Origin of the sequence: Neobacillus driksii (assembly GCF_013409995.1) — a bacterium.
Taxonomy (GTDB): Bacteria; Bacillota; Bacilli; order Bacillales; family Cytobacillaceae; genus Neobacillus; species Neobacillus driksii.
The window spans coordinates 145,648-203,318 of sequence record NZ_JACCBX010000012.1; the positions used below are offsets into that span (position 1 = coordinate 145,648).

60 protein-coding genes (1 of these 60 running past the window's edge) are annotated in these 57,671 nt (G+C 38.0%); 49 read left to right on the top strand and 11 right to left on the bottom strand.

Annotation, left to right across the window (positions count from 1 at the left end; translation table 11 throughout):
- Nucleotides 1–34: 34 nt before the first annotated feature.
- Together F4694_RS24200 and recQ are read left to right on the top strand one after the other, a co-directional pair.
- A complete protein-coding gene (locus F4694_RS24200) occupies nucleotides 35–178 on the top strand; it encodes a hypothetical protein (protein ID WP_218895816.1) in 144 nt (47 codons plus the stop codon).
- A gap of 133 nt (nucleotides 179–311) precedes the next feature.
- Complete coding sequence (gene recQ, locus F4694_RS24205; protein ID WP_179602470.1) at nucleotides 312–2,441, top strand: DNA helicase RecQ; 2,130 nt, start codon at nucleotides 312–314, stop codon at nucleotides 2,439–2,441.
- Nucleotides 2,442–2,589: 148 nt separating this feature from the next.
- Here recQ and F4694_RS24210 read toward each other — a convergent pair whose 3' ends face one another.
- On the bottom strand, nucleotides 2,590–3,378 hold the full coding sequence (locus F4694_RS24210) for a formate/nitrite transporter family protein (protein ID WP_179602471.1): 789 nt from the start codon (nucleotides 3,376–3,378) through the stop codon (nucleotides 2,590–2,592).
- Between the two features lie 191 nt (nucleotides 3,379–3,569).
- Here F4694_RS24210 and yfkAB point away from each other — a divergent pair, with 191 nt between their 5' ends.
- The 7 genes from yfkAB to F4694_RS24245 all read left to right on the top strand — a co-directional run bounded on the left by yfkAB (nucleotide 3,570) and on the right by F4694_RS24245 (nucleotide 11,412).
- Entirely contained in the window at nucleotides 3,570–4,688 is a 1,119-nt protein-coding gene (gene yfkAB / locus F4694_RS24215; protein WP_179602472.1) for a radical SAM/CxCxxxxC motif protein YfkAB, read from the top strand.
- A gap of 113 nt (nucleotides 4,689–4,801) precedes the next feature.
- Nucleotides 4,802–5,563, top strand: coding sequence for a threonine/serine exporter family protein (locus F4694_RS24220; RefSeq protein ID WP_179602473.1), 762 nt, complete (start codon nucleotides 4,802–4,804; stop codon nucleotides 5,561–5,563).
- Between the two features lie 13 nt (nucleotides 5,564–5,576).
- Complete coding sequence (locus F4694_RS24225) at nucleotides 5,577–6,017, top strand: threonine/serine exporter family protein (protein WP_179602474.1); 441 nt, start codon at nucleotides 5,577–5,579, stop codon at nucleotides 6,015–6,017.
- Nucleotides 6,018–6,137: 120 nt separating this feature from the next.
- The gene (locus F4694_RS24230; protein WP_179602475.1) at nucleotides 6,138–7,682 is read left to right on the top strand and encodes a spore germination protein; all 1,545 of its coding nucleotides are present in this window, start codon (nucleotides 6,138–6,140) and stop codon (nucleotides 7,680–7,682) included.
- Nucleotides 7,679–8,779 carry a GerAB/ArcD/ProY family transporter gene (locus tag F4694_RS24235; RefSeq protein WP_179602476.1) on the top strand — a complete coding sequence of 367 codons (1,101 nt, stop codon included), beginning with the start codon at nucleotides 7,679–7,681 and terminating at the stop codon, nucleotides 8,777–8,779. Before F4694_RS24230 ends, F4694_RS24235 begins: the two co-directional genes overlap by 4 nt.
- Nucleotides 8,776–9,894: a Ger(x)C family spore germination protein gene (locus F4694_RS24240; protein ID WP_179602477.1), complete on the top strand. Its 1,119-nt coding sequence runs from the start codon at nucleotides 8,776–8,778 to the stop codon at nucleotides 9,892–9,894. The genes F4694_RS24235 and F4694_RS24240 overlap by 4 nt, the downstream gene beginning before the upstream one ends.
- A gap of 489 nt (nucleotides 9,895–10,383) precedes the next feature.
- Nucleotides 10,384–11,412, top strand: coding sequence for an ion channel (locus tag F4694_RS24245; protein ID WP_179602478.1), 1,029 nt, complete (start codon nucleotides 10,384–10,386; stop codon nucleotides 11,410–11,412).
- A gap of 27 nt (nucleotides 11,413–11,439) precedes the next feature.
- On the opposite strand, the gene F4694_RS24250 is transcribed toward F4694_RS24245, so the two are convergent.
- The 3 genes from F4694_RS24250 to F4694_RS24260 are packed head-to-tail and all read right to left on the bottom strand — an operon-like array spanning nucleotide 11,440 to nucleotide 13,340.
- Nucleotides 11,440–11,829 (bottom strand): DUF350 domain-containing protein, encoded by a 390-nt coding sequence (locus F4694_RS24250; protein ID WP_179602479.1) that lies wholly within the window; start codon nucleotides 11,827–11,829, stop codon nucleotides 11,440–11,442.
- On the bottom strand, nucleotides 11,823–13,058 hold the full coding sequence (locus F4694_RS24255; protein ID WP_179602480.1) for a glutathionylspermidine synthase family protein: 1,236 nt from the start codon (nucleotides 13,056–13,058) through the stop codon (nucleotides 11,823–11,825). Before F4694_RS24255 ends, F4694_RS24250 begins: the two co-directional genes overlap by 7 nt.
- Nucleotides 13,059–13,064: 6 nt before the next feature.
- Nucleotides 13,065–13,340 (bottom strand): hypothetical protein, encoded by a 276-nt coding sequence (locus F4694_RS24260; RefSeq protein WP_218895825.1) that lies wholly within the window; start codon nucleotides 13,338–13,340, stop codon nucleotides 13,065–13,067.
- 140 nt (nucleotides 13,341–13,480) lie between these two features.
- Between F4694_RS24260 and F4694_RS24265 the strand changes: the two genes are divergently transcribed.
- From F4694_RS24265 to F4694_RS24345, 17 genes are all read left to right on the top strand, one after another.
- The gene (locus F4694_RS24265) at nucleotides 13,481–13,930 is read left to right on the top strand and encodes a hypothetical protein (protein WP_179602482.1); all 450 of its coding nucleotides are present in this window, start codon (nucleotides 13,481–13,483) and stop codon (nucleotides 13,928–13,930) included.
- Between the two features lie 90 nt (nucleotides 13,931–14,020).
- Nucleotides 14,021–15,289, top strand: coding sequence for an ATP-binding protein (locus tag F4694_RS24270; protein ID WP_179602483.1), 1,269 nt, complete (start codon nucleotides 14,021–14,023; stop codon nucleotides 15,287–15,289).
- Nucleotides 15,290–15,550: 261 nt separating this feature from the next.
- A complete protein-coding gene (locus F4694_RS24275; RefSeq protein ID WP_179602484.1) occupies nucleotides 15,551–16,966 on the top strand; it encodes an amino acid permease in 1,416 nt (471 codons plus the stop codon).
- A 181-nt stretch (nucleotides 16,967–17,147) separates the two neighbouring features.
- Nucleotides 17,148–18,389, top strand: a complete 1,242-nt coding sequence (locus F4694_RS24280) for an ATP-binding protein (RefSeq protein WP_179602485.1) — start codon at nucleotides 17,148–17,150, stop codon at nucleotides 18,387–18,389.
- Between the two features lie 203 nt (nucleotides 18,390–18,592).
- Complete coding sequence (locus tag F4694_RS24285) at nucleotides 18,593–19,762, top strand: HD-GYP domain-containing protein (RefSeq protein WP_179602486.1); 1,170 nt, start codon at nucleotides 18,593–18,595, stop codon at nucleotides 19,760–19,762.
- A gap of 134 nt (nucleotides 19,763–19,896) precedes the next feature.
- The gene (locus F4694_RS24290; RefSeq protein WP_179602487.1) at nucleotides 19,897–21,084 is read left to right on the top strand and encodes a hypothetical protein; all 1,188 of its coding nucleotides are present in this window, start codon (nucleotides 19,897–19,899) and stop codon (nucleotides 21,082–21,084) included.
- A 139-nt stretch (nucleotides 21,085–21,223) separates the two neighbouring features.
- Nucleotides 21,224–22,306, top strand: a complete 1,083-nt coding sequence (locus F4694_RS24295; RefSeq protein ID WP_218895818.1) for a hypothetical protein — start codon at nucleotides 21,224–21,226, stop codon at nucleotides 22,304–22,306.
- Nucleotides 22,293–24,461, top strand: coding sequence for a molybdopterin oxidoreductase family protein (locus tag F4694_RS24300; RefSeq protein ID WP_179602488.1), 2,169 nt, complete (start codon nucleotides 22,293–22,295; stop codon nucleotides 24,459–24,461). The genes F4694_RS24295 and F4694_RS24300 overlap by 14 nt, the downstream gene beginning before the upstream one ends.
- Complete coding sequence (locus F4694_RS24305; RefSeq protein WP_063253156.1) at nucleotides 24,462–25,022, top strand: 4Fe-4S dicluster domain-containing protein; 561 nt, start codon at nucleotides 24,462–24,464, stop codon at nucleotides 25,020–25,022.
- A gap of 13 nt (nucleotides 25,023–25,035) precedes the next feature.
- Nucleotides 25,036–25,560, top strand: a complete 525-nt coding sequence (locus F4694_RS24310) for a QcrA and Rieske domain-containing protein (RefSeq protein ID WP_179602489.1) — start codon at nucleotides 25,036–25,038, stop codon at nucleotides 25,558–25,560.
- Nucleotides 25,550–25,741, top strand: a complete 192-nt coding sequence (locus F4694_RS24315) for a hypothetical protein (RefSeq protein WP_179602490.1) — start codon at nucleotides 25,550–25,552, stop codon at nucleotides 25,739–25,741. The genes F4694_RS24310 and F4694_RS24315 overlap by 11 nt, the downstream gene beginning before the upstream one ends.
- The gene (locus F4694_RS24320; protein ID WP_179602491.1) at nucleotides 25,734–26,045 is read left to right on the top strand and encodes a hypothetical protein; all 312 of its coding nucleotides are present in this window, start codon (nucleotides 25,734–25,736) and stop codon (nucleotides 26,043–26,045) included. The genes F4694_RS24315 and F4694_RS24320 overlap by 8 nt, the downstream gene beginning before the upstream one ends.
- Nucleotides 26,032–26,304, top strand: a complete 273-nt coding sequence (locus F4694_RS24325; protein WP_179602492.1) for a hypothetical protein — start codon at nucleotides 26,032–26,034, stop codon at nucleotides 26,302–26,304. The genes F4694_RS24320 and F4694_RS24325 overlap by 14 nt, the downstream gene beginning before the upstream one ends.
- A gap of 39 nt (nucleotides 26,305–26,343) precedes the next feature.
- The gene (locus F4694_RS24330; protein WP_179602493.1) at nucleotides 26,344–26,997 is read left to right on the top strand and encodes a sensor histidine kinase; all 654 of its coding nucleotides are present in this window, start codon (nucleotides 26,344–26,346) and stop codon (nucleotides 26,995–26,997) included.
- 21 nt (nucleotides 26,998–27,018) lie between these two features.
- Nucleotides 27,019–27,672: a response regulator gene (locus F4694_RS24335; protein WP_179602494.1), complete on the top strand. Its 654-nt coding sequence runs from the start codon at nucleotides 27,019–27,021 to the stop codon at nucleotides 27,670–27,672.
- A gap of 15 nt (nucleotides 27,673–27,687) precedes the next feature.
- Nucleotides 27,688–28,140 carry a GAF domain-containing protein gene (locus F4694_RS24340; protein ID WP_179602495.1) on the top strand — a complete coding sequence of 151 codons (453 nt, stop codon included), beginning with the start codon at nucleotides 27,688–27,690 and terminating at the stop codon, nucleotides 28,138–28,140.
- A gap of 13 nt (nucleotides 28,141–28,153) precedes the next feature.
- Complete coding sequence (locus tag F4694_RS24345) at nucleotides 28,154–29,215, top strand: PAS domain-containing sensor histidine kinase (protein ID WP_179602496.1); 1,062 nt, start codon at nucleotides 28,154–28,156, stop codon at nucleotides 29,213–29,215.
- A 70-nt stretch (nucleotides 29,216–29,285) separates the two neighbouring features.
- On the opposite strand, the gene F4694_RS24350 is transcribed toward F4694_RS24345, so the two are convergent.
- Nucleotides 29,286–30,944 carry a glutamine--tRNA ligase/YqeY domain fusion protein gene (locus F4694_RS24350; protein WP_179602497.1) on the bottom strand — a complete coding sequence of 553 codons (1,659 nt, stop codon included), beginning with the start codon at nucleotides 30,942–30,944 and terminating at the stop codon, nucleotides 29,286–29,288.
- A gap of 165 nt (nucleotides 30,945–31,109) precedes the next feature.
- On the opposite strand from F4694_RS24350, the gene F4694_RS24355 reads away from it, so the two are divergent.
- The 7 genes from F4694_RS24355 (at nucleotide 31,110) to kynB (ending at nucleotide 38,767) form a co-directional block, all read left to right on the top strand.
- Nucleotides 31,110–32,093, top strand: a complete 984-nt coding sequence (locus tag F4694_RS24355; RefSeq protein ID WP_179602544.1) for a Gfo/Idh/MocA family protein — start codon at nucleotides 31,110–31,112, stop codon at nucleotides 32,091–32,093.
- Between the two features lie 286 nt (nucleotides 32,094–32,379).
- Nucleotides 32,380–33,393 (top strand): 4Fe-4S binding protein, encoded by a 1,014-nt coding sequence (locus F4694_RS24360; protein ID WP_179602498.1) that lies wholly within the window; start codon nucleotides 32,380–32,382, stop codon nucleotides 33,391–33,393.
- Between the two features lie 313 nt (nucleotides 33,394–33,706).
- Complete coding sequence (gene kduI / locus F4694_RS24365; RefSeq protein WP_179602499.1) at nucleotides 33,707–34,537, top strand: 5-dehydro-4-deoxy-D-glucuronate isomerase; 831 nt, start codon at nucleotides 33,707–33,709, stop codon at nucleotides 34,535–34,537.
- A gap of 51 nt (nucleotides 34,538–34,588) precedes the next feature.
- Nucleotides 34,589–35,371 (top strand): 2-dehydro-3-deoxy-D-gluconate 5-dehydrogenase KduD, encoded by a 783-nt coding sequence (kduD, locus tag F4694_RS24370; RefSeq protein ID WP_179602500.1) that lies wholly within the window; start codon nucleotides 34,589–34,591, stop codon nucleotides 35,369–35,371.
- Nucleotides 35,372–35,416: 45 nt separating this feature from the next.
- On the top strand, nucleotides 35,417–36,199 hold the full coding sequence (locus F4694_RS24375; protein ID WP_179602501.1) for an IclR family transcriptional regulator: 783 nt from the start codon (nucleotides 35,417–35,419) through the stop codon (nucleotides 36,197–36,199).
- 129 nt (nucleotides 36,200–36,328) lie between these two features.
- Nucleotides 36,329–38,077 carry a WG repeat-containing protein gene (locus F4694_RS24380; RefSeq protein WP_179602502.1) on the top strand — a complete coding sequence of 583 codons (1,749 nt, stop codon included), beginning with the start codon at nucleotides 36,329–36,331 and terminating at the stop codon, nucleotides 38,075–38,077.
- A gap of 69 nt (nucleotides 38,078–38,146) precedes the next feature.
- Nucleotides 38,147–38,767 (top strand): arylformamidase, encoded by a 621-nt coding sequence (kynB, locus tag F4694_RS24385; protein ID WP_179602503.1) that lies wholly within the window; start codon nucleotides 38,147–38,149, stop codon nucleotides 38,765–38,767.
- 33 nt (nucleotides 38,768–38,800) lie between these two features.
- Here kynB and F4694_RS24390 read toward each other — a convergent pair whose 3' ends face one another.
- Together F4694_RS24390 and F4694_RS24395 are read right to left on the bottom strand one after the other, a co-directional pair.
- On the bottom strand, nucleotides 38,801–39,892 hold the full coding sequence (locus F4694_RS24390) for a copper resistance D family protein (protein WP_179602504.1): 1,092 nt from the start codon (nucleotides 39,890–39,892) through the stop codon (nucleotides 38,801–38,803).
- Nucleotides 39,893–40,489, bottom strand: a complete 597-nt coding sequence (locus F4694_RS24395) for a copper resistance CopC family protein (RefSeq protein WP_179602505.1) — start codon at nucleotides 40,487–40,489, stop codon at nucleotides 39,893–39,895.
- Between the two features lie 235 nt (nucleotides 40,490–40,724).
- On the opposite strand from F4694_RS24395, the gene F4694_RS24400 reads away from it, so the two are divergent.
- The 5 genes from F4694_RS24400 (at nucleotide 40,725) to F4694_RS32440 (ending at nucleotide 44,249) form a co-directional block, all read left to right on the top strand.
- Nucleotides 40,725–40,979: an amino acid decarboxylase gene (locus F4694_RS24400; protein ID WP_179602506.1), complete on the top strand. Its 255-nt coding sequence runs from the start codon at nucleotides 40,725–40,727 to the stop codon at nucleotides 40,977–40,979.
- Between the two features lie 52 nt (nucleotides 40,980–41,031).
- Nucleotides 41,032–41,235, top strand: coding sequence for a heavy-metal-associated domain-containing protein (locus F4694_RS24405; protein ID WP_257029377.1), 204 nt, complete (start codon nucleotides 41,032–41,034; stop codon nucleotides 41,233–41,235).
- Between the two features lie 133 nt (nucleotides 41,236–41,368).
- Entirely contained in the window at nucleotides 41,369–42,505 is a 1,137-nt protein-coding gene (locus F4694_RS24410; protein ID WP_179602508.1) for a DEAD/DEAH box helicase, read from the top strand.
- 86 nt (nucleotides 42,506–42,591) lie between these two features.
- Complete coding sequence (locus F4694_RS24415) at nucleotides 42,592–44,061, top strand: amidase family protein (RefSeq protein ID WP_179602509.1); 1,470 nt, start codon at nucleotides 42,592–42,594, stop codon at nucleotides 44,059–44,061.
- A 53-nt stretch (nucleotides 44,062–44,114) separates the two neighbouring features.
- Nucleotides 44,115–44,249 carry a hypothetical protein gene (locus F4694_RS32440; protein ID WP_257029373.1) on the top strand — a complete coding sequence of 45 codons (135 nt, stop codon included), beginning with the start codon at nucleotides 44,115–44,117 and terminating at the stop codon, nucleotides 44,247–44,249.
- A 164-nt stretch (nucleotides 44,250–44,413) separates the two neighbouring features.
- On the opposite strand, the gene F4694_RS24420 is transcribed toward F4694_RS32440, so the two are convergent.
- The 3 genes from F4694_RS24420 to F4694_RS24430 all read right to left on the bottom strand — a co-directional run bounded on the left by F4694_RS24420 (nucleotide 44,414) and on the right by F4694_RS24430 (nucleotide 46,652).
- Nucleotides 44,414–45,949, bottom strand: coding sequence for an FAD-dependent oxidoreductase (locus F4694_RS24420; protein ID WP_179602510.1), 1,536 nt, complete (start codon nucleotides 45,947–45,949; stop codon nucleotides 44,414–44,416).
- A gap of 134 nt (nucleotides 45,950–46,083) precedes the next feature.
- Nucleotides 46,084–46,224, bottom strand: coding sequence for a hypothetical protein (locus F4694_RS24425; RefSeq protein WP_179602511.1), 141 nt, complete (start codon nucleotides 46,222–46,224; stop codon nucleotides 46,084–46,086).
- 53 nt (nucleotides 46,225–46,277) lie between these two features.
- Nucleotides 46,278–46,652 (bottom strand): DUF1360 domain-containing protein, encoded by a 375-nt coding sequence (locus F4694_RS24430; RefSeq protein ID WP_179602512.1) that lies wholly within the window; start codon nucleotides 46,650–46,652, stop codon nucleotides 46,278–46,280.
- Nucleotides 46,653–46,747: 95 nt separating this feature from the next.
- Here F4694_RS24430 and safA point away from each other — a divergent pair, with 95 nt between their 5' ends.
- The 11 genes from safA (at nucleotide 46,748) to F4694_RS24485 (ending at nucleotide 57,294) form a co-directional block, all read left to right on the top strand.
- On the top strand, nucleotides 46,748–47,362 hold the full coding sequence (gene safA / locus F4694_RS24435; RefSeq protein WP_179602513.1) for a SafA/ExsA family spore coat assembly protein: 615 nt from the start codon (nucleotides 46,748–46,750) through the stop codon (nucleotides 47,360–47,362).
- Nucleotides 47,363–47,502: 140 nt separating this feature from the next.
- Complete coding sequence (locus F4694_RS24440; protein ID WP_179602514.1) at nucleotides 47,503–47,850, top strand: lmo0954 family membrane protein; 348 nt, start codon at nucleotides 47,503–47,505, stop codon at nucleotides 47,848–47,850.
- A 19-nt stretch (nucleotides 47,851–47,869) separates the two neighbouring features.
- On the top strand, nucleotides 47,870–48,514 hold the full coding sequence (locus tag F4694_RS24445) for a PspA/IM30 family protein (RefSeq protein ID WP_179602515.1): 645 nt from the start codon (nucleotides 47,870–47,872) through the stop codon (nucleotides 48,512–48,514).
- A gap of 281 nt (nucleotides 48,515–48,795) precedes the next feature.
- The gene (gene liaF / locus F4694_RS24450) at nucleotides 48,796–49,530 is read left to right on the top strand and encodes a cell wall-active antibiotics response protein LiaF (protein WP_179602516.1); all 735 of its coding nucleotides are present in this window, start codon (nucleotides 48,796–48,798) and stop codon (nucleotides 49,528–49,530) included.
- Nucleotides 49,527–50,579 (top strand): sensor histidine kinase, encoded by a 1,053-nt coding sequence (locus F4694_RS24455; protein ID WP_179602517.1) that lies wholly within the window; start codon nucleotides 49,527–49,529, stop codon nucleotides 50,577–50,579. The genes liaF and F4694_RS24455 overlap by 4 nt, the downstream gene beginning before the upstream one ends.
- The gene (locus tag F4694_RS24460; protein ID WP_179602518.1) at nucleotides 50,572–51,204 is read left to right on the top strand and encodes a response regulator; all 633 of its coding nucleotides are present in this window, start codon (nucleotides 50,572–50,574) and stop codon (nucleotides 51,202–51,204) included. The genes F4694_RS24455 and F4694_RS24460 overlap by 8 nt, the downstream gene beginning before the upstream one ends.
- 129 nt (nucleotides 51,205–51,333) lie before the next feature.
- Nucleotides 51,334–52,182 carry an iron uptake system protein EfeO gene (gene efeO / locus F4694_RS24465; RefSeq protein ID WP_179602519.1) on the top strand — a complete coding sequence of 283 codons (849 nt, stop codon included), beginning with the start codon at nucleotides 51,334–51,336 and terminating at the stop codon, nucleotides 52,180–52,182.
- Nucleotides 52,183–53,469 (top strand): iron uptake transporter deferrochelatase/peroxidase subunit, encoded by a 1,287-nt coding sequence (efeB, locus tag F4694_RS24470; RefSeq protein ID WP_179602520.1) that lies wholly within the window; start codon nucleotides 52,183–52,185, stop codon nucleotides 53,467–53,469.
- 30 nt (nucleotides 53,470–53,499) lie between these two features.
- Nucleotides 53,500–55,245: an FTR1 family iron permease gene (locus F4694_RS24475; RefSeq protein WP_179602521.1), complete on the top strand. Its 1,746-nt coding sequence runs from the start codon at nucleotides 53,500–53,502 to the stop codon at nucleotides 55,243–55,245.
- Nucleotides 55,246–55,355: 110 nt separating this feature from the next.
- Nucleotides 55,356–56,684, top strand: a complete 1,329-nt coding sequence (locus F4694_RS24480) for an oligosaccharide flippase family protein (RefSeq protein ID WP_179602522.1) — start codon at nucleotides 55,356–55,358, stop codon at nucleotides 56,682–56,684.
- An 88-nt stretch (nucleotides 56,685–56,772) separates the two neighbouring features.
- The gene (locus F4694_RS24485; RefSeq protein ID WP_179602523.1) at nucleotides 56,773–57,294 is read left to right on the top strand and encodes an RNA polymerase sigma factor; all 522 of its coding nucleotides are present in this window, start codon (nucleotides 56,773–56,775) and stop codon (nucleotides 57,292–57,294) included.
- Nucleotides 57,295–57,328: 34 nt separating this feature from the next.
- On the opposite strand, the gene F4694_RS24490 is transcribed toward F4694_RS24485, so the two are convergent.
- Nucleotides 57,329–57,671: the 3' portion of a Bax inhibitor-1/YccA family protein gene (locus F4694_RS24490; protein WP_179602524.1), read on the bottom strand. It continues 293 nt past the right edge of the window; the window shows 343 of its 636 coding nt (coding positions 294–636); the start codon falls outside the window, past its right edge; the stop codon is at nucleotides 57,329–57,331.

Here is a 57,671-nt window from a genome sequence, read left to right on the forward strand (position 1 = left end):
TGAAATACTGGCGGATGGCGAGAAATACTGGCGGATGGCGAGAAATACTGGCGGATGGCGAGAAATACTGGCGGATAGCGAGAAATACTGGCGGATGGCGAGAAATACTGGCGGATGGCGAGAAATACTGGCGGATGGGGGAAATTACTGGAGGATAGCGAGAAATACTGGCGAATAGCGAGAAATACTGGCGGATGGCAGGATTTAGTTGTGGATAGCAAGATTTAGTTGGGGATTGCAGAAAATTTTCTCGGATAAATCTAAAAAGAGGTATAATGATAGAAGATTAAATAGTAGAAGGGGGAGACGTTTTGTTATTTGAAAAAGCTCAACAATTGTTAGAATCTCATTTTGGCTATTCATCCTTTCGAAATGGGCAGGAGCTTGCTATCCAATCTGTATTAGCTGGAGAAAACACGATTTGTGTTATGCCAACTGGCGGAGGAAAATCAATTTGTTATCAAATTCCTGCACTTGTTCTACCTGGTACCACGATTGTAATATCCCCGTTAATCTCACTTATGAAGGATCAAGTCGATGCCCTCGTACAGGTAGGAATTCCTGCAACTTTTATCAATAGCTCACTCAATTACAATGAAGCCAACCAACGAATCTGGGAAGCAAAACAAGGAATGTACAAGCTCCTCTATGTAGCACCCGAGCGGCTAGAATCTCGTGAATTTATCGAGGACCTTAAACAAATGGACATTCCTTTAGTAGCCGTTGATGAAGCACATTGTATCTCGCAATGGGGACATGATTTTCGCCCAAGCTACCGCCATATCCAGCAAATGGTCCGAAGCCTTCCGCAAAAACCGAATGTTATTGCTCTAACCGCAACCGCAACACCAAGGGTTCGGGACGATATCTGTGAAACTCTCAATATCGAAGAAGAGAATTCAATCATTACTGGATTCGAAAGAGAGAACCTTACTTTTTCTGTGATTAAAGGTCAAGACAGACTTCACTTTGTTAGAGATTATTTAAAAAAGAATGAAAAAGAAGCAGGCATCATCTATGCAGCCACCCGGAAAAACGTTGACCAGCTTTATGAAAGACTAAAAAAGGAAAACATCAATGTCGCCCGTTATCATGCAGGAATGGGGGACGCCGAGCGCATCAGCGAGCAGGATCGATTTCTAAAAGATGAGGCCTCCGTGATGGTGGCAACATCAGCTTTTGGGATGGGAATCGATAAGTCCAACATCCGATATGTCCTCCATTTCCAACTCCCCAAAAATATGGAGAGCTACTATCAAGAGGCGGGACGTGCTGGCAGGGACGGACTTGAGAGTGAATGTATTCTCCTTTATTCCTCTCAGGATGTCCAAGTTCAACGTTTTTTAATTGACCAATCGAGTGATCGGTCCCGTATTCATGCGGAACTTGAAAAGCTGCAGCAAATGGTCGACTATTGCCACACAGAAAACTGTTTGCAAGAGTTTATATTAAAATATTTCGGGGAAACAGAAACCGAGACATGCGGAAGGTGTGGGAATTGTCTCGATTCCCGCTCAAGCAACGATGTAACAAAAGAAGCGCAAATGGTAATGTCTTGTATAATCCGAATGGGACAGAGATTTGGGAAAACACTGACAGCACAAGTACTAACAGGATCCAAGAATAAAAAAGTGACAGAAATGGGCTTTGATAAGCTTACTACGTACGGAATTATGAAGGAAAAAGGTTCAAAGGAGGTCAGTGATTTTATCGAGTTCTTAATCTCTCAAGAACTAATTGCAATTGAACAAGGACAATTTCCTACTATATTTGTTTCTCCTAAAGGAAAAGATGTCTTGCTTGGAAAAGAACAAGTCCATCGCAGAGAAACTGTTAAAGTTAGAGAAATTTCAAAGGATGACCCATTGTTCGAAACCTTACGTGAAGTAAGAAGGGCGATTGCTGAAACAGAAAACGTGCCTCCATTTGTTATATTTTCTGATGCTGCGTTAAAGGATATGTGTGCTAGACTGCCGAGGACAAACGAGGAATTTTTAAATGTAAGTGGAGTAGGAGAACACAAACTGAAGAAATATGGACTTGATTTTATTCAAGCCATTCGTTCATTTTGTGAAGCACATCCAGAACGCCAAGCAGAGCATTCACAGGCTGCTACTCCCAAAAAAGCAACTAAAAAAGCAGTTGGTGATTCACACTTAGAGACCTTCCTGTTGCACGAGCAAAACGTATCAATAGAACAAATTGCCCAAAAACGTGATCTGGCACTGAGCACGGTTGAAAACCATTTAATTCAATGTGCACAACAAGGAATGTCAGTAGATTTCACCAGGCTTATTCCCGCTGATTATCTTCAATTAATAGAAAACGTAGTGGCAGAGGTTGGCAGAGATCGTTTAAAGCCCATTAAAGAACAGTTACCTGAAGAAGTAAGTTACTTCATGATAAAAGGGTATTTATACTTTTTGTGTAAAAATAAATAAGAATAGAAGAAAACACTGGATTCAACTCACATCCAGTGTTTTTCATTGTTTATCATAGATTATAAAATGCGTTGCAAATTATTTATGTAAATTGTCATCTGCCGTGCTAATTTGTTGATATTTCCCGGGAATTTGTCGATAAAGAATTTCATTCCTTATACTCATCCAAAAAAGGTTTATTAACAAAATGATACATCCAAGCCATTAATATACCTCCGCCAATCAAGTTGCCAATGGTTACTGGGATTAGGTTATGGAAAACACCGCCCCATGAGATTGTCCCAGGATGATTCAACACTAGCGCAATGGCAAACGTACACATATTGGCAATGCTGTGCTCATAGCCGGAAATAAAAAAGCAGAATACAAAAAGCATCATCGAAAACATTTTTGGTCCGTCGCCTTTTAGACCCATTGGGATAAAGAAGGCTAGACAAACGAGCCAATTACACAGAATTCCTCGAAAAAACAATTCCATCGTTGGAACTTGCATTTTCTTTTCGACAACACTTAATAAAAAGCCATTAACCGATGATTCTTCGTAAAGACCTGTTGTGAAAATTAAAAAAGCAAAAACTGCTGCACCTAAAATATTTCCTATGTAGCTGCTAACCCAGAGCTGGGTCACTTCTAACCAAGCCATTTTCCTTCTTAGTGCTGCATAGGTATAATAAAAAGTATTACCAGTAAACAAATCTCCTCCGCCGTAGGCTATTAAAATAATTGCTGCCCCAAAGGTAAGGGCGGCCATCGGGTAGGCAAACGGGGAATGTTCCAAATAAAAGTAGTTACCAGTCTTAAAAGCAACGATTACACCAAATCCGATAAACATACTTGCTAGCATGGCTCGTAAAATATACCTTAACCTGCTTTGTCTATAGATTTTTACTTTCTTTAACGCCAGCTTTTCTACCTCACTCAAGAGCGGCATTTCCATTTTTCTTATCACCATCCATCGATAACAAATTCTATCTTTTTAGTGTCAATCATAGTACATTAAATTATGCATGCATAGAATAATAGATAAATTACTAACATAAGTTTCTTAAAAAGCATTAAATTATCCATAAAAACCATATTTCGGCTATAATGAAGTGGTTTTTCTAATACTGTTCTAAGGAGTTTGCTATGTCCTATTTGAAAAAGATAACCCCTGATTATGATCCATGGGAAGCTTATAATGATATAAAGCAATACAGAAAACCGCAGCTTACCAATATCGAATTCACGACAACAACTTTATGTAATATGCGCTGTGAGCATTGTGCAGTAGGTTACACCCTTCAAACAAAAGATCCTGCAGCACTTCCGCTGGATTTGCTTTTGCAGAGATTAGATGAAATTCCAACTCTTCGGTCACTTAGTATTACAGGTGGCGAGCCGATGCTTTCCTTGTCTTCTATAAAAAATTACGTGGTGCCGATATTAAAATATGCACATGAACATGGAGTTCGGACGCAAATCAATTCGAATTTAACGCTCGATTTAGCACGCTATGAATTAATTATTCCTTATTTGGATGTTTTACATATCTCGCATAATTGGGGAACAGTAGATGATTTTGTTGAAGGTGGATTTGCTAGGATGGCAAATAAACCTGATTTCAAACAACGAGAAAAGTATTTTAACAGGATGATAGAAAACAGCAGGGAATTAGTAAAGGCTGGTGTCATGGTATCTGCGGAAACAATGCTTAACAAACGAACTTTGCCGCATCTGGAGAAAATTCATCGCCAAATTGTTGATGAGATGCTGTGTCAGCGACATGAGGTTCACCCTATGTATCCAAGTGATTTTGCTAGTAATCTAGAAACGTTATCTCTGAATGAAATTAGAGAAGCTATTCATCATTTATTAGATGTTCGTGATGATAATGTATGGATGCTTTTTGGTACACTTCCTTTTTATGCGTGCAGTCATAAAGAAGAGGATTTAAAGCTATTAACTAGACTCTATCAAAGCAGGAATGTAACGGTTAGAAATGATCCGGATGGACGGTCACGTCTAAATGTTAATATTTTTAATGGGGATATTATCGTTACTGATTTCGGTGATACACCGCCACTCGGGAATGTCCTAAATACAAAGCTGACCGACGCGTATGAAAACTGGCAATCTTCTGCGATTGCTAAGGAATTGAGTTGTCATTGTCCAGCTGTATCGTGTCTTGGTCCGAATATTTTAGTTAAAAATAGTTATTATCAGGATTTGGATTTTTCTAATCTCCAAAACAATATAAGCAAATAAAAAAGCAGGAGCTCCTGCTTTTTTTCTTTTGACGACTATTTGATTGATAAACAGAAGGTTTTTGATTAAACTTAGGAAATCATAAAAAGAAAGTGTAATGTGGTGACGGTTAGATGGAAAATGAAAAAACACTTACATATGAAATAATGGAAGTATGTTTGCTTGCGGGAAAAATTATGCTTCAAAGTGGTGGAGAAACCTATCGAGTTGAGGATACGATGATGAGAATGGCCGCTGCGTTTGGAATTGAAAATTCACACAGTTATGTAACGCCAACAGGGATTATTTTTTCAGCAGAAGGTGCTGAACCCACCAAAACGAAATTAATTCGAATATCAACAAGGTCTACCGACTTAAAAAAAGTAGCTATGGTAAATAGTATTTCACGTAGGATTACTAGTGGTGAATTAAATCTGGAATCAGCTCTAACACTTCTAAAAGAGCTCGATGCTTTAAATGTAACCTTTCCATTTATGGTTCAGGTTGCAGCAGCCTCGATTGCCAGTGGATGTTTTATGATTATGTTTATGGGTGAGTGGATTGATTTTATCCCAGCCATGTTATCTGGAGGAGTAGGTTATATCGGTTTTTTATACTTTCACCGTTATATACCTGTGAAGTTTTTCTCAGAATTTTTGGCCTCATTCATTATTGGCTTACTATCCTTTTTCCTTGTGAAAATAGGAGCAGGGCAGCAGTTAGATAAAATTATTATTGGGTCCGTGATGACGTTAGTTCCAGGGCTTTTAGTCACGAATGCAGTAAGAGATTTAATGGCGGGACATTTAGTTTCGGGATTATCTAAAGGTGCGGAAGCATTGTTAACAGCTTTTGCTATCGGATCTGGAATTGCAGTAGTTTTATCTTTTGTGTAAATGGAGGTTTAATGTGGATATCATTGGACAATTAATTACAAGCTTTATTGCCACGGCCGCTTTTGGAGTGATTTTTAATGCACCAAAGGAGACGTTAGTAAAATGCGGACTTGTAGGAATGGGTGGATGGATTATCTATTATATAGCGGAAAAGTATTCGGGAGATCCCGTTTTAGCCACATTAGGAGCCACCCTTTTTGTAGGGATAGTCAGTCAGGAGTTAGCTAAGTTTTATAAAACACCTGTTATTATTTTTAGTGTTGCAGGAATTATTCCTTTAGTTCCTGGTGGTTTAGCCTATGATACAATGAGAAACTTTGTCGAGGACGATTACTTTCAAGCATTAGCATTAGGAGCAAAAGTAACGTTACTATCAGGATCGATTGCATTTGGTCTTGTTTTTTCAGAAGTTATCAATCAAGTGGTACGAAAAATTAAGGCAGTACGGCCTTGAAATTCTTATAAATTGGACGAAGGCAGAGGAATATCCTCTGTCTTTTTTTGCTTATTGTATATCCCTCCATGTAAAGATACATACTAACCTATCTTATTTCATAATGGGCGGGATTTCTCTATGCTTTTTTTTCGAAAGTACCATAATAAAAAGAAGCAACAAAGTTCATTCCACATACAGAACAATGACCTCTCAGAAAAGCTCATAAGTTCACAATTATTGGAAAATATTGCAGAAATACAGAACATTTTTAGTGAGACTCCCGATTTGGTTGTAAAGAACATTGTCATAAAACAAACAAAGTGCCCAGCAGCTCTTGTTTATTTAAGCGGTCTTACAGATACAAAGACTATTAATAATCATGTTTTGAACCCACTTCTATTTGAGGTTGAAAAAGAGCAGAAGGACTTTGATGCTCAGGTATCACTTGGTGATGTTAAAGAGAATAATACATGGCAGAAAATTGAAAGTGCGATTCTAGCAGGAAATAGTGTCTTATTTATTGATAAGCGGAATAAGGCATTCATCTTTAATACTCAGGGATGGCCGCAAAGGGGGATTGAGGATACTACCATCGAGTCTTCCTTAAGAGGAGAACATCTAGGTTTCACAGAAACCGGCAGTACTAATATTGCTTTGATTCGCCGTCATATCCAAAACCGTGAGCTGAAAATGAAGGAAATAACCGTTGGTGCAAGAGGGAATTTGAAGCTTACGATTATGTATTTAGCCGATGTTGCAAAACCGGAAGTATTAAAAGAGCTGGTGGACCGACTAAATAAAATAGATGTCGACAGTATTTTAAATGCAGCCTCTTTAGCAGAATATATTGAGGACAACCCCTATTCTCCGTTTCCACAATTATTTATAACGGAACGTCCTGATTTTGCGGCAGCGGAAATTTTACAGGGAAGAATCGTGACCGTAGTGGATCGATCTCCGAATGTCCTAATTGGACCGGCAACATTTGAAATTTTCTTCAAGAGTATGGATGATTATGGGGCAAGGTGGTTGGTGGCATCCTTTATTAGGCTTATGAGATATTTTGGATTTTTTGTGGCAATATTTCTACCGGCAACCTATATTGCTGTCATTGCCTTTCATTTTGAAATCATTCCATTAAAGCTGCTTTTATCCATTGGTGCTTCTCGAGAACGAGTGCCATTTCCGCCTTTTATTGAAGCAATTGTTATGGAAATCACCTTAGAAATGTTGCGGGAAGCGGGTATACGTCTGCCAGCCAAAATAGGTCAAACAGTTGGGATCGTTGGTGGTATTGTCATTGGACAAGCGGCTGTTGAGGCTGGAATCGTAAGTAATATTATGGTGATTGTCGTAGCTTTGACAGCAATCGCTTCTTTTATTATTCCGAATTATGATATGGGAGCAGCCATTCGGATGCTTCGGTTTCCAATGATGATCGTAGCGTCATTTTTCGGATTTGTGGGACTTACTGTTGGATTAATGACATTAATTGCCCATTTTATTTCTCTTCAATCATTAGGTACACCTTATGGCAGTCCGATAGCTCCATTACGGTTCCCGGATTGGAAGGATCTATTTATTCGGTTCCCAGAGTGGTCTATTTTAAAGCGCCCTGAAAGTACTAGAGCCATTCAGACGCTAAAGGCTAAGTCTAATCGTTCAGAGGGTGACGAACATTGATTAAATATGCAAAAAATCAAATTACATTTATGCAATATATTTTTTTAATTCATGGTGTCCAAGTTGGTGTCGGTCTGTTAACATTGCCACGTGAATTAGCTGAAAAGGCAGGGACAGATGGCTGGATTGCCCTTATTTTAGGCTGGTTATTTTCTACACTAGGTAGTTTAATCATTATTCAGGTGATGAAGAAATACCCTAATGGAACAATCATTGATCTTTTGACCCACTTTTTTGGAAAATGGGTCGGGAAAATCGCTGCTTTTATCTTCGTTTTGTATTTCGCTTTTTTAGGATCCATCGTTTTTGTACGGGAAGGTCTGTTTATCCAGTTTTGGGTTTTACCACAGACAAACCTTTTTATCTTACTGTTACTCTTATCCATCCCCAGCTACCTGATTGTTAGAAATAATATTACGATATTAGGCAGGTATGCGGAATTGGTGTTCTTTATGACGACATGGGTGCTCTTCTTTTATTCTACTCCTTTAAAAGAAGCTCACTGGCTTCATCTGCTTCCTTTTATTAAGGGAGGTTGGGAACCAATTCTTGCTGCGGCAAAAACAACTACTTTCTCCTTTTTAGGATTTGAAATCGCCTTTTTCCTATATCCTTTTTTGCAAAAAAAACAAAAAGCGTCCATTGGAATCGTCATTGCCAATATACTTACGCTGGCCGTATTTTTAATTGTAACGATCGTCGCGTTTACATTTTATAGTCCCGATGAAATTACCCAATATAAAGAACCAACCATTAATCTGTTAAAAATAGTTGAATTTAGATTTTTGGAACGGTTGGAAATTGTCTTTTTATCTTTGTATATATTTGTAATATCTACGACGGTACTGCCTCTCTTTTTTTCGACAGTCTTATCTGCCAGTCAATTATTTGGTAAACAAGATCACAGTAAATATGTAGTATGGTTATTACTTCTTAACCTTGTTTATGTTTTACTCCTACCCCAATCTCTTGGTGGAAATAGACAGCTTCAAAAAGAAATCGAGTCCATTAGTTTAATACTTGTGTATGTGTTTCCAATATGTTTATGGGTTTATCTCTGGCTTTATACTTGCCTGAAAAGGAGGGTCCTTAAATGAAACGTTGGTTTCATGTGACTCTTTTGATTTTCTTTATCGTCATCCTTTCTAGCTGTAGCGGTAAAGCCCCTTTAGAGGATTTGACACTTGCCTTTATCATTGGAATTGATCTAGATGACGAGAATAACCTTGTCTTTTATGAATTAAATCCTGTTTTTGGAGAAGGTACAAAGGTTGGAATTGAAACATATAAAGTCAAGGCGAAAACAATAAGGGATTCAAGAAGACTTTTTGACGCTTTAACAACAGGTGAAGTAACCGCTGGAAAAATTCAAGTATTATTAGTGGGAAAAAGGGTGCTGCAACATGGGGATTGGTTTCCGATATTGGACACTGTATATCGAAATCCTACATTTTCCATGAGTACAAGAGTAGTAACAGTGGATGGCCCTGTTTCAGAAGTTATCTCTCATCATCCAACTGAGAAACCACAATTATCTTTACATTTAAAATCATTGATTGATAAGAATTATGATCGAACGAGAGCAGTAAAAGGTACTCTGCAAGAACTGCATAGGGAGATATACGAGAAGGGTATGACCCCTTTTATTTCAGAAGTGAAAAGAGAAAAAGATCTCGAACTGTCAGGAATAAGTCTTCTTGATAATAAAGGAAAATATGCTCAATTTCTTAATGTGCCTGAAGCTACTTTACTTCTGATGTTACAGAATAAAAAGAGGCGTGAAGTCACCATGACGATTCCAGTTCTTCCAAACGACGGTGAGAAAAATATCTTTCATAAAAATATGATTAGTTTTGCTGCCAGCAAAGTAAAAACGAAGATTAAATCTGGGTATAAGCATAATAAATTTTATTTTGACATTAAGGTTAAAATGACCATTAATATTGTAGAACGTTTATTTCCGGAAGAAAGGTTAAATAAAGAACAGTTAACGAAAGAGGTGGAAAACGAGTTAAAAGATGAAATCAATGATCTCTTGAAGAAAATTCAAAAAAAGAAGGTTGACCCTATTGGACTTGGCCTATACGCACGTGCGTACCAATATCCTCATTATAAAAAGGTAGAAAATAATTGGGGAGAAGCATTTGCTGAATCTGATGTTAATGTTTCTGTTAAAATAGACATTAACTCTAATGGAGCTGTGGAACAATAGTATGCTTCAAGAATTGGACGAAGGCAGAGGAATAATATCCTCTGCCTTCTTTTGCTTTGATCCTAGATGGATCACTATTGTAACTTGTGAATGGTTGTTTCTGAATGTCAGCCATCGCAAGGTAAGTATTTATATATAATAAATGGTATTAAAAGACCAATTTGCCGCGGTTACTCTTCCACCTGATGGTTTATACCTAAACGATGTAAGCCCTACCTCTCTTACATCCTTACGGCTCCGAAGCCGATCCAGCGTGAATAAGTTTTACTTTTAAAACATAAGCAGAATGCCAGAAAAAAATTCTTACATTGCGTTATCTATCTATTACAAGTTACATAAAATCTAAAGCACAATTAATAATATTACACCCTGCTGTTGGATTTGTCAATATAATTTCTGGCAAATATATTATTCGCACTTATTTTTCAAAAAAGGAAATAAGAACCCTAAGTAGAAATTATAGTAGTAGAAATGGAAAGGAGGGGAAAAATGCTTTTTTTTCGTAAACTGTTCCTCACAGCCTCACGTTACAAATATCGAACAGTGATTCTGTTTACCCTGCTATTTATTATTGTAAATGCAGAAATTATGCGAGTTATAGAACCTAAGACGTTTAAAAGCAGCTTACATGCTGTGTGGTGGATTCTTACTACGATGACTACGGTAGGCTATGGAGATGTGTATCCAACTACTGAAGCAGGAAGATCGTGGGCTATGATTGTGGTTTATACTTTGGGTATTGGTCTATTTGGAACAGTTATTGGGGTGATTGTTGAGGGGGTCTCCCAGTATAAAAAGCGGAAGGAGGAGGGGAAGTTGTTTTATAAAGGTGAAAATCACTTTGTCATAATTGGCTGGACTGCCAAAAGTAAGAGTACAATTAAAGAATTATTATTAGGTGACGAGAGAACAGATATCGTATTGATAGATGAATTTGAAAAGACTCCTTTTGAGCATGAACGATTTCATTATATTCAAGGTAGTCCAACGGATGTAGAGACATTAAGTAAGGCGAAAATTGAAAATGCCCAAGCTGTTTTGCTGTTTGCAGCTGAAGGTATTGCCAATCCTGACTTAGTGGATGGAAAGACCCTTTTAGTTGCATCGTCCATCGAACGTTACGATGATCGAACGGAAAAAAGTATTTATACGATTGCAGAAATCGTAAACGAAAAGCATGTTGATAATTTTAAGCATGTAAAGATTGATGAGTTTATCTTATCAAATGGGTCTGTGTCCAACCTAATGGCGAAGTCGGCACAAATGAAAGGAGCCAGCCACCTATTTACACAATTGCTAAGCAGACAGGATGGAGATGAGGGAAGTGATCTTTGGGAAGTCCGCGTAAATCCTGAGTGGAAAACGTATGGTGCAGCATATGAACAACTTAAAGAAAAAGGGGCACAGCTAATAGCCGATAGGAATGATTTGAACATACTTAAGAAATGGAATGAGCCGATTCCTAAGGAAGCTAGATTTTTTATCATCTGTGATAAGCTTACATATCAAAAGCTATAAAAAACGCACCTTAGAAGATGCGTTTTTTTAATATGTCAAACAACCAGCAATAACAATCCCAATAGATACGGACAATAATAATAGAAAAAGACCAACGGCAGTATTATCCTCTTCAATGCTCTGGGATACGTTAAACCTACGAGGTGTGACCCATTCGGTTAGGTAAAAGACAATAATCTGCGCTGCGATTCCAACTGCTCCCCAAATGACCATATCTACTAGCGAGATGGAGTTAGCCAGTGCGGAATATAAAACAATTGCCAGCCCTAGAAGCCTTCCTCCGAGAACATAGCTTGCCGCTTTATTTCCTTTCGCCATTAAGGCGAATTCCTTGACCTTTGTGGTGATTTCCATTAAAAAGAGTCCAACGAGTAATAAAGCTAACGAAACAGCCAAATAGATTAAGAAATCTAACAATTAAACTCCTCCTTTTTTATTCCTACTGGTAAGAAGTAAGATTCATTTCCTGTGATTTTTCCACCTGCTCTGATTCCAATACTGCTCGGTTTCCCAGCAATAAGGAAAGACCCAAATACAATAGATAGTTCTTCGAAACCCTTTTCTGTTTCAAGTGAAACAACAGGAAGAGGGACATACGATTGATAGACAGGCAGTTCGTTATTGTAAGTTTGCGAGGGATTTTGTGTGTCTACTTCGCTGTGTTGATCCCATATGGTAATGGTGTCTCCTTCTCTTCCGAAAGATGGTTTCTGGACATAGGAAGCGGTACCTGCAAATCCATCTGTTTCAAGGTAGGTAGGCAGCATATATGTTTTTATCCAATCTTGTTCTTCCTTCGTATAAAATCCTTCATTTTCTGCTAAGCCCCATATAAGACACTGAATGGATTTTGGTTGAAGCAGAAATGCTGAAACAGGATTAACCATTGATAATTTTTGGTCCTTCACAAGTTGTAATAATTCAACCCCTACGAGATCTCCTGTATTTGGATCTCGATCCTCAAGTAAATGTTCTAGAGGATAGGTCTGGCGATATAAAACATCGATGGGTACACCAGTAGAATCTAAAAGTGCACCATCGGTAATTTGCAGGTCTGATAGGGGGACGATTTGATTAGGAACTTTACACAGCTGACTTAAATACACCGTTGTATTCCAATCCTCGATATGGTCACGGTGGGCTGTGAACACCACATTAGGTGATACATGGCCTTTTCCCGATTCAAGGACGGCTTTAGTAATACCGGAAGACAGAAGCCGCTCTTGGTTTTCATTAGGATTATGATATTCAAATTCAGTACATACCGCTCCGTTGATTTTGAAGCATTCAACAATAAAAGTAGGGGTATCAGCATTAAACTCAAGCATTTTTACACCACTGCTTGTCAAAGCAAAATCAAATCGAGAGATAACGGTTTCAGGAAAAAGACTTTTTATCCGTAAAAATGGAAGACTTGCGGTAGGAAAACCTAGTTCAAGAAGCTGTTTGTCTTCAAGACTGCGCAGGAGTCCGGCAGTTTTAAAAAATACCCTGCCCATTCGTTCAGTTGCTTCCTTCAAAAGGGTATGTGTCTGTTCGGTAATAGTATAAACATGGTATAAGCTATATTCACTTCCGTATAAGTTTGACCAAAAGCCAGGAAATTGGGAGTAGAATTTATTTCGATCATTTGTGTACGTGGACATGTGTGATTAGCCTCCAAATCCACCTTTAGATCCGCTCCCAAATCCGCCCTTAAAGCTAGAGGAAGACTTATAAGACTTGTAAGCAGAAGAATTTAATAATGCCGATCTGCTATGGAAAAACAATCCCCCGTAAAAGAAATGGCCATAGTGGGTTGAACGTGTATCGTCACATTGCCAAACTCCTTCATCATCATCCCATTCCCAATCAGCACAGTCCGTGTCTTCTGGTACTGGGGGTAAGTCCTGTGTCTGGGAACAGCCTGACAAAGTGGTTCCAGCCATAAGAGAAGTAAGAACGCCAGTGATTAACCATTGGGTTTTCCTCACTTTCTCACACTCCTTTTTAAGTTATAATACCATTATAAAAGTAAATTTCAGGAAAACAATGGTAAGATAAAAAGAAAAAGAAAAGAGGGATGCAAATGAGGTTGGAATATCGACTTGATGATGAGGTAAAACAATATCCTGCCTTGTGGAATTATCAAAATATTACTCCTGTTGAAGCGGTTGCAAGAATGACATGTGAATTCTTCGTAAAAGCAGGGGAGACATACGCAGTAAACGCAACTGCTATGGATCCGGATGGAACGGCAGTTTTGTATGTATCAAAAGAGAGCTACACCAATGATTCCTCCGATACAATCTATTCTCATATTGGTTTTGAAGTCAGGGAACTGAAGGGTACAGCATCTAAATTAGTGGAAGGAAAAGATGTTTGGAGCCATGAAGAGATACTGGCAACGTTACATTCCGACTTTATTTACCTTCAAAAGGAAGGTAAGTTTATGGAGTTTCAACTTGACTCAAGGGAGATAGATGAGGATCGAAGATGTTACGTTTTTTATGGGACATTTTCTGGTAAAAATCGATAAAATATTACAAGAAATATAAATATGATGGAAGGATACTGAAGATTTATGTCGTATTGTTTTATCATATAGATGTTTCTTGGAGGCAATTACATGTTGGCAGAAAAACTTCTTTTGAATTTGCTTATTACACTTTCACCCGTTCTGCTTTATAGTGTTCTCACCGATAATAAAAGAAAACTCGATTCTCCTGTTGTTTGCGGCTTATTGCAAAGTATAGCAGCACTAACCTGCATGATTTTTTCATATGCTAATTATGGTTTTAGTTGGGATTTGCGTTATGTTCCGTTAATCTTAGCCTTTTTGTATGCTGGTCCTGTTGCGGGAGGAATGGTTTTCACGACGGTTTTTACAGCAAGAATCATCATGGGTGGAGAAACCGTTCTTTTTGGTCTCGTGAATACCGTTTTAATCGCAATTGTTCCCTTCTTCCTCATGAATAGATTTTGGAAATTCACCCCAAATAAAAGAGTACTTCTCACTGCAATAATCGGTGCATGGTCCTTGCTTGTTTGCTTTTTATCCTTAACTGCCTTCCACAGCGTCGAAGGGCAGTCATTAACCATTAATACGAAAACTCCAGATCTATTAATCGTTGGACTAATTGATACAATTGCGATTGCCATTGCCGCTAAGCTGAATGAGGGACTAGTGGAAAGTTCAAGAATGAAGGTAGAAATACAACGAGCAGAAAAACTGAATACATTAGGAGAACTTGCTGCTTCGATTGCCCATGAGGTGCGAAATCCGCTAACGGTTGTTAAAGGATTTTTACAGCTTATGCAGCAGGATGAGAAAGGGAAGAATTACGATTATTTATCTCTTGTATTAAGTGAATTGGGTCGTGCAGAGGCTATCATAAACGATTACTTGAACTTTGCGAAACCTCAATTTGAAAAATTAGAAGAATTTCCTTTGGTTCATGTATTATCAGAGGTCAAAATGCTTCTCGAACCTTTTGCCGTAAAGCAAGGAGTACAATTAGAAAGTAGTCTGGATACAAGTGATTTTCATCTTTTGACTGACCGGAATCAGTTGAAACAAGCACTCGTGAATTTAATAAAAAATGCGATAGAAGCAACCCCCGAAGGTGGAAAAGTAACCATAACCTACAAGCTTAAAGACCATCATGCATATATTTACATAACCGATACTGGTAAAGGGATGGATCATGAACAGCTCGCACGCATAGGAACATTGTTTTATACGACAAAGGATAAGGGAACCGGTTTAGGTACATCTGTATCCTTAAGAATTATTGAAACAATGAAGGGAAAAGTAACTTACCAGAGTAAATTAGGTATTGGGACAGAAGTTACCATGATTCTTCCGGAAGGTAAAAAGGAAATTGTCAATTTTTGATATACAAAGCTAGCCTGCATATTACGGTTAGCTTTTTTGTGTTGGAAGAGATTTACCACAGTATACCTAAATATTTTGTTAATATAGTTATCAGGTTAGTTGAAAATAACTATAGAGGTATTACACGATGGCATTATTAGGAAAATAATTAATTTTTCAAAATATATTGCTTTATTAAGAAATTAATTATATTATACCAATATACATTTTGAGGACTGCATTTTCTGAACATTTCGACTTTAAGTCGTGGAGGTAATAGACATGAATTTATTTAGGAAAAAATCAATTACAGCTTTGATTAAGGAAGTTGGGCAAAAAGATATAACCTTGAAGAAAGAATTAGGTGCATTTGATCTAACGATGCTTGGAATAGGTGCGATTATTGGGACAGGAATATTTGTTCTAACAGGAGTTGCAGCGGCTGAGCATGCAGGTCCAGCACTCATCATTTCATTCATTTTGTCAGGTCTGGCATGTGTATTTGCAGCCCTTTGCTATGCGGAATTTGCTTCAACCGTACCGGTATCAGGCAGTGCCTATACCTATAGTTATGCGATCTTCGGAGAAATAATCGCTTGGATGTTAGGTTGGGTCTTAATCCTTGAATATGGACTTGCTTCTTCTGCAGTTGCCAGCGGTTGGTCCGGTTATTTTCAGGGTCTTCTCTCGGGGTTTGGAATCCACCTTCCGAAGGCTCTATCAAGTGCGTATGATCCGGCAAATGGAACTTATGTGGACATACCAGCAATTGCGATAATCTTTATTATCACGCTGCTTTTGTCACAAGGAGTTAAAAAGTCGGCAAGGCTTAACACCATCATGGTTACCATTAAAATTGCTGTCGTGCTACTATTTATTGCTGTGGGTGTTTGGTATGTTGAACCTGCGAATTGGACTCCATTTATGCCGTTTGGTTTCTCGGGTGTTGTAAACGGAGCAGCAACTGTATTTTTTGCTTATATTGGCTTTGATGCTGTTGCAACGGCTGCAGAAGAAGTGAAAAATCCCCAAAAGAACATGCCAATTGGAATTATTGCTTCATTAATGGTTTGTACTATCTTGTATATTGTTGTCTCAGCTATCTTAACAGGAATTGTTCCTTATACAGAACTTGGCGTGAAAAATCCGGTTGCATTTGCACTTAATTACATTAACCAAGATTGGGTGGCAGGATTTATTTCTTTAGGAGCAATCACAGGAATTACAACCGTGTTACTTGTTATGGTCTATGGACAATCAAGGTTATTTTATGCAATTTCTCGCGATGGTTTGCTGCCTAAGGTATTTTCAAAGGTAGATAAAAAAAGACAAACACCGATTGTGAATTCTTGGATTACCTGCGTGTTAGTTGCATTTTTTGCAGGTGTGTTACCGTTAAATAAACTTGCAGAACTAGTGAACATTGGAACACTATTTGCTTTTATGACTGTTTCCATTGGGATTTTATATCTTCGTAAAAATAAGCAAGCACCTACTACAGGCTTCCGGGTACCTTTTGTACCATGGATTCCAATATTGGCTTTCTTATTCTGTGGATATTTAGCGCTTCAGCTTCCAGCGGCTACATGGAAAGGCTTTGGAGTTTGGCTAGTAATCGGGTTGGTGGTATATTTTAGCTATGGACGCAGACATTCTAAGTTAAATGAAAATGAAGAAAAAATCAAAAAAGCAAGCTAATGCATTATTACTAAATTTGTAAAAAAGGACTGGGATTATTCCCAGTCCTTTTTACGTTGGAGGAATTTTGTCGAATTTCATCGAATTCCCAAAAAAAACAAAAGGATTTTTCGTAGAAAGGTGGTAAAATGGTAGGAGATAATTTGAATCATGAAAAGTTGTACCTAAGGGAGTTACAGAAATGAAAGCAAGCCCCTCGAGCCCTAGATTAATTTCAGAAGAGACAAAAACAATAAAATTTTTTCTAGCACTTTTTTATATTTTTTTCTATGCATATGATATTTATTTGTACTATCTAGTGCCTTTCTATACGAAAGAAGGCAAGGTTGGTTTATCCGGTGAAGGTTTGGGAACTATGTTTCATATAGCTGTTCTAGCGCTTCTTCCGATAGCGATATATTTTATAAAAAAGGGGAATCCCTATATTGTAAAGTATATATATCTTTTTAGCTATGCTGCTATTGAAACGACCAATAGTTTGATTATATATATTGGTACGGATAAACCCTATGGGTCAGGAAATATTGTTGAATTGTTATTTGTATTCTTCTCACCTATCTTTGTGAATAAAAAATACTTTTGGACTGCTTCAATCTGTATGGTAGGAAAATACGTTATCATTGGTGGAATCTTACAGCAATCTAATGTTGTTCTTCCAATTATTACTTTCTTTATTCTGTCTGTCATTGCTTATTTTCTTTTAACACGGTTTACCTCTTATATTCATTCTCTAACATCTGTTCATTTAGAACTTCGACAAAAAGAGAAACTAGCAGTAATTGGACAGATGGCAGCAGGTATTGGCCATGAAATACGCAATCCCCTTTCAGCATTAAAAGGGTTTACGCAACTGCAGCAGGAAAGAAGCCCAAATTCAAATGATTTTTATCCCATTATGATTCAAGAAATTGATCGTATCAATTCAATTGTCAACGATTTGATGTATCTTGGAAAGCCAAAAGAGATTAAATTTGATAAAGCAAATATTGAAGAAATCATTGCTTATACGTTATCGATTACTCAACAACAAGCTGAAAGACAAGGTGTAACGATTGAGACAAAAATTGCAGGACCATTACCTCCTTTAGATTGTGATTCTCTTCAATTGAAGCAAGTATTTATTAACTTGATAAAAAACGCAATTGAATCAATGCCAAATGGTGGAAGTATAACAATAAATGTGAGAGTAATAGAAGGTAAAAAGATGAATATTTCAATTCAAGATGAGGGTTGCGGAATTGATGAGGACAGCGTTCCTAATCTAGGTGAGCCATTCTATACTACTAAAACGGACGGAACAGGCCTCGGATTAATGGTTTCAAACCAGATTGTTCAAGACCATCAAGGGGAAATTACAATAAAAAGTAGTGTTGGAAAAGGAACACTGGTTAATGTAACAGTACCGATTTCACATAATTATTGATTAAAATAATTCTATAATTATACAAAAACTATCAATATAATATGTTACAACGGTATCTTCAATAAGATATAATGTAGAGGAATACAGAATTATAAAGGTTTTTGTTAGAAATTGGAAATGAATTTAGGTATAAAAATACCTATATCTTTTCTAATCCTAACGAACTATATACTAAACAGGTGTGAGAAATACGGAGGATTAATATGATACCACATGAAGAAAAGCGAACCGTTAAATGGTATTTATTAATATCATATGTTTTAATAATTGGCTGGGATGCATTCTACTATTACATTAGACCTATGTATATAAAAACAAGTGAAGCGATTGGGCTTCCAGATAATAATAAGATATGGTACCTCAACTATATCGTCTTACTTGTCATACTGGGCATAGCCTATTATTTAAGTAAGGTAAATAAACAAGATTGGATTAAATATATATTTATTATCAGTTATTTAACTGTATCTTTTCTTGTTGATATAGTTTCCTTTCATGGCAATAATGACGGCTATACGAGTGGAAATGTGGTAGAGATATTTCTAATTCTATCGTTGCCCATTTTCTTAAATACCAGATACTTTTGGGTGGTTACACTTGGATTTACTCTAAAATACATTGCTACTGGTATATTATTAAAAACATCGTTAGTTCTCGTGCCAATAGTATTGCTTGTAATTTTATCTGGATTGTCGTTCTTCCTATTAGTCCGCTTCCAAGGATATGTTCGTGCGGTCAGCACTTCGTACGATAACCAATTAGAGGGAATTGTAAAAGGAGTTATCGCTACTCTTGAGCTCAAGGATCCTTATACAAGAGGACATAGTGAACGTGTTGCTAAATATGCATTAATGTTTGCAAATGAAATTGGCAAGTTTTCTAAAGAAGAACAAAAATCATTTTATTATGCTTGTTTGCTTCATGATATTGGTAAAGTGAATATACCTGACCAAATATTAATGAAACCAGGAAAACTTACGGATGAGGAATTTGAAATCATCAAAACTCATCCCGTAGTAGGTGCAGAAGCAGTTAAGAATGTCGAAGGAATAAAAAATAGTATATATGTCATCCGTTCCCATCATGAGCGCTGGGATGGAAAAGGTTATCCCGACCAATTAAAGGGAGAGGAAATACCTTTACTTGCTAGAGTATCCGCAATAGCGGATGCATTTGATGCGATGACTTCATCTAGATCGTACCGGGATGCAATGCCATTTGAAGAAGCGTATAACCGAATTATTAAAGGACAGGGTTCACAATTTGATCCAATACTGGTTGATAAGTTTAAAAAGATTTATCCAGCATGGATTGAATTTCATCGAAATTATCCTTGGTCAGAAAAGTGGGAATTACTAAGGGAGGTGGAATAATGAAAATCCGCAAACTTAAGAAGGTTAAAACAACTTGCTGGTGGTGTATTTATTTAGGAAAATAATAAAGCAGGATGCAAGCGAAAGCTATGCATCCTTTATTTATAATAATTAGTGGAGGAGCGGCTCTTTAGATGAACATCACTCTCCATTCGCGGATTTCTATTGTTCCTATTGAAATCCACAAAGATAAAAAGAATTATATAGTCGAAGACAAGCTTACTGGTGAGTTTTTTGAAATGCCTGAAATATGTATTGAAGCAATTAATATGATAAATCAAGGGCTGCTGCTGGATGAAATTGAAACAACACTTTTGGATAAGTTTCCAAAAGATGAAGTCAATTTAGTCGATTTTGCCAATCAGCTATTTGAACTAGAATTAATTGATCAGATTGATGGTGTAAAGATTGAAAAAAAACAAATTTCAAAAGAACCATCGGGGATGGTATGGGTTTCTCCTAAACTAGGCAGATTCTTCTTTAATAAGTTTACCATCTTCTTATATGGTGTAATACTCGTATTAAATATAGTAATATTCATTGTTAATCCTTCATTATTTCCCCACCGAGATGATATTTTTGTTTTTGATATTATGGTCATGAATGTAATCTTTTGGATGGCGTTTAGTTTTCTATTTGTGTTATTTCATGAATTTGGTCATGTTTTGGCAATTAGGGCACACAATCTTCCTACAAAAATGGAAATCGGCCATCGAATGTTTTTTGTTGTGCTGTTAACGGATATGTCTTCTATCTGGAGATTACCGTCTAAGGACCGAAATATTCTTTTTTTAGCAGGTCTCTATTTTGATTCCATTTTGCTCTTTTTAGCGTTAATTGGCCAGTTATTGTTTCCTGATAGTTCCCAGTTTATCAGCGGGCTAATGCACCTTGCTACCTTTGATATTGTACTGAGAATGATCTTCCAGTGTTGTATTTATATGAAAACAGACTTGTATTATGTCTTTGAGAACGTCTCGGGCTGTTACAACCTGATGGAAAATGCCAAGCAAACAATTAGAAAGCGGCTTACCTTTTTAAAATTAGAACAAATGGATGAGGTGATTTTTTCAGGTGAGAAAAGAACCGTTTCTTTCTACACACTCCTATATTTCCTAGGGTTTGTCATTACCATTTTCCTATATTTTAATTATTATATACCAGAGATAATTCATGTGGGCGAACAGATTCTACCTGGATTTGTACAGCCGCCAACAAGCTTACTGTTTTGGGATGCCGTAGTCTTTTCATTACAGGTCAGCATTTTTATTTTCTTACTTCTATATTCTTGGCGAAAAAAATACCTTCTCAATAAAGTGTGACAAAATTTTGTCTAAATTCAAATTTCTAAGGGTTTTTTCCCCGACAGATGGGGGAGTTCCCCTATATAGATAACACTAACGAATTTCTTACAATAAGAGTAAGAAATTCGTTAGTGTTTTTTTTTTAGGAGGAGCTCAAATGCATACTAATACGTCAATGAATAAAAAAACAGGACGCTCGATCGACAATGCGTTTGCGTCCAAATTTGCCAAGTCAATGTTTTTATCGGTATCCGCTATCGTTATTCTATCTTTTATTGCGACGAGAATGTTTACCCATGTTGATTTAAATTTGTACGGATATATGGTTGGAACCATTGTGTTTATCGGAGGATTTTTTTACCGCTTTATTGCGTGGGGTGAAAGACCGCCAACTAAAATCTTTATTAAAAAAGGTTTAAAGCTATTAAAAAGGAAAAGTACCCCTAAAACAGCTGTTAATCATCTCGCCATCTATGACTTTATCAAAAACCGCGGCTTGTACCGCTGGGTGCAGCACATTTTAATCGGCTGGGGCTGTGTTCTTGCATGTTTGGTTACCTTCCCGCTCGTGTTTGGCTGGATGTACTTCACAATGGATGACAACGGCCATTATACCATCGTTTTAATGGGTCTAAATTTAATGACTGTAAAAGCAGATGGAATCATCGCATGGTTATCCTATAATGCTTTAAATATTGCAGCTATTATGGTTACCGCAGGAGTATGTATGGCTTTACACCGCCGTTTAAAAAACATGCAGGCAAGAGCGGAACAAAAGTTTATCTACGACTTCCTGCCACTCTATTTATTGTTATTTATTTCAATTACGGGTCTTTTATTAACGGTTCAAAATGTATTTCTACATGGCTGGATGCAGCCGCAAATGTCATTGATTCACCAGTTTTCTGTCATTGTCACATTAATTTATTTACCATTTGGAAAACTCGCTCATATTCCTTTCCGTCCGGTAAGTGTATTTGCAAGGAACTACCGTGAGCACTACGCAGAACAGGAAGAGAAAAAGTGTAAGGTATGCGGAGATCATTTCGTATCTGTTGAACAGTCAAATGATGTTATTCAAGTATTGGGAGTAAATGCGATTGAATTTAACATGGAAGATGGCTTTAATCTTGCTGAATTATGCCTTCCATGCCGTAGAAAATACAGAATATCTAGGTTCTCAGGATTCGCAACGCACCAGGTAAAGGTCAAGGGGGCAAATCAGAATGCAAAGGGATAAGTTTTTTAAAGAAATTGAAAATGTTAGACATCCAAATGAAACGCTTGTAAAAACACACTGCAGCTACTGTGGAATGCAATGCGGGATGAATTTACGTGTTAATACAAAAACAAATAAAATCATTGGGGTTGAACCTCGTTATGATTGGCCGGTAACGGTAGGAAAGATGTGTCCTAAAGGGGTTACAGCTTATCAGCAAACCAACCTTGATGATCGTATATTAAAACCATTAATCAGGGATGATGCTTCCCTTAAAGGAACAAAAGAAGGCTTCCGTGAAGCAACTTGGGACGAAGCATATGATTTAATCGTGAAAAATTTCCAACAGCTTCAACGTGATTATGGTAAAGATTCACTGAGTGTTTACAGTGGAGTATCAATGACGAATGAAAAATGTTATTTAACTGGAAAGTTTGCACGTGTTGGCTTGCAAACACGTTACATTGACTACAATGGCCGTTTTTGTATGGCAAGTGCTGCCGGTGGATTTATGAGATCCTTTGGAGTTGACAGGGGGTCAACCCTCCCTTGGACAGATCTTCATGAAACAGATTGCTTGTTCATTGCGGGAAGTAATACAGCAGAGTGTCACCCTACATCCATGTTCCGTGTATGGGCTGTTCAAGAACGCGGCGGTTATTTAATTGTCGCTGATCCACGGGAAACGCCAATTGCGAGAAGAGCGGATGTACACTTAGATTTAAGACCGGGAACAGACCTTGCGCTTGCAAACGGAATCTTAAATCTATTGATTCAAAATGGTCATGTAGATAAGGAATTTGTTAACAACCATACGAACGGTTTTGAAGAAACCAAGGAATTAGTAAAAGAATTCACACCAGAATATACAAGTGAACTTACTGGGGTTGCTCCAGAGAAGATTATTCGAGCAGCTGAAATTTACGGAAAAGCACCAAATGCCATTGTCATGTTTGCTCGTGGAATTGAGCAGCAGGTTAAAGGTGTAGACAATGTTTCTGGTTATACAAATATGGCGTTAGTAACTGGAAAAATTGGCCGTCCTAAAGCAGGTGTTGCTACTTTTACAGGGCAGGGTAATGGCCAAGGCGGACGTGAACATGGTCAAAAGGCTGATGCACTTCCAGGGTACCGTAAAATTGCTAATCCCGAACACGTGAAGGCAGTTGCGAAGGTGTGGGGTATTGAACCAGAAGAAATGCCAAAAGAGGGCGTTTCCGCTTATGAAATGTTTGGGTTAATGGAGCAAAAAGTCATTCGTGGATTGTACTTATTGTGCTCAAATCCAGCTGTTTCTGCTCCAAATTTAAATTATGTACGCGAACAGTTAAAAAATCTCGATTTCATGGTTTGTTCTGACTTTTACCTATCTGAATCAGCAGAATTTGCAGATGTTATTCTTCCAACCACTACATGGTCTGAAGATGAAGGAACGGTTACAAATCTTGAAGGACGTTGTATAAAAATTAACAAGGCACAAGAGCCGCTTGGTGAATCGAAACCTGATTGGCAAATTCATGTTGAATTATGTGAACGTCTTGGCAGAGGAAAATATTTCTCCCATTTAAAAACAGCTAAAGATGTTGGCGATGAATTCCGCTTAGCTTCAAAAGGCGGCTATGCAGATTACTACGGAATTACTTGGGATAAAATTGAAAAACAAGATGGTGTATTCTGGCCATGTAAAGATGAAAATGACCCTGGAACACCACATATGTTCCTTGATAAAAAATTCTATCATCCAGATGGAAAGGCGAAAATTTGTGCACTTCCATACCGTCCGCCTGCTGAAGAGCCAGATGAACAATATCCATTACGCTTAACAACAGGACGTGTAGTGTATCACTATTTATCTGGTAACCAAACAAGAAGAATCAATTTCTTACGCGACATGTGTCCAGAGCCATACGTAGAAGTACACCCAGAGACGGCTGAAAAATATAACATTAAACATGAAGAATTTGTCCGCCTTTATACTCGCAGAGGAGAAGCGGAATATAAAGTGAAAATTACGGAGGCGATCCGTAAAGATACAGTATTTGTCCCGTACCATTTCGGTGATGATAAATCTATTAATCTATTAACAATTGGAGCCCTTGATCCAATGTCTCGGATGCCGGAATTCAAAGCATGTGCAGCACAGATTGAAAAACTAGAACTAAAGAAGGTGCAGTAAATGAAAAAGAGGCTTTATTTAGAACTTGAAAACTGTATAGGGTGCCGCTCTTGTTTGGCAGCATGTACCCAGTGCGGCGGTCACGAGGAGCGCAATCGTAACTATGTCTACGATGTTAACCCGCTTGTTAACCGTCAGACGATGCCTCTTATGTGCCTTCACTGTGTGAATCCAGCATGTGCGAGAAGTTGTCCGGCACAAGCCATTCAAATCCATGAAACAGGAGCCGTCCTTTCGGCTCTTGTGGAAAAGTGCATTGGCTGTCAAAACTGTACAATTGCCTGTCCATACGGAATTCCGAAGTTTGATACAGAACAAAATTTGATGTACAAGTGCGACCTTTGTATTGACCGCACAAAGGACGGAATTCCTCCAATGTGTGCGAGTGTATGTCCATCAAATACACTACAGTGGTTAACAGATGAAGAAATTGAAGCAAAGCAAAAACAATTTAATTTAGATAATGGTAAGTGGGTTACAAGTATGCCTTACTTAGAAGGCGAAACAAATGTTAGAGTGAATCTCCCTGGTATCCTGCAGGGCGTCACCAAATTGTTTTAGGAGGGATTAACTCATGACAGATAAAAATAATAAAATCCCGTTTGATGAAGATAACTATACTCATAATATAAATCGAAATAATGAAAGAAAACTGGACCGCCGTGGTTTTATGAAAACATTAGTCGGTGCTGCTGGGGTGTTCGCTGTTTCCTCACTACCATGGGGGGCAGTGGCTGCGAAAGAACTTGTTGGTTTAGGAGATAAGAAGTATCCGAAGCAGAAAATAGTCGACGTAAAAGCAATTCCGGTCGGTGATGCAGTTGATTTTCATTTTCCTGGTGAGCATGATAGTGCGATTTTAATCAGGCTTTCTGAAAATAAATATGTGGCTTATCAAAATGCCTGTACACATCTTCGATGTCCAGTATTTTGGCAAAAGGAAGAAGGCGATTTGCTTTGCCCTTGTCATCACGGAAAATTTGATGTTGAAACAGGAGCACCGACTGCAGGACCGCCAAGACGTCCACTGCCAGAAATCTATTTAAAAGTTGAAAATGACACTGTTTATGCAGTGGGGGTGAAACGATATGAAGCGTAGTTACCTTCCTGTGGCTCTCCTTCTTGCTGTGTTAATGCTGAATATTATTGTTACACAATATATGGTTCATCAATATTTTTATCAGAACTATGTAAGCACCATTGTGGCTGGAATTATGAATCTCATATTATTTCCACTTGCGTTTCTCATCTATAAAAAAGGTGTGAATGTTAATGACTAGTGAAACATATCTTGATTTTTGTTTTGTGCGAGGACAATCAGGCGGATTTTCCAATGAAATTGAACAAATATTAAAAGAGACATTTGAGAAGAAACGTTTGAACTGGTACCTGGAGGAAAAGACCATTGATGGTGCAGAATTAGTAATTGCCGAGGTAAAAGGGATGAGTGATTGGACTTCAGAGGAAGAAACGATCCTTTTCCTTGAGGAAAATGCGGGCGATAAGTTTTGGGAGTATCTTCAAGGCTATAAAATGTTTATCTATCCCGTAAAGAGAGGGTGTAATAGCTGTGGAACCCATTAATCTAGAAGAACTGCGGGGATTTGTTGGGGCTCGTGTTGAAGTAAGTGTTCACGACCAACAGGGTGGAGATCAAGCACCAGCTATAAATAAGAAGCTAGAAAAAATAGAGTACTGTCCAGATCAAACGCATATCCGCTTCTATTTTGATCGTTTCAATTTTATAGCAGTTCCCATTGCCAGCGATATGGCTCAATCCGAAACGTTGTTTTCAGCGTCCGACACTGAAAGTGGTTTAACCTACACATTTAGACTCATTTAATTTATCAATATAATAGAAAAGGGTAAAGGAGGGAAAGTAGTGAAGTACTCTGCATCTAGAAACCAAATTGGTTCCTATATCATTCAAGCTCAGGAGGAGGAAATTAAGAGAATTTCCTTGGAGCTTCATGAAGGTGTAGGACAAAACTTATTCAGCATACTAACGGGTTTAAAATTAGTTGAATCCGGGATAAATGAGGAACAATATAAAAATTATTTACATGAAATGACTCAGCTGATCGAGAAAACCATGCAGGAAATTCGACTGCTTTCTGTTGAACTGTACCCTCCTGCCCTTATAACTCTGGGATTACTTCCCGCTATTAAGAGTTATATTAAGGTTTACACTTCTACTTTTGGAATTTTAGTTGAGCTTTCCTCCACTGGAGAAGAAAAGCATATACCAGAACAAAATAGTATTGCAGTTTTTCGAGTTTGTCAGGAGGCGCTGGCTAACATTGCCAAATATGCTGATACATCAAATGTAAAGCTGGGTTTATCTTGGAGTAATTGTGAATTGAAAATTACTATTTTTGACTTCGGCAAAGGCTTTCAAAAAGAAGATCTTGAAAAGAACCCTTATGCACTTGGAATTGCTACAATGAAGGAGAGAATGCTTCTAACTGGCGGACAATGTGAAATTTCCTCTAAAATAGGAGAAGGTACATCTATTGAAATATCTCTTCCTATCTAGGGAGAAAAGGGGAGTTACCATTTGATCAAAATCTTATTAGTTGATGACCATGCTGTGGTAAGAAGCGGCTTAAAGATGCTATTGAATACAAATCCTGAGATGGAAGTAATCGGAGAAGCTTCTGAAGGAAATGAAGGCATCAAAAAAGCGTTAAAGCTTAAACCAAATGTTGTTGTAATGGATTTAAGTATGCCTCATGGAAAAGATGGATTATCAGCTACCGGAGAACTAAAAAAGCAAATGCCTGAAGTTAATATCCTTATTTTAACCATGCATGATGATGAGGAATACTTATTCCGAGCGGTTCAGGCTGGAGCGTCTGGCTGTATTTTAAAGAGTGCTCCACATGATGAGTTAATGTCCGCAATTGAATCCGTTGCAAATGGAAATGCCTACCTCCATCCTGCTGCAACGAAGCGATTAATGGAAGAATACCTGGGCAGCCTCAAAACTGGCACTAATGATACCTATAATCTATTATCAGATCGAGAAAAAGAGGTCCTTACACTTATTGCAAAAGGGTATTCCAATAAGGAAATTGCTGAACAGTTAGTGATTAGTGTAAAAACGGTAGAAACTCATAAAGGGAATCTAATGGAGAAACTTCAGATGAAAACCAGACCAGAATTAGTAGAATTCGCTGTTAAAAAGGGGTTATTAGGTTATGGAATTTAAGGGGTTTCTTCAAGAATGACCGAGATTATGGGGATGTCACAGGTAAATGAAGTCTGTGAAGCGTTAAAGAAAAGAATAGGCTGCGAATTTGTCGCTTTAGCACTTCAAAATGAGGTAGGACCAGATGTAAGGTGGCATTATGCTTCAGGCAATTTAAATGATAAATATAAAAGAATCACCGTCCGGTTCGGAAAAGGGGTTGCTGGGAAAATTATTTCGAGCGGCAGTCCTATGATGTTGATTGACTTTCCAAACGATATTTATGGAAAGGTAACAGATCATCCTATTATGCTTGCTGAGAAACTTGTTTCCTGCTATGCAGTCCCTATCTTTTTTAATTCCTTGCCAAAAGGTGCGCTGCTAGTTGGGAAGAGGGAAAAATATACATTCTCCGAAGATGACCAAGAAATGGTTCAGGATGCTGCCTTGGAATTAGAGCAGATATTACAAAACCAGAATATAGGCTAGAAGGGGGATTTGTATGGACAGAGACCGGCAGCAGCGTGAGTTTGCAAACCTTGAGTTAGAATTAAAAAAATCGATGCAGGAATTAATCGATATAAAGTTTGCCCTTGATGAATCTTCGATTGTGGCAATTACAGATTCAAGGGGTACGATTACATATATTAATGAACAATTTAGCCAAATCTCTAAGTATCCAAAAGAAGAACTTTTAGGCCAGGATCATCGAATATTGAATTCCGGATACCACCCGAACAGTTTTTTTAAAGAAATGTGGAAAACCATTGGCTCGGGGAAGGTTTGGAAGGGCGAAATACGCAACCGTGCAAAAGATGGAACATTTTATTGGGTCGATACGACGATTGTTCCGTTTATGAATGATAAAGGAAAACCATATCAATATTTAGCAATCCGCTATGAAATTACCGAACGAAAGCGGGTTGAACAGGAATTACAGAAAATGATGACCACGATAATCGATGTTCAAGAAGATGAACGAAAGCGCTTATCCCGAAATTTACATGATGGGATCGGGCAGAATTTATATAGTCACCTCATTACCATCAATCGCTTGCATTCTGAAATGGATCATCCTCTGCTAGAGCAAATGCAGAATGAAGCTACTCAATTAATAGAGGAAATCCGGGATATTTCATGGGAACTGCGTCCATCTGTACTAGATGATCTTGGACTTGTTCCTGCGATCCGTTCCTTTCTGTCTCGTTTCTCAGAAAACTATCATATCGATGTTTATTTTGAGTGTGTATTAAATCGCCGCTTAGACATCGCTATTGAACTAACCATTTATCGTATTATTCAAGAAGCATTAACGAATATACGAAAGTATGCGGAGGTTTCCAATGCTGCTGTCACAATTAGAGAAATGGATGAAGTTGTTAGGGTAATGATGGAGGACAAAGGGAGAGGATTTGAACTGGATTCCGAGTCCCGCGGTGTTGGCCTGTTTAGTATGGATGAACGCGCACGGGCTGTAGGAGGAGAACTTACCATAAACTCTACACCGGGTAAAGGAACAAGGATCATACTAGAAGTTCCATCGACCCCAAAAGCAAAGAAATAGAACCAAGCACGGGTGCTTGGTTCTATTTTTATTCTCTAGCTTCAGCGCCAAGCGGCTGAAGCATTTTTTTTTATATCTTAAAGGAACTTTTTAAAGATACAATTCGGTTAAAGACCAGTTTATCCACTGTCGTATGTTTAGGATCTACGTTGAAATATCCATGCCTAAAGAATTGAAATTTATCGTGTGGCCTGCTTTCTCTCATGTTAGGCTCGACAAATCCCTGTAATACCACAAGTGATTCTGGATTTACGTTGTCGAGGAAGGTCTTTCCCTCTTCAGCAGTATCCTCATCAGTATTATCAAGAATTAATGGTTCGTATAGACGAAATTCTGCTGGAACAGAATTTGTAGCTTCTACCCAATGAATCGTTCCCTTTACCTTGCGACCGGTGAAGCCAGTACCGCTTTTGGTTAATGGGTCATAGGTGCAGCGCAGCTCAATAACTTCTCCGTGTATATCCTTGATTACTTCTTCACATTTGATAAAATAGGCATGTTTTAGGCGAACTTCATTACCAGGGAAGAGACGGAAGTATTTAGCCGGAGGATTTTCCATGAAATCGTCTTTCTCAATATAAATTTCACGAGAAAATGGAATTTTCCGCATGCCCATTTCTGGAACCTCAGGATTAATCTCAGCGTCAAGTAACTCTATTTGACCTTCTGGGTAATTTGTAATGACAACTTTTAAAGGATTTAGAATTCCCATTGTCCGCGGTGCCTTTAACTTTAAGTCTTCTCTGACAAAGTGTTCGAGCATTTGTGAATCAACTGCTCCTGAACCTTTCGATACACCTGTTTCGCGAACGAAATTACGGATGGATTCAGGGGTAAATCCTTTGCGTCTCATTCCAGAAATAGTTGGCATCCGCGGGTCATCCCAGCCATCAACAAACCCTTCATCAACAAGCTGCTTTAGTTTCCGCTTGCTCATTACCGTGTTCGTCACGTTTAAGCGGCCAAATTCAATTTGCTGCGGTGTACTCTCCATTTCACATTGTTCGACTACCCAGTTATAAAGTGGCCGTTGGTCTTCAAACTCCACTGTACAAATCGAATGGGTTACGTCCTCAATCGCATCCTCAAGAGGGTGTGCAAATGCATACATCGGATAGATACACCACTTATCACCGGTGTTATGATGTGTAGCGTGAGAAATTCGATAAATGACAGGATCACGTAAATTGATATTAGGAGACTTCATATCAATTTTGGCACGAAGAACTTTTTGTCCATTTTCAAATTCGCCATTACGCATCCGTTCAAATAAATCTAGATTTTCCTCAACTGAACGATCGCGATACGGGCTCTCTTTACCGGGAGAGGTCAATGTGCCGCGGTATTCACGGATTTCGTCAGCGGATAGGTCATCCACGTATGCTAGTCCCTTTTTAATTAATAGCACCGCACGTTTGTACATTTCTTCAAAATAATCAGAAGCAAAGAATAAGTTATCCCACTCGAATCCAAGCCATTTTACATCTTCTTTAATCGAGTTTACATATTCAACATCTTCTTTTAACGGATTGGTGTCATCAAATCGTAAATTGGTTTTTCCGTTAAATTCATCAGCTAATCCAAAGTTAATGATAATGGATTTAGCATGGCCGATATGTAAATATCCGTTTGGCTCTGGAGGGAAACGAGTGATAATTTTATCATGCTTACCTGATTCCAAATCCTTAATCATAACATCTTTTATAAAATTAGAACTTAGATTTTCCACTCTATTCAACCTCATTTCTCAACTATACTATTTAATAAATAACATAAATAATGATATTTTTCCATTGTACCCAACTATTCAAAAGAAAAATAGTGGAATTGGCAAAAAGAAAGCAAAAAGGCTACAATATATGCTTATAGAAGGAATGGAAGGGGATTTTATATGATTAATTTAGGTACAGTGGGAACAGGGTGGATTACAGCCGCCTTTATCGAGGCAGCGCAGTTAAGCGGAAAACTAAAGTTAACCGCGGTCTACTCCCGGACAGAAGAGAAAGCAAAAGAACTGGCACATACATATAACGCAGAACACTACTTTTCAGATTTAGAGGAAATGGCAAAAAGTTCAGAGATACAGGCTGTCTATATTGCTTCTCCTAATTCTGTCCATTTCCAACAAGCACTTACCTTTTTAAAAAATAAAAAACATGTTATTTGTGAAAAACCGATTTTTTCAAATCCAGCTGAACTAGAAATCGCTTATCAAACGGCTGAGGAAAATGGGGTTTATTTATTTGAGGCGATTCGAAATATTCATACTCCGAACTTTCAAATACTTAAGGAAAAAATTCATCTGGCAGGCAATCTAAGAAGCGCCATGCTGCTATATATACAGTATTCTTCTAGATACGATGCGTTTTTAAGAGGAGAGAACCCAAATATCTTCTCTAGTACTTTTTCTGGAGGTGCCCTGGTTGATCTAGGGGTTTATCCACTGTATTTAGCTGTTGGGCTTTTTGGGGAGCCGAAAAATGTTTCCTACCATCCCGTGATCCTGTCAAGCGGAGTTGATGGCAGTGGTACGCTACTGTTAGAGTATCAAGACTTTGTCTGTACTATTCTTTGCTCGAAAATTTCACATTCAGTTATGCCATGTGAAATCCATGGTGAAAAGGGTTCCTTCGTCCTTGAGGATGCAGCACCGATATCTGAAATAAAATTCATCGACAGTCATACGAAAGAGAGCGAAATTTTAAGCGTTGGTCAAGAAGATAAAAACATGGTCTATGAGTGCATAAACATCGCTGAGATTATTGAAACAAATGATGATCATCGATATGAGAAGTTAAAGGATATGAGTCAGATCGTGCTAAAAGTAACGGAAGAAGCGAGGAAACAAAACAATATCGTATTTGGTGTAGAACGCTAGACTGATTTGTAGATATATTTTTAAAGTGTGTAGATATATCCTTACTTTGTGTAGATAAATTCTCAATTTGTGTAGATAAAATCTCAAATTGTGTAGATAAATTCTCAAATTGTGTAGATAAATAAAAAAATGCGTAGATATCTAAAGAATCAACAAACCATTTTTGTCTTTTTTAAGAATACGGTTGTGAATTCTTTATGAAAACGGTAATCTCGATGACTTTTATCACATCCCCCGTTTTACTTCGTTCCTTATATTAAGGGTGATGAAGATTGGAGGAGTCGTAATGAAGTCAAAGAACTGGTATAAGAAACAGCTGAAGAGAAAGCCGGTTCAAATAACAAGAAACGTGGTTCAAGCAGTATTCCTGTTGTTTTTACTATATGTTGGTATTCGTTTTTATCAATTTTATATGCATTTTGAAACCCTTGGGGAAGCATCTTTTGTTGAGAGACCAGCTGCGGTGGAAGGGTTTCTGCCGATTAGTGCCCTAATGGCCTTGAAGGTTTGGCTTGCCACTGGAGATTTTGATGTCATCCATCCTGCAGGACTTGTTTTGTTAAGTTTTTTTGTTGGTGGTGCTATCATTTTCAGAAGATCTTTTTGCAGCTGGATTTGCCCAGTTGGAACAGTCAGTGAATGGATTTCAAGATTGGGGAAAAAATTGTTTAAAAGAAATTTTGAAGTACCAACATGGCTTGTTTGGCTGCTAACCCCCATTAAATACTTATTGTTGCTGTTCTTTTTGGGGATGGTTATTGTAATGCCTACATATGGTGCGATTGCCTTTTTAAATGAACCATATAACAAAATCTCGGATATAAAAATGCTGACATTTTTCTTAGATATCAGTGGTTTTGGCTTAGGATTTCTTATCGTAATGGTTATGCTTTCCTTGTTCTTTAGGAATTTCTGGTGCCGATTTCTTTGCCCATACGGAGCGTTCATCGGGCTTGGCTCGATCTTTAGAATTTCAAAGGTCCGTAGAAATGAAGAGACCTGTACTAACTGTGAAATGTGTACGAAGGTATGCCCTTCAAGAATAAAGGTGCACAAAGTAGAAACCGTCAATAATTTAAATTGTACGGCCTGTATGGCTTGTGTGGAAGCATGCCCAGTGAAGGACACCCTGAATATGACCGTTGGGAATAAAAAAGTGAGTAAATGGTTTATACCGGTGTCGTTCTTTGTGGCTTTCTTCTTAATTATTGGCTATGCAAAACTTACAGGGCATTGGGAAACGATTATCAGCTATGAGGAATGGAAAATCCTCATTCCTGAAGCGAATAATATAGATTAATAGATCATCATAACCTGTTTAAACGCACAGGTTATTTTTTTATCCTCATTTTTCTGAGTATTTTATAAAATGCGGTTGAAAAACCAAAATATGTCCAATATAATAAGAATATAGATTTCCAAATAAACAACAACATTTCCTATTTGGAAATCATGGGTAACGTTTAAACTTGAAAAAAGTATTCTGCATGGATTACTTATAGTGTAGATGTAAGATTGTAGTACTATTTGCAACCGCTTACTCAAGTTTGAAACCTGCCTATACTAATGGAAAACGGTATTACAAAAATAATTCGATAACAGGAGTGAAAAAAATGGAAACTCGTTACACACATAGTCCAGAAGATATTCGTCATTATTCTACAGAACAATTGCGCAAGGAATTTTTAGTAGAAAGTATTTTTGTTCCAGGAGAAGTAAGATTAACGTATACACATAACGACAGGATGATTTTTGGCGGTGTTACACCAACAGATAAGCCGCTAACTATTGAACTTTCTACAGAATTAGGAGTTACATATTTCTTAGAGCGACGTGAACTTGGTGTTATTAATATTGGAGGACCAGGATCAATCGTTATCGAGGGCACAGAAGAACCAATGAAAAAGCAAGATGGTTATTACATTGGAAAAGAAACAAAGGATCTCCAATTTAAATCAGAAGATCCGTCTAATCCAGCAAAATTCTATACAGTGTCTGTACCGGCACATCATAAATACCCAAATGTAAAAATTAGTATCGATAAAATTGAACCAATGGTAACAGGCGATTCAGCAACATTAAATCATCGTTCCATTTATCAATATATTCACCCAAATGTATGTCAAAGCTGTCAACTTCAAATGGGTTATACTATTCTAACTCCAGGAAGTGCATGGAATACAATGCCTTGTCATACACATGAACGCCGTATGGAAACATACCTTTATTTTGATATGAAAGAAGATACCCGCGTTTTCCATTTCATGGGTAAACCGGATGAAACCAAACACCTAGTTATTGCAAATGAGCAGGCTGCTATTTCTCCAAGCTGGTCGATCCATACTGGAGTAGGTTCAAGTGATTATACTTTCATTTGGGCAATGTGCGGAGAAAACATTACTTACAATGATATGGACATGGTTCCAATGAAGGAATTGAAATAACTCGTTAATCGAGTTCTTTTTACATACTTCATTAACAAGGGGGATTATATAATGGGGAATAACTCACAACAATTTTCATTAGATTATTTTAAATTAGATGGTAAAGTCGCCATCGTAACTGGGGGAAACACAGGAATTGGGCAAGGCTTTGCGGTTGCGTTGGCAAAAGCAGGTGCGGACCTCTTTATCACCACTCATGGGAACAATTGGGGAGAAACAAAAGAACTGATTGAAAAAGAAGGACGCCGCGTAGCGTTTTTCCAAGGTGATTTAACAGATAAACAAGTTTCAAAAGATATCGTTGCAAAATGCTTAGAAACATACGGAAGAATAGATATATTAGTTAATAACGCAGGTACTATTCGCCGTTCGCCTCTTCTTGAATATAAGGAAGAAGATTGGGATGCAGTCATGGATATTAATCTAAATGCTGTTTACTTTTTAAGCCAGGAAGCTGCAAAAGTAATGGCGGAACAAGGCAGTGGAAAAATCATCAATGTTGCTTCTATGCTGTCATTCCAAGGGGGTAAATTTGTACCATCCTATACAGCCAGCAAGCATGGTGTCGCTGGTTTAACGAAGGCGTTTGCGAATGAGTTAGCGATAAAAGGCATTCAAATTAATGCCATTGCGCCTGGTTATGTTGAAACCAAAAATACAGCACCGATTCGTGAGGATGAAGTTCGTCATGCAGAGATTACTGCCCGTATCCCAGCTGGTCGTTGGGCAACTCCAGAAGACCTGAAAAGTGTTGTGGTCTTCCTTGCAAGCAGAGGTTCTGATTATATGAATGGAGCCATTATTCCAGTAGATGGCGGCTGGCTCGTTCGCTAGTTATTATATTATAATAAGTTTAAAAAGATGAAGGGAGGTAACATAATGGAGAATGCAAAGCAGCCATATGGTACTGTTCTAATAAAGGCTTCAAGTATCCTTGATTTTCTGTCAGCAAAGAAAGAACCGCAAGCATTAAACGTGATTGCACAAGAAACAGGATTAACGAGTTCAACGGCCTTAAAGATATTAGACACCCTTCTTCTAATTGGTTATGTAAAAAAACATCCTGAAACGAAAAAATTTGGGCTTGGCAGTGCCCTAATCAAATACGCAAATAAATATCTTGCTGATTTAGACATTTCAAAAATTTCTTATCCATATTTAAAAGACCTGCAAAATAGTTTAGATGAAACGATTCACTTAGGCATTTTAGAAGGCGATGAAATCCTAACTGTTAACAAGTTGGAGACGAAAAAGCCGATTGTCTGTTTAAATTCAAGGATTGGTTTATCGAAGCCTCTTTATTGTTCTGCAATGGGGAAAGCCGTACTTTCAGAAATGGCGGAAAGTGAAAAAGCCGCTTATTTGAACCGAGTGGAGCTAAAACCCATAACAGAAACGACAATTACGAATCCGGAGAATCTATTAAAACAGTTAGAAGACGTAAAAAGAAATGGTTATGCAATTGACGACAGTGAAGGTGAAAAGGACGTCTATTGTTTAGGTGTATCACTGGTAATGAATAACCAAACATACGGTGCTTTTAGCGTCAGCGTACCAGCCTACCGCATTTCGCCTGAAGTAAAAGACCAAATCATCCAAGCTATTTTAAAAACAAAAGAAAATATCCAAAGAGAATTGCAGCAAAATTACGTATTTATTTAAAAAAACAGGAAGAATCTATTTTGAAGCCTCATTGGTCAAAATAGATTCTTTTTTGTATGTGATGGAAGATAAGCTACATCCCGCCCATTTTTTCATATATATAATAAAAAATAAAATGGGGTAGTACGGATGTCTAGAAGAAATACAGAACAGGAAAATTGGATTACCTACCTGCTTTCCCTATCAAGAATGGTTTACCTTTTTCCAGCAGAAGTGAAAGATATTGGCGGCGGTAAGTGGGGATACATCAATGAAAAGGGGGCTTTTATTCTCCCTCCCAAATATGAAATGGCTCGTGATTTTCAGGAAAATGGTTTAGCCATCATCCAATTAAACAATCTTACAGGTATTATTAACACTGACGGATATTTTATTGTGAAACCAAAGTATGAAACAATCATCCCTTTTTCAGAAGGTCGTGCCACAGCTATCGATCACGAAGGCTTTAAAGTATTGGATGAAAGTGGGAAGGAAATTACTTCAAAGGCGTATTCCTTTATCGGAGATTTTCAGGAAGGCAGAGCAGCAGCTGCCAATACAAATGAGCAGGGCAACTATTTATATGGATATTTAAATAGGAGAGGCAATGAAGTCATTTCGCTGTCCTATGAATCTGCCAGTGATTTTGAACACGGAAAAGCCCTTGTAAAAATAAAAGAGGGCAGCTATTCACTCATTGATCTTACAGGAAAAGTACTACATTCATACTCTTTTCCATTTGTCGACGATTATGGTGAGGGTATGCTGGCATTTCGAAAAAGTAACGATGGAAAATGGGGATACATGGACGAATCAGGTAAAGTATTGATTGAACCACAATTTATTGGAACACAGCCGTTTGTTGAAGACAGAGCAATTGTGAATGTTGAAAATAATCATTATGGCCTGATAGATAGGCAGGGGAAATATATCATAAAACCCCAGTATTCTAGTTTACTAAACCTTGGAGAGAATCGATATGCACTGGGGAAAGCACAAGATCCAGAAAGGCCATATCTTTTTCAAAAGTATGCAATAGCTGATGCTGACGGTCATATTTATACTGGGTTTATCTATAATGGTGTCTCCGAATACAAGGATGGAGTGGCCTCGGCATACAATGACGAAATGACTTTCTTTATAGATAAGCGTGGTCAGCGCTTGAACCATCTTCCAATGATTCATGGCAGTGGTACATTAGCATTTAATAAATCCTTAATTAAGGGAGATATCGATCTCCGCATTCTCTATTTTGATAAAAAAGGCACGTTAGTTTGGAAACAAAATACAATCATTCCTTTAAAAGCGGATTATTCCGTAACCGAAAACAAATTCAAACCAAATAAGGATTATTTAGTTTATTATCCACAGTTAACGGGGGTTAGCTCTCCGGAGAGCGTAAATCAAACATTGAAGGAACTTTCTGGAGTCAAGGCAATCCCTCAGCATACACAGTTGGAATCAAGCTACGCAGGTGATTTCGACGTAAGTTTTTATAAAAATAACCTAGTAGTCTTGGAGATAAATGGCTATGATTATCCTTTTGGTGCAGCACATGGAATGCCTGTAAAAAAATATGCCCATATTGACCTAAAAACGGGAAGGTTTTATCAACTTAAAGAGTTGTTTAAGCGAGAAGCAGATTATGTAAAAGTGATCAGTGAAATGATTGGAGAAAAAATTAAAAACGACGAACAATATTCCTATGTTTTTCCGGATACGTATAAGGGTATCAAAGCAGACCAGTCCTTCTTTATCAGCGAAGGGGCGTTGAATATTTATTTTGAACCATACGAGATTGCCCCTTATGCTGCTGGGTTTCCAACCTTTACGATTCCGTTTCATGATCTAAGCAGCATGATCGATCACGATGGAATTTTTTGGCGCTCCTTTCATTAATTGACAGAAACAGGACAGCGATATATTTTTAACATAGGCTACTAAAATGCTGCCCTAGGGAGTGGTTGAATGAAAATAATTGATATTTCTAGAAGGCTTGAAAATGGAATGCCAGTTTGGCCAGGTGATACAGCCTTTCACTATGAGGTGTCGTGGTCCAAAGCAGAAAGCGGTTCTGTAAACGTAGGGACTCTTACAATGAGTACACATACAGGGACGCATGTTGATGCACCTTTTCATTTCGATGATGATGGAAAAAAGATTATTGACTTGGATCTCGAATTATATATTGGTCCTGTAAGGGTTCTCGATATGACTGGGAAGGAAAGTATAGGAGTTAAGGATTTAGAGGGTGTAGATTTAAATGGAATGAAAAGAGTGTTGTTTCGAACCCTCTCATGGCAAAATGCTTCTGAATTTCCAGTAAAAATACCCCATTTGGAAGCTGATCTTGGTCCATTCCTAGCAGAGAAGGGAATTAGACTGATTGGGGTAGATGTTCCATCTGTCGACCCAATTGACAGTAAAGACCTTCATGCTCACCATCGTTTAAATGAAAATGGGATTCACATTCTTGAATCAGTCTTTTTAGATAAAGTAGAACCTGGTGATTATGAATTGATTGCTTTGCCGCTGCCATTGGTTGAAGGAGATGGAAGTCCGGTAAGGGCAGTATTACGTACAATCTAAAAATAGCAGCGGAATTAATTTCCGCTGCTTCATTTATGAAAGACTTAACATAAAACCTATATAGCCTGAAAGGATAAATAGTAAACTCATCACTAATGCCAAAGCTTTTGGAGCTTTTTTTATAAAAGATACAATAACCAACGATAAAAAAAGAATAGCAATTAGAAATAGGATGATTGAAACAATCCCTGGAGAAAAAGTAATAGGGAAGTTTATTTCACCTGGGTGAAAAAAGGAAAATAGCTTAGACGCACCTTCTGCTCTAATCATCGAACTTAGTTCATGCGGTGGTGAAGCTTGTCCCAGGGCACCCGTAATCGAAAAAACAAGCAAAACAATCATACTTTCCAGCTTCGCCCATGGCAGCGGATTAAAAGAAGGATCATTCATGAGTCTCTTCCGAATCAAAAAGCTATTGATAAAGGCAAAAGCTAGTAATGGCAAAATTGCAATGTGTTTGATTAATAATGTCTGACCATAGGGGATTGCTGTTACACTAACATAATCGGACAGTTCCATATGAAAGGTCATTAATGATATTCCTGTTATGGTCGTGGCAATTAAACATAAACTAGCAAGCGGCGAAAACCACTTTAAGAATTTCAACCAATTTTCATGGTTCTGTGAAAACCAGCTTACCACCAACAAAATTCCAACCCAAGTTGTAATGGCCAAAAAGTGAGCGGTGTGTGTAAGAAAACCCGCCATTTTCGATAATGAAGCTGCGTGACTTGACCAGCCAAGGAAAGCAATTAAGATAAGCGTAAATACTAGGCCAGTCAAAGAGAATAATGGTTTTTGTTCAAGCCTAATTGGAATCAGATAAATAAATAGAATTAACGAAATAATCCCCGTACTAATCCATGTCTTACCAACCTCGAAATTGGTTAACACAGACTGAAGGGTATAGCCTAAACCTAGGTCTTCATATAAATATAAAACAATTTTTAACACCGGTAAAAATGAAAATATAGCAATTCCTAACGCTGCACCCAATAGTACAAATTTGGGAATCTTAATTTCCGGTCGTACCGATTTGGGTACAAGATTAAGAATAAAGCTTCCTAGTAGCAATGAAAAACTACTATAAAGTAAAGCCTCACTTACAATGCCTGCAATAAACATCTAGACTTGTTTCCTCCTAAAAATTAACCAATAGCTTCCGAAGCCTAAAACAATAATCAAACCAATAATTGCTGGCAGTACATAATTCATGATACCAGGTTCATCTAAAGAAGCCTCATTTACCTCAATTGCTTGATCCTTCAGTACCGTTTCTGTGTCTGCAACAGCTGTTGTTTCGGCAGTGGTCGCATCAGTAGTAGATAGTTCTGATCCAGTTTGTTCTGGAGGTGCAGCATTCTCAGGAAGGTTCATTGTGAAGGGAATATCGCCCTCAAGAGGATGACCATCTTCCCCAATTATTTTCCAATGAATGGTGTAAGCTCCATTTGTAAGGTCGTCTTCTACATTGGCGATTAATTGATTACCGGTAATTGAAACAGTAGAAAGTGGAATAGCTGTATGATTACCATCGATTAATGTAAATGAACTAGTTGGTTCTAATGCTGTTTCAAAAGTAAGCGTGATATCCTTGAGTGACTGAGTTATGATCTCTCCATTTTTGGGGGTAGACTCTTCCAAATGGGAATGTGCAAATACATTTGCTCCAAAAATAAAGAGTAACAAAGTGGAGAGTAGAGCAATTTTATTTAACATCATTTTCAACTCCGATATATTGTTATCTTGCTGTTCTTCATTCTACCATTAAATCAAAAGGCTTATATCAAATTAAAGGTAATGTTCACAATACGTTCAAAAATGGCTTTTTATTATCCTTAAGGCATTTAGTAACCGAGCCCTATTAAGAACATACCTATGCGTGATTTAAATCAATTCTTTAATTTGAAAAGGATGCTACACTTGGTGAAAATCATAATCATGAGGAGATGAAGTGATGAGCAGTTTTCAAATAGAAGGACAAAGAGCCGTTATAGATATTCGTGAGAGGGTCTTAAAGGGAGAACATCCACGCAGGGAAATCTTAAATTTTGTAAAAACAGCACCTGTTGGGACGATATTTGAAATTCATTTACCTCACCCTGGAGAGCCATTAGCAGCAACTTTTCAATCTTTGGGAATGAATGCAATCGTCAACGAAGTAGAACCTGCGCACTTCCGATTGATGGCGATAAAAATGAATGAAATATAGATAAATGTATTGTTAGAATTGCCATTATCGAAAGGGGATATTCAAGGTGAGTATGATACAATTATCTTTAAATGATGTGGCCTGCTCAGGATGTATTGGGAAAATTAAAAGGAAAATAAAAAGATTTAATGGAATTGAAAAGGTAAGGATATTAGCTGGAAGTGGAAAAATTGAAATCGACTATAATGAAGCAATCATAGAAACGGAAGAAATAAATTCCACCATTCATAAATTGGCAATCCGAACATTTGATTAATATGTGAATTGAAGCCAAGACCCATTCCATGCTTAGGAATGGGTTTTTTATGGACACATTTTAGTAAATAGGTTAGTATCAATGTCATGTGTGGATATAATATGTAGAAATGAGATAAAAAAAGGAGTCAAATATGTTAAATACCTTAAGCCCTTTTTTACAGGAAAACTGGGGAAAGTCCGGATTTCAACAGCCTACTTCGATTCAGGATACAGCCATCCCGCTAATTCTTGAAGGAAAAGACTTAATTGCAGAATCTCCAACGGGTACAGGCAAGACACTTGCTTATTTATTGCCTTTATTAAATAAAGTGGAACCTAATTCACAGTCACTCCAAGCTGTAGTTTTAGCGTCATCGCAGGAATTGGTTATGCAGGTTTATCAGGAATTTCAAAAGTGGTCAGAAGGCAGCGGAATAAGAGGCACCTCCATTATTGGCGGAGCCAATGTAAAACGCCAGCTTGAAAAATTAAAAAAGCGCCCTCATGTCATTTTTGCTACACCGGGCAGGTTATTTGAACTGATCAAACAGAAAAAAGTAAAAATGCACGAAGTGAAGCTTGTAGTATTAGATGAGGGAGATCAGTTGCTGATTCCTGAGCACCTCAACACAGTCCAAAATATTGTGAAATCGACGATGGGTGACCGCCAAGTGGTGTTATTCTCAGCAACGATGAAAGCTGGAACTGAGAAATTGGCAAAGGAAATAACGAAGGAGCCCGAAATTCTTCGAATAGAAAAGGATGAGCTGGCTTCCTCTGGAGAGGTTGAGCATATCTATTTTACTGCTGAACCTAGAGATAAGATCAAGCTTCTGGAAAAAATCGTTCGTTTAGATAACATTAAAGCCTTAGCATTCATTAATGATATTGGGGAAATTCAAGTTTTTAAAGAAAAGTTTAATTTCAAAGAGTTATCAACAGGAATTCTACATAGTGATATGAAGAAATTAGAACGGCAGGCGGAGCTCAAGGCTTTCCGTGATGGCAAAACAAAAATGTTGATTGCTACTGATGTTGCGGCACGTGGTTTAGATATTCAAGGAGTTACTCATGTTGTTCATGTGGATTTCCCTAGGGATATTGCTCAGTATGTTCACCGAGCGGGCAGGACAGGAAGAATGGGAGCAAATGGTACGGTCATATCCTTAGTAACGGAACGGGAAGAACGTGAATTAAAGCGTTACTGTCAAGAGTTAAACGTTACGCCTAGTAAAAGAATATTCTTTAAAGGGCAAATTGCTGAACCAGAACAAAAGGCTCGTCGTTAAAAAAGCAGGGGAAATATTCCCTGCTTTTTCTAATTGCTGGATTTTTCATTCTATTATAAAATTTAGGGTATTGGGGGGGGAGAAACATGGAAAATCCAAAGCTAAGGAAATATCTCGATCATTGGATTGAGGAAGCGACGATCACTCAAATGCATGAGAAAATGACATCTGGAGAGCTTACATCTAGAGAACTTGTAATGATGTATCTACATAGAATTTCTGTTTATGATAAAAATATTCACTCCATCCTTGAGGTCAACCCTGATGCGCTTCATATCGCATCTGCACTTGACGCTGAACGGAAGGAGACGGGAGCACGCAGTTTATTGCACGGTATTCCCATTTTAATTAAAGACAATATTGATACTGCAGATAAAATGCATACAAGCGCTGGCTCATTAGCATTAAAGGATTCCATTGCGTTAAGAGATTCTTATGTGGCGGATCAGCTTCGTGCAGCAGGAGCAGTCATTCTTGGTAAAACCAATATGACAGAGTGGGCAAACTTTATGGCTTATGGGATGAAAAGTGGCTATAGCTCGCGCGGCGGTCAGGTATTAAATCCTTATGGTCCAGGACAATTTGATGCTGGAGGATCTAGTTCAGGTTCTGGTGCTGCTATTGCTGCAAATTTGGCAGCTGCGGCGATTGGAACAGAAACATCTGGATCGATCTTGAATCCATCCTGCCAAAACTCATTAGTCGGAATTAAACCGACAGTGGGTCTAATCAGCAGGAGAGGTATCATACCGATTGCGCATACTCAGGATACAGCCGGACCAATGGCTAGGACTGTTAGAGACGCAGCTATTCTCTTGAATGTTTTGACAGGAAGAGATGAGGAAGATCCAATAACCAAAACGAATCCACTAGCTGATAAAGACTTTACCGAACATTTACGTAAAGATGGACTCAAGGGGAAACGGATAGGCATAGCCTTAGCTGGATTCACCGAACATTTAAGTGAAGATATGCTTAAGATTTTCCATGATGCTGTTGCTGTTTTGGAGGCAGCGGGTGCGGAGATCTTTGAACATATAGAGATACCATCTGCAAATGCCAAGTGGCGGTATGACGTTTTAACCTATGAATTTAAACCTGACTTAAACGCATATTTAAACAATCTTCATCCATCTATAACCATTAGATCATTGAATGATTTAATTCAATTTAATAAGGAAAATGAAGCAACAATGCTTAAATATGGACAGGAAGTCCTGATTCAATCCGCTACAACTAGTGGTTCTTTAACAGAAGCAGATTATGTAAATTCGTTGGAATTTGATCTTTATCATTCCACCGAACAAGGAATTGATTATGCGCTTGAGAAGTATCAATTAGATGTTATTCTGTTTCCTAGTGAAGAGGCCTCACATATTAGTGCGAAAGCTGGCTATCCGACCATTGCAGTACCTGCTGGTTATACAACTATAGGAGAACCTGTTGGAATTACTTTTGCCGGAAGCGCCTATAGTGAACCAACCCTGATTGAAGCGGCTTTTGCGTTCGAACAATTAACAAAGTTCCGTAAAGCACCAGTTCTAAGGGGAGAATAACTTCAATTATTTTCACTCATACTATATGTATTCTCTACAAAGGAGATGATAGTATGGGTAGACAAAAACTCGGTAACGCCAATGCCCAGCGAAATAACAATCGTAAAAAGGCAATGAGAACGCCTGAAGAACTGGTTGAATTTGAAACTGGAGAAAAATTAAAACGTAACCGTCCGCATGGAAAATAAAGAAAGCGCCTCCTGACAAGGGAGGCGTTTCATTTTTTGTGAATTTGTAGATATATTCCTAAAATGTGTAGATAAACTTTATAATTTGTAGATATATCTAGAAGTGTGTAGATAAAACGAGTATGGTGTAGATATTTCCCAATATTGTGTAGATATCGTGAATCTTATTGTCCATCAGCCACATTCTTTAGTGCCTTTTTTGCTGGTCCTTCGATTACTGCTCCATCATAAGCAAATCGCGAACCATGACACGGGCAATCCCATGATTTTTCTGCATGATTCCATTCACATTCACAGCCTAAATGCGTACAAGTGGTATCCACAATGTACAGCTTTCCGTTTTCATCCTTGTAGGCGCCTGCACGCTGCCCTTTATGCATGACAACAGAACCTTCTCCATTCACTAAATCCCCAGGATCCTTTGGTACAAACTCAAGTTTTCCTTTTATCATATGCTTGGCCACGTCCGCATTGGTTGAAATAAACGATTTAATATCTGGGTCCGCATCAAAACGTGATGGAGTATACAATTCCTTATAGGGATTATCGCGATTTAATACATAATCAGTAAGGAGATGGGCTGCAAGAATTCCCGAAGTCATTCCCCACTTTTTATAACCAGTTGCAACTAAAATATGCTCTTTATCTCTTGTGAGTGGACCAATGTAAGGCACCTTGTCCAATGTCACTAAATCCTGTGCAGACCACCGGTAGTGATATTCAGAAAGGTCAAACACATCTTTTGCAAAGTTCTCAAGTGCAACATAGTGACTGAGCGTATCAACGCCCTGACCTGTCTTATGATTTTCGCCGCCAAGTATAAGGAGATTTCCCCCATCAATCGGTGTATAGCGAATGGAGCGTGACGGACTGTCAGCACTGATATACATTCCGCCGGGATATTCCTTATTGGTTTTAATCCCGATGGCGTAAGACCTTTCCGCGTACATTCTAGCAAAATAGAGACCTGGTTTATCATAAAATGGGAAATGGGAGGCAATAATCACCTGTTTACATGCAACTTTATTTCCCCCCTTAATCTTAACTTTTGGCTGGGCAGATTCGACATCCTCAATTCCTGCTGCAACCGAATTTTCATAAACCTTACACCCCGCCTTGATTGCCTCTTCTAAAAGTCCTTTTAAAAATTTCAGTGGATGGTATTGTGCCTGGTTACGCATTAACAACGCAGACTTTATTTGTATATCAAATGGAATGTTTCCTACTAAGTCACCATCAATCCCCAGCCTTTGATAAGCTGACATTTCCGTTTCAAGTTTCTTATCATACTGATCAGATGTTGCATAAACAAACGCATCTTGTTTGCTAAAATCACAATCTATTCCTTTTTCATTTGATGTTCTCTCAACAAATTTAATCGCACTAGAAGTGGACTCGAAATATAACTTAGCCTTATCCTCGCCAAAATGACTGATTAATTCATCGTAAATTAATTCATGCTGAGCAGTCAGCTTCGCTGTTGTATGTCCTGTTGTCCCGTTTAACACACTGCCTGCTTCAATAATTGCGACCTTTACCCCTTCTTTGGCCAGCAAATAGGCGGCAGTAATACCTGTTATCCCAGCACCAACAATTGCCACGTCAACTGTAGTATCCTCATTTAATTTTTCAAACGTCGGTAATTCTATTTCACGCCAATAGGTTCTAGGAAAATGGTGGGTGCTTTCAGATGAGCTCATATGTTTTCCTCCAGTACATAATCATATGATTAATTTTTCCAATTTTAAAGAAATCATGTAAAGGTTCTTTTTGAAAATTATTTGAAATGAAAAAGAACCCTGGCGTCCAGGGTTCTTCGCATTATTGTTATTGATTATTCCATTTCTTTTTTTACAGGGTCAATACGGGTGGAGTCTTCAGAGTTAAGCGTCCCTCTTAAAAAATAAACCAATGTACCCCCAACAATACCAAGACAAATGATAAACCCAATGGCAGTAACCCACCATCCAGCCATTCAAATCCCCCCTTTTCTAATGTTTATGCAAAAGGGGGAGCGTTCTATTATATTTATTTTTTCTTTTCTAAGTCTGCGTAATAATCTACCTTCTTAATGTTTACTCCAACAAAGGTTTCAATGATGGATTGACCGCCTGCGATGGAAAATATCAAAATGATTACAAACGTTACCCGGGGAAAAAGTAAATATCCGCCTCCAAGTAATATGGCGCTCCAAACTCCGGCACACCAATAACATTTCAATAAATACCCAAACATGCCTTTTGGCACTTCCTTCGTTTCGACTCCATGATTGGTCTCTACTTTAATTTTCTTCATAAATGGCTTCCGGATAAATTCCGTAATTTTATCAAAAACAATTAAATGGGTTAACCGATAGCTTGCCAAAATTAACATGACATAGGTAATCCACGAAATGTCTCTCACACTTTTTCCTCCGAACTTTACATAAAAAATTTTAGTTGGACACTCTGTATATTTTGAACCTGAAATCAAAAATATATATCCGAGGAGGCGTAAAAATGAAAAAATCATTTTGGATAAGTTTACTGTTTTTACTATCACTAATTAGCATTCCAAATGTGTCGTTTGCCCAGCAAATTTACACCGTTCAACCAGGGGACACACTTTGGAAAATTGCAGTTCGTTACCAAGTCGGGATCTCTGAAATTATCTCAGCGAATCCCCAATTTAAGAACCCTAACCTGATTTACCCAGGGAATAAGGTTACAATTCCTAGTTATGATGCCACCAAAAATATTGAAAGCCAGGTCGTTCAACTAACGAATCAAGAACGAGCCAAAAGCGGTTTAAAAGCATTAACTCCAGACTGGGAGCTTTCCAGAGTTGCGCGTTATAAATCGGTGGACATGAGGGATAAAAACTATTTCAGTCACACTAGTCCGACATACGGCAGTCCATTTACCATGATGAAGAACTTTGGAATTTCTTATCGCTCTGCAGGTGAAAATATAGCAGCAGGGCAAACAACTGCACAGGAAGTTGTCCGGGCATGGATGAATAGCCCAGGTCACCGTGCCAATATATTAAGCACAAATTATACTCATATTGGTGTTGGATACGCACAAGGCGGATCCCAAAGACATTATTGGACACAGATGTTTATCTCTAAATAACCACAAGAAGGGTCAGTTCCTGCACAAGGGACTGACTCTTTCTACGTCTTGAGACTGATATGAAAATAAAGCGCTGGTTCGTTATGAGAAATTTGGAATAGAGGTAAGATGAAATCAAGATAAAGAAAGGAGGAAACAAAATGAAAAAGTTTGGGTTACTTATAGCTGGCGGAATAGCAGCAATGATTTTACTTTCATCAATAGGTCCGATGGTAGGATTACTGGTTGGTTTTGCTGCACTGTACTTCATTTTCAAACAGTTCTTAAAGGCTGAATCGACCGGAGGTAAAATTGTTCTCGGGATAATCGGTTTTTTTGTCCTAATGGCTTCTATTCATAACGCTCCTGCTATTATTGGTGTTGTTGCTGCCTATGTACTTTATCTGGTTTATAAAAACTGGAATAGCAGTAAAAAGACTGTTGTAAAAGAGGAGTCTGACCCTTTTGTAAATTTCGAAAAACAATGGAATGAATTAAATAAAAACTAATCGAAGGAGAGATATAAAAATGACAAACCTATTAACAAGAATTAAAGATACGATTATGGCGGATTTACATGCTGCGGTTGATCAAAAAGAAAAGCAAAATCCAATTTCCCTGCTTAATCAATATCTTCGTCAATGTGAACAAGAGACTGAGAAAGTTAGAAAGCTTGTGGAACGGCAATACGCATTAAAAGATGAATTCACGAGAGAATATTCTCAAGCAGTGGAATTAGCAGAAAAGAGGAAATATCAGGCGGAGATTGCTTCTAAAGCGGGTGAAACTGAGCTGTATGAATTTGCTGCGGCAGAACATCAGCAATACTCAAGCCGTGTCGAACGTCTGGGGGCTTCACTAGAGCAAGTGAAAGGTCAGCTTGGTGAATTAGAAAGAAAATATGAGGAAATGAAACATAAGTTAAAAGATATGCAAATCCGTCGATTGGAATTAATGGGTCGTGAGAATGTGACCCGTGCCAATCATCGAATGAATCAAGTATTGGACTCAAATCATACTGCTGGCAATGCAAACGCACGGTTTCAAGAAATTGATTCTTACTTGGATCGTTTAGATCATCAAGCAAAAAGTTCATATTACCGCGATACGATTGATGCCAAAATTGCACAACTAGAAAAAGAACTGAAATTAGAAGAAAGCAAGTCTATTTAATAACAAAGGCTCTTTTCTTAAACTTTGTTGATTTTAGGAACAAAAAAATGGTTGTACTAAGTAACCGCAAGAAATAGAATAAATTTGATAAGAAAAGAGCCAGCAAACTATAATCCGAAGTGCAAAATAACTTTTACCACGTTAAATTCGGCTTTAAGATTTTTACAACAATCTTTACGAACATAGACTAAATAAAACATGGTATTCTATAAAGGTGCAGCCTTATGCACCTTTTTGGCCTAACTATCAAACATGATTAAAATGAAGGGGAGGGTGGCCAGATGTTTAAAAATACAAAGAATAATTATACAGAATGGCTTGTTATCATTGGGGTTGTCGTTCTTTTGCTAGAGGTTTTATTTTTTAACAGTGGTCTTGTTTTCTCCCTTTTATTTTCTTGTGGAATGATCTATTTAGGTCGAAAAAGAACTGGAAAAAAATTTGGTAAGTTTCTTTTCTTCGCGGGTATAATTTCATTCATCATCCATGTGTTTAGCATGATGACCTTTAGATTTTTACTGCTTGCAATACTCATACATTTTATCATTCAATATACTAACTCCAAAAAGAATCCAAATAAGATTGCACTAGATATCAAAGAATCAGAGCATGCTCTGCAAGAAGAGACACTGATTAAGACCAAGCCGCTCTTTGAGAATATATTTTTCGGGCAGCAAAAAACCCCAAGCAGTGTTTATGAATGGAATGACATTAACATCCAATCTGGTATTGGAGATACAATAATCGATTTAAGTTATACAGTTTTACCGAAGGGTGAAACGATTATCTTTATCCGAAATGTTATTGGCAATATCCAAATCCAAATACCTTATGAAATAGAAGTAAGCGTTCATCACTCATCTGTTATTGGTGCCACAACGGTTCTAGAAAATCATCAAGCTCAGGTTTTTAACCAAGCTTTCCACCTTAAGACAGCAGACTATGACCATGCAGAGCAAAAGATTAAAATCTTTACCTCGTTGTTGGTGGGCAATTTAGAGGTGAGCCGGATATGAGCACAATCCAAAGACAGGTTGTATGGAATATCGCTTCTTCAATCATGATTGCTATCGTTGTTGCCGCTGCCTTTTTCATTGTTTTTCCGATTTCAGACTGGTCTGAACTTTGGAACCGGCAATTTATGGATATTCCATTTATCATATTTATTCCGGCATTCAGCATTGCTACTGGTATACTATTGGGCGTTTTTTCAGGTATATACTGGAGAAGACAGTTCCAGGGTGTCGAGCATTCATTGCACCAGTTAGAGCAAGGGAAGCAAATTGGTTCTGACGAAAAGCAAGCCATTTCGGAAATGCAGAGTATAGCGGAACAAATTGATAGAATTGGCAGGCAAATGTCGGAACAAGCCAAACTTTCACAACGACTGGCTACAGAAAAGGTTGAAGATCAGGAAGCGAGGATTCAAGAAATCATTGAACAAGAACGAAACCGGCTCGCCCGCGAGTTACATGATTCCGTCAGTCAGCAATTATTTGCTGCTTCGATGATGATGTCGGCCATCAATACAACTCGACAAGGTGCAAATGAAGAGGATAGGGAAGCTAAACAGTTGAAAATGGTGGAGGAAATGATTCACCAATCACAACTTGAAATGCGTGCCCTGCTTCTTCATTTGCGTCCAGTTGCGTTAAAAAATAAAACGCTTCAAGAAGGAATTGAAGAGTTATTAATCGAATTATCACAGAAAGTAACAATGGAAATTAAGTGGAAAGTAGAAGCATTTCCACTTGATAAAGGTATTGAGGATCATCTTTTCCGGATCCTCCAAGAGTCTGTATCCAATACACTTCGGCATTCCAAAGCAAATAAACTTGAGGTTTTATTGATAAAGCGGGATGACCTTGTCATTTTAAGAATTGTTGATGACGGGGTAGGTTTTGAAGTTGAAACAAAAAAGGCTGGATCATATGGAATGCAGAATATGCATGAGAGGGCGCTAGAGGTTGGCGGCACTTTAAAGGTAATTAGTGTAAAGAGTAAAGGTACAAGGCTTGAAGTGAAGGTACCTGTTATGACAAATGGAGATGGTGTAAATGATTAGAGTAGTATTTGTTGATGATCATGAGATGGTGAGAATTGGAGTCTCCGCTTTTTTATCCGCACAGCCAGACATTCAAGTAGTGGGTGAGGCTGCTGATGGAAAAAAGGGCGTGGAATTGGCCCTTGAGCTCAGACCTGATATTATTTTAATGGATTTAGTCATGAAGGAAATGGACGGGATCGAGGCAACAAAGCAAATCATCGAAAAATGGCCAGAGGCAAAAGTAATCATTGTCACCAGCTTTTTGGATGATGAAAAGGTTTACCCTGCATTAGAAGCCGGTGCTACTAGTTATATGCTAAAAACGTCAAAAGCAGATGAAATTGCCAATGCTGTTCGCGCTACATATCATGGACAGTCCGTTCTTGAGCCTGAAGTAACAGGAAAAATGATGGTTAAAATGCGCCAGAAACAAAAGCATCAGCCACATGAAGAACTAACCAGCCGCGAAATGGAAATATTAATGTTAATGGCAGAGGGTAAAACGAACCAGGACATTGCTGATGAACTATATATTGCATTGAAAACGGTAAAAACCCATGTCAGTAATATACTAAGTAAACTTAACGTCCAAGACCGAACACAGGCAGTCATATATGCTTTTAAACACTCATTAATAAAATAACTCTAAAAACTTTCCAACCTGAATAGTTGGAAAGTTTTTTTAATTAGCTATTGAAAACCATTATCATTTGCTGATATGATAATGGTGAGAATGATTATCATTATTAGTGTTAATGGGGGATATGTAGATATGAAATTATTAAAAGTTACAGGAAGTTTGTTATTGTCTAGCAGTCTATTATTTGGTTGTGCTAATTCAGATGAAAACTCAGCTAAAGAGACGGTAAAAGAAACAAAGAATATTAAATCTGATTCACTCTCTGGAGTAACGGATGAATACCGTAAGTATGCTATAGGAGAAATTGAAGAATTTGTAAAGGCAACGGAAGCATTTACAACGGCAGTTAAAAATGGAGATGTTGATAATGCTAAAGCACTATATGCCACCTCAAGAGTGCACTATGAGCGTGCAGAACCGATAGCTGAAGTATTTGGAGATCTTGATCCGAAAATTGATGCGCGCGAAGGCGATGTCCCAGAGGCTGAGTGGGGAGGCTACCACCGTATTGAAAAAGGGTTATGGGTTGAAAACACAACTACTGGTTATGAACAATATGCAGAGCAGCTGATGAAAGACGTAAATCTTTTACGAGCAAAGGTAGATACAGTCGAAGTCACACCTGACCTATTAATTACAGGGGCGGTAGACCTCTTAAATGAAGTATCCACTTCAAAAGTGACGGGGGAAGAGGATCGCTATTCTCATACTGATTTATTTGATTTTGCTGCAAATGTAGAAGGTGCGGACAAAATTTTTCAACTTTTAAATCCTGCTTTAAAGGAAAAGAATAAGGACCTTTCTACGGAAATTCAAACCCGCTTTGATGAGGTTTTTAGCTTATTAAATAAACATAAAATTGATGGAGGATACAAGATTTATACGGATTTGTCAGAAGCTGAGGTAAAGGAACTTAGTCAAGCCATTGATGCGCTTGCAGAACCACTCTCTCAAATCGGAATTGTAACGGAGGCATTATAGATGTCTAAGAAGGAGTACTTCATTGAAGAGGAATCTCTTGGCGTGAAGAAGGTTTCACGTAGGGATATGTTGAAAACTGCTGGAGTTGGCGGTGTTGGGATTCTAATTGGTGCATCCGGAATAGGAAGCATGTTGTCTATTACAGAAGGAAAGGCCTCAAGCGCAAAGGATGTTGTTTCATTTTATGGTAAGCATCAAAGTGGAATTACGACAAAACCACAAAACCATGTTTATTTTGCTGCCTTAGATGTGACAACTTCTAGGAAAAATGATTTAATAACGCTTTTCAAAGAATGGACGCATGCCTCCGCATTAATGTCTGAGGGCAAACCAATCGGAGAACTAACTAGTAATGAATTTCTTCCGCCAAAAGATACGGGAGAGGCGGAAGGATTATCTGCCTCTAATTTAACGATTACTTTCGGAGTCGGCCCAAGTCTTTTTGTAAAGGACAACCAAGACCGCTTTGGCTTAAAACTTAAGCAACCTAAGGAATTAGTAGACCTTCCCGCATTTTCATTAGATGCATTAGAAGAGGAATGGACTGGTGGAGATCTATGTATTCAAGCATGTGCGGACGATATGCAAGTGGCATTTCATGCTGTAAGAAACCTAATTCGAATTGCTAGGGGAAAGGCTGTTTTAAGATGGGCACAGCCAGGATTTCAGCGAACGAAGCAGGCAGATGCAAAAGAAGGAACACCTAGGAACCTGTTTGGTTTCAAGGATGGAACGGTCAACCCTGATGTAAAAAGTGAAAAACAGATGAATGAACATGTTTGGGTTCAGCCAGGTGATGGACCGAATTGGCTTCAGAACGGCAGTTATCTTGTTGTACGAAGAATCCAAATGTTTATTGAAGTCTGGGATCGTACCAATCTAAAAGAACAAGAAAATACTTTTGGAAGATATCGTGACACTGGTGCACCTTTTGGACAAAAAAATGAATTTGATAAACTTGATATTCATCACAAACAACCAAACGGAGAAGATACGATCCCTGTGGATTCGCATGTTCGACTGTCACATGGAGATGGATCGCAGCAAATTCTCCGCAGGGGGTATTCTTACTCAAATGGTATGGATTTGAAGACCGGGAGCTTTGATGCAGGTCTGCTTTTCTTAAGTTTCCAACGTTCACCAAGTAAACAATTCATTCCAATCCAAAAGAGACTTTCAAGTATGGATAAGTTGAATGAATATATTTCACATCGAGGAAGCGCCCTTTTCGCCTGTTTACCAGGAACGAAAAATGGAGGTTTTATAGGAGAGACACTATTTACGTAATGTTTTTCCTTTTATAGAGGAGAGAGATCAATGCAAATGTCATGGAAGCCCTTCATATTATTTTTATCTTTATTTATTTTTTTTCAAACTGCGCACCATGTTGTGGCAGCAGAAAATCATGACGAGCTGTTTGTCTTGCTTGGGGATAGTTTAATGAAAGTAAAATCAGGCGATCAGGAAACGGTTTCGAATAACATGGAACAGTTTTCTAAAGAATGGATAAAAATTAAGAATACTACTAGTGAACAGGCAAAATCGGTTGATCAAGAGTTGGAAAAGGTACAAAGTTTACTAGCAAAAAGGAATGTAGAAAAGGAGACTCTTTCTAGTAGTCTCTCAGCCTTATCAAGTTCCCTGGTGAAGTATGATAAAGAACAAAATCCTGTAGACCGAACAAAACAAACAGTACAAGTAGAAAAATTGCTGCCGCTCCTAGAGAAGCTGAAGGAATCTATCTTGGATGGGGATGCAGCTAATATAAAGATTCAGTATCAAACACTAATGGATCAATGGAATGCTTCGGAAAAAATGGTTCATGATGCCAGTATTGCTTCTTATGGGAATATTGAAAGATACACGGCATTAATCCGAATTTCAATTACCCAAAATCCTGCGGATCTAAAGAAGGCTGAAACGAACGTAGATAAACTAACACAAGAAGTGGAGAACTTTCTAAACGGTAAATTTTCGAAGCAGGTTAAAGGTGATTTTTCTTTAACAGATGTTTCCACACTATTAAAGAAGGCAGAAGAAGAGATTGCCAATAAGGATTATAAGAGTTCTACTCAGGATTTAGATGAAATCCTTAACATATGGCCAATGGTTGAAGGGGAAGTACAAACAAGAGACAGTAAGTTATATAGTGAGATTGAAACAAAAATTCCAACAGCTATTAGTATTCTAAGTTCTGATAAGGTAAATGGTCCAAAGGCATTGGCTATAGTAAAGGATTTAAATACGAAATTAGAGCCATTGATTACTAAAACCAATTATTCATTTTGGGATTCTGCGCTTATTTTATTAAGGGAAGGGTTAGAAGGATTATTAATCATTGCAACCTTACTGGCATTTCTAAAGAAAATGGGTCAGTCACCTCAACAAAAATGGATTTGGATAGGAGTGGCTGGTGGAATCTTAGCAAGTGCCTTACTTGCAGTTCTTATCAATATTATTTTTTCCAAGATTACTGCAGCTTCCAGTCGAGAATATATTGAGGGAATAATCGGTATATTGGCTGTGGTTATGATGATATCGGTTGGAGCGTGGCTTCATAAGAAATCAAGTATTGAAAATTGGAATAAGTATGTAAAGCAGCAGATGCAGCAAGCAATTGCAAAAGGAAGCATCTTTTCATTTGCCGTTATCAGTTTTCTTTCGGTATTCCGTGAAGGAGCCGAGACGATTATTTTTTACACTGGAATAACACCGTATATAAGCGTGCAGCAACTTGTTATCGGGATTGTTCTAGCCGTAATCATTTTAGCTATTTTAGGCTTTGGGATTATTTATTACAGTGTAAAAATTCCTATTCATGTATTTTTTAAAGTGGCAACCTTTGTAATTTATTTCTTAGCCTTTAAAATGCTCGGAATAAGTATCCACGCTTTACAGGTTTCTAAGGTTTTTTCGACGAGTACTGTTATTAACTTCCCGTTTGTGGATTGGATTGGATTGTACCCAACATGGGAAACTACATTACCACAACTATTATTAGTTGTTGTTATTTTCATTATGACTTGGGTAGTTAGAAAACAGACGATAACAAACAATGTTTAGAAAGGGCCAAGTGCTCTTTTTTTTTTTTGCTTTTTTCATTTCTTCCTACTATTCAAAGAACTTGTCTCATAGGTTTATAAAAGTGAGATTGTTTTAAAGGGGAGTTCGTTATGGCTATCTTTTACAAAGGAATATTATTTTTAGCCTTATCCGCCTTTTTAGGGGAAGGTGTAGAGTTCTTAGTCAATTTAATTCTAGCAAAAGAATTGGGCAAGCATGGATTAGGTTTATATATGTCGATCCTTCCATCCATTTATTTGCTCGTCCTCTTATCAAGCTTTGAACTTCCGGTTTCCATATCAAAGTTCGTTGCTGAAAAAGAAGATCGATTTCATCGAAATATCCTTTATCATGCCATTACGATTACCATTATCTTTACGAGTATCCTCTTGGTTGTCGCTATGGTACTTATTCCATTTATTTCAGTTTTTGATGGATACCATCCTTATACACGATGGCTCATTATTCTGCTTGTGCCTGTCATTTCCTTTACCTCAGTAGCACGGGGGTATTTTATGGGCCGGCACCATATGGGAAAAATCGCCATTGCTAATTTCATAAGAAAATCAATACAGCTAGTTTTATTATTTCTGTTATTTCGTTTCTTCCAATTTGACTCAGAGGCCTCGGTACTCATTGCAATTGCTTCATTCATTGGCAGTGAAATTGCTGTGTTTCTTTATTTATGCTACATGTTAATTATTCAATTTCAGCAGCTTAAACGAATGCCTTTTTCCAATTTAAATCGTAAAGCTGTCCGGAAAAATTTAATGGCCGTCTCGGTACCAACGACAGGGTTACGATTATTCTCCGCTTTGACAGGTGCGATACAACCCTTTTTAATAAAGGCGGCATTGGTACGGTCTGGGCTGTCGGAAACCATTGCGACTGAGCACTTTGGCATGCTAATGGGAGTTGCCGCGTCAATTGGGTTTTTCCCGGCGTTCATTGCTCATTCCTTAATGACTGTTTTAATACCGGCTGTCTCGAAAACGTATTCGAATAGAGATTACTCAACATTGCAAAAAATGCTTTCACAAGTAATGATGCTTACATTTCTTTATGGGGTGCCAGCCGTGGTTGTTTTCTATGTTTTTGCCCCGCAGCTTACTTCCATATTCTTTGAATCTTCAACTGCCGCTAGTTATTTACAAATGCTCTGGCCGTTTTTTCTATTCCATTTTTTTGTGATGCCAATGCAAGCATTTTTAATTGGCTTAGGACTTATAAAGGAAACGTTTATTCATGGTATTTGGTCAACAATTGTCTCCTTTGCCATCATCATTGTCCTATCATCACGCCCTGAATGGAGGATGGACGGTGTAATTATCGCTATGAATACAGGTTCAGTTTTATTGGCATTGATGCATTATTTAAGCATTTGTAAAAGTATTGGTGTTTCGATCTTTATGAAAGGTCTTATACAGAAAAATAATTAAGAAAAAGATGCTGGTTCGTGTAGGGGCTGGACATGTTTATTCCGTCTATTAGTTTAAGAGGTTTTAAAAGGAAAGAAGGTTTGAAAAAATGCGGGATAAAATGACTGATTCGTTTGAAGTTATGGTGAAAGAACATGGGAAAGCCATTTTTAACTATATTTTTTCCTTAGTTAGACAGAAAGAACTTTCAGAGGACTTGTATCAGGAGGTCTTGGTTTCGGCATATTTGGCCTTTCATACGATTAAGGAACCTGCACGGTTGAGAAGTTGGTTATTTACAATAGCTAGAAATAAATGCAAGGATTATTGGCGAAAAGAAAATAAAACAAAACAGTTTTGGAAGGAAGAGGTGTATTCTTATTCTGCGGCAGTAGAAGCTCCTCCTCTTCCAGAAGAAGAGTTTTTACATAAAGATTCAGTTAGAAAAATGGCTGAAAGTGTCAAGACGCTGCCAGAGATATATCAGTCTGCTATTTTTCTATATTATTTTAAAGACCTTACTTTATTGGAGATATCAACAAAAAGTAATATCCCAATATCTACAGTAAAAACGAGAATGAAAAGGGGAAAAGAGCACCTTAGACCGAAGCTCCAAGCATTTGCACAATAAAAAGCCGGGAGAGAAGTCCCGGCTTTCTATTATGTTAATCCCTAGATGAAAGAATTCCGAAGATGCGCAAAATACTTACGAATAGATTGATAAAGTCTAAGTAAAGATTTAGTGCCATTAAAGGAACTTCTTCCGCGCTTACTCCATAATGCTTCATACGGTTGAAATCAAATAATACGTAACCGCTAAAAACCAATACGCCAATGAAAGAAAATGCCAGCATACCGGTTGAGCTAAGCGGCATGAAAATATTAAAAATAGAAATGGCCACTAACGCAAGTAAGGCTGCTAACAGGAATCCGCCTAAAAAGGAGAAATTTCGTTTTGATACTGTTGCATAGATGGCTACTCCCGTAAACACGACGGTAGTAGTCCCA

Bases quoted from the DNA above. Each gene is read 5' to 3' on its own strand.
- F4694_RS24200 (WP_218895816.1), top strand. From the start codon at position 35: ATGGCGAGAAATACTGGCGGATGGCGAGAAATACTGGCGGATAGCGAG.
- F4694_RS24210 (WP_179602471.1), bottom strand. From the start codon at position 3,378: ATGGAAATGCCGCTCTTGAGTGAGGTAGAAAAGCTGGCGTTAAAGAAA.
- yfkAB (WP_179602472.1), top strand. From the start codon at position 3,570: ATGTCCTATTTGAAAAAGATAACCCCTGATTATGATCCATGGGAAGCT.
- F4694_RS24220 (WP_179602473.1), top strand. From the start codon at position 4,802: ATGGAAAATGAAAAAACACTTACATATGAAATAATGGAAGTATGTTTG.
- F4694_RS24230 (WP_179602475.1), top strand. From the start codon at position 6,138: ATGCTTTTTTTTCGAAAGTACCATAATAAAAAGAAGCAACAAAGTTCA.
- F4694_RS24240 (WP_179602477.1), top strand. From the start codon at position 8,776: ATGAAACGTTGGTTTCATGTGACTCTTTTGATTTTCTTTATCGTCATC.
- F4694_RS24245 (WP_179602478.1), top strand. From the start codon at position 10,384: ATGCTTTTTTTTCGTAAACTGTTCCTCACAGCCTCACGTTACAAATAT.
- F4694_RS24255 (WP_179602480.1), bottom strand. From the start codon at position 13,058: ATGTCCACGTACACAAATGATCGAAATAAATTCTACTCCCAATTTCCT.
- F4694_RS24260 (WP_218895825.1), bottom strand. From the start codon at position 13,340: ATGGCTGGAACCACTTTGTCAGGCTGTTCCCAGACACAGGACTTACCC.
- F4694_RS24265 (WP_179602482.1), top strand. From the start codon at position 13,481: ATGAGGTTGGAATATCGACTTGATGATGAGGTAAAACAATATCCTGCC.
- F4694_RS24270 (WP_179602483.1), top strand. From the start codon at position 14,021: ATGTTGGCAGAAAAACTTCTTTTGAATTTGCTTATTACACTTTCACCC.
- F4694_RS24275 (WP_179602484.1), top strand. From the start codon at position 15,551: ATGAATTTATTTAGGAAAAAATCAATTACAGCTTTGATTAAGGAAGTT.
- F4694_RS24280 (WP_179602485.1), top strand. From the start codon at position 17,148: ATGAAAGCAAGCCCCTCGAGCCCTAGATTAATTTCAGAAGAGACAAAA.
- F4694_RS24285 (WP_179602486.1), top strand. From the start codon at position 18,593: ATGATACCACATGAAGAAAAGCGAACCGTTAAATGGTATTTATTAATA.
- F4694_RS24290 (WP_179602487.1), top strand. From the start codon at position 19,897: ATGAACATCACTCTCCATTCGCGGATTTCTATTGTTCCTATTGAAATC.
- F4694_RS24295 (WP_218895818.1), top strand. From the start codon at position 21,224: ATGCATACTAATACGTCAATGAATAAAAAAACAGGACGCTCGATCGAC.
- F4694_RS24300 (WP_179602488.1), top strand. From the start codon at position 22,293: ATGCAAAGGGATAAGTTTTTTAAAGAAATTGAAAATGTTAGACATCCA.
- F4694_RS24305 (WP_063253156.1), top strand. From the start codon at position 24,462: ATGAAAAAGAGGCTTTATTTAGAACTTGAAAACTGTATAGGGTGCCGC.
- F4694_RS24310 (WP_179602489.1), top strand. From the start codon at position 25,036: ATGACAGATAAAAATAATAAAATCCCGTTTGATGAAGATAACTATACT.
- F4694_RS24315 (WP_179602490.1), top strand. From the start codon at position 25,550: ATGAAGCGTAGTTACCTTCCTGTGGCTCTCCTTCTTGCTGTGTTAATG.
- F4694_RS24320 (WP_179602491.1), top strand. From the start codon at position 25,734: ATGACTAGTGAAACATATCTTGATTTTTGTTTTGTGCGAGGACAATCA.
- F4694_RS24340 (WP_179602495.1), top strand. From the start codon at position 27,688: ATGACCGAGATTATGGGGATGTCACAGGTAAATGAAGTCTGTGAAGCG.
- F4694_RS24345 (WP_179602496.1), top strand. From the start codon at position 28,154: ATGGACAGAGACCGGCAGCAGCGTGAGTTTGCAAACCTTGAGTTAGAA.
- F4694_RS24360 (WP_179602498.1), top strand. From the start codon at position 32,380: ATGAAGTCAAAGAACTGGTATAAGAAACAGCTGAAGAGAAAGCCGGTT.
- kduI (WP_179602499.1), top strand. From the start codon at position 33,707: ATGGAAACTCGTTACACACATAGTCCAGAAGATATTCGTCATTATTCT.
- kduD (WP_179602500.1), top strand. From the start codon at position 34,589: ATGGGGAATAACTCACAACAATTTTCATTAGATTATTTTAAATTAGAT.
- F4694_RS24375 (WP_179602501.1), top strand. From the start codon at position 35,417: ATGGAGAATGCAAAGCAGCCATATGGTACTGTTCTAATAAAGGCTTCA.
- F4694_RS24380 (WP_179602502.1), top strand. From the start codon at position 36,329: ATGTCTAGAAGAAATACAGAACAGGAAAATTGGATTACCTACCTGCTT.
- kynB (WP_179602503.1), top strand. From the start codon at position 38,147: ATGAAAATAATTGATATTTCTAGAAGGCTTGAAAATGGAATGCCAGTT.
- F4694_RS24390 (WP_179602504.1), bottom strand. From the start codon at position 39,892: ATGTTTATTGCAGGCATTGTAAGTGAGGCTTTACTTTATAGTAGTTTT.
- F4694_RS24395 (WP_179602505.1), bottom strand. From the start codon at position 40,489: ATGATGTTAAATAAAATTGCTCTACTCTCCACTTTGTTACTCTTTATT.
- F4694_RS24400 (WP_179602506.1), top strand. From the start codon at position 40,725: ATGAGCAGTTTTCAAATAGAAGGACAAAGAGCCGTTATAGATATTCGT.
- F4694_RS24405 (WP_257029377.1), top strand. From the start codon at position 41,032: ATGATACAATTATCTTTAAATGATGTGGCCTGCTCAGGATGTATTGGG.
- F4694_RS24410 (WP_179602508.1), top strand. From the start codon at position 41,369: ATGTTAAATACCTTAAGCCCTTTTTTACAGGAAAACTGGGGAAAGTCC.
- F4694_RS24415 (WP_179602509.1), top strand. From the start codon at position 42,592: ATGGAAAATCCAAAGCTAAGGAAATATCTCGATCATTGGATTGAGGAA.
- F4694_RS32440 (WP_257029373.1), top strand. From the start codon at position 44,115: ATGGGTAGACAAAAACTCGGTAACGCCAATGCCCAGCGAAATAACAAT.
- F4694_RS24420 (WP_179602510.1), bottom strand. From the start codon at position 45,949: ATGAGCTCATCTGAAAGCACCCACCATTTTCCTAGAACCTATTGGCGT.
- F4694_RS24425 (WP_179602511.1), bottom strand. From the start codon at position 46,224: ATGGCTGGATGGTGGGTTACTGCCATTGGGTTTATCATTTGTCTTGGT.
- safA (WP_179602513.1), top strand. From the start codon at position 46,748: ATGAAAAAATCATTTTGGATAAGTTTACTGTTTTTACTATCACTAATT.
- F4694_RS24440 (WP_179602514.1), top strand. From the start codon at position 47,503: ATGAAAAAGTTTGGGTTACTTATAGCTGGCGGAATAGCAGCAATGATT.
- F4694_RS24445 (WP_179602515.1), top strand. From the start codon at position 47,870: ATGACAAACCTATTAACAAGAATTAAAGATACGATTATGGCGGATTTA.
- liaF (WP_179602516.1), top strand. From the start codon at position 48,796: ATGTTTAAAAATACAAAGAATAATTATACAGAATGGCTTGTTATCATT.
- F4694_RS24455 (WP_179602517.1), top strand. From the start codon at position 49,527: ATGAGCACAATCCAAAGACAGGTTGTATGGAATATCGCTTCTTCAATC.
- F4694_RS24460 (WP_179602518.1), top strand. From the start codon at position 50,572: ATGATTAGAGTAGTATTTGTTGATGATCATGAGATGGTGAGAATTGGA.
- efeO (WP_179602519.1), top strand. From the start codon at position 51,334: ATGAAATTATTAAAAGTTACAGGAAGTTTGTTATTGTCTAGCAGTCTA.
- efeB (WP_179602520.1), top strand. From the start codon at position 52,183: ATGTCTAAGAAGGAGTACTTCATTGAAGAGGAATCTCTTGGCGTGAAG.
- F4694_RS24475 (WP_179602521.1), top strand. From the start codon at position 53,500: ATGCAAATGTCATGGAAGCCCTTCATATTATTTTTATCTTTATTTATT.
- F4694_RS24480 (WP_179602522.1), top strand. From the start codon at position 55,356: ATGGCTATCTTTTACAAAGGAATATTATTTTTAGCCTTATCCGCCTTT.
- F4694_RS24485 (WP_179602523.1), top strand. From the start codon at position 56,773: ATGCGGGATAAAATGACTGATTCGTTTGAAGTTATGGTGAAAGAACAT.